The 54,921-nt window shown below is 45.6% G+C and carries 49 protein-coding genes, 2 tRNA genes and 10 pseudogenes; 60 read left to right on the top strand and 1 reads right to left on the bottom strand.

Annotated elements, in window-relative coordinates:
- Nucleotides 1-172 precede the first annotated feature (172 nt).
- From D368_RS09775 to rsmI, 13 genes are all read left to right on the top strand, one after another.
- Entirely contained in the window at nt 173-367 is a 195-nt protein-coding gene (locus D368_RS09775) for a sigma factor G inhibitor Gin (RefSeq protein ID WP_004264749.1), read from the top strand.
- A gap of 148 nt (nt 368-515) precedes the next feature.
- Nucleotides 516-1,130 (top strand): 5-bromo-4-chloroindolyl phosphate hydrolysis family protein, encoded by a 615-nt coding sequence (locus D368_RS09770; protein WP_128574756.1) that lies wholly within the window; start codon nt 516-518, stop codon nt 1,128-1,130.
- A 15-nt stretch (nt 1,131-1,145) separates the two neighbouring features.
- Nucleotides 1,146-2,264 carry a toxic anion resistance protein gene (locus tag D368_RS09765; RefSeq protein ID WP_128574755.1) on the top strand — a complete coding sequence of 373 codons (1,119 nt, stop codon included), beginning with the start codon at nt 1,146-1,148 and terminating at the stop codon, nt 2,262-2,264.
- A gap of 77 nt (nt 2,265-2,341) precedes the next feature.
- Nucleotides 2,342-3,775 carry an aminotransferase class I/II-fold pyridoxal phosphate-dependent enzyme gene (locus tag D368_RS09760; RefSeq protein WP_128574754.1) on the top strand — a complete coding sequence of 478 codons (1,434 nt, stop codon included), beginning with the start codon at nt 2,342-2,344 and terminating at the stop codon, nt 3,773-3,775.
- The gene (gene tmk / locus D368_RS09755; RefSeq protein WP_004264737.1) at nt 3,772-4,410 is read left to right on the top strand and encodes a dTMP kinase; all 639 of its coding nucleotides are present in this window, start codon (nt 3,772-3,774) and stop codon (nt 4,408-4,410) included. The genes D368_RS09760 and tmk overlap by 4 nt, the downstream gene beginning before the upstream one ends.
- Before the next feature lie 70 nt (nt 4,411-4,480).
- Nucleotides 4,481-4,810 (top strand): cyclic di-AMP receptor DarA, encoded by a 330-nt coding sequence (gene darA, locus D368_RS09750; protein WP_004264734.1) that lies wholly within the window; start codon nt 4,481-4,483, stop codon nt 4,808-4,810.
- Between the two features lie 12 nt (nt 4,811-4,822).
- Nucleotides 4,823-5,263, top strand: coding sequence for a YaaR family protein (locus tag D368_RS09745; protein ID WP_029974647.1), 441 nt, complete (start codon nt 4,823-4,825; stop codon nt 5,261-5,263).
- Between the two features lie 11 nt (nt 5,264-5,274).
- Entirely contained in the window at nt 5,275-6,264 is a 990-nt protein-coding gene (gene holB, locus D368_RS09740) for a DNA polymerase III subunit delta' (RefSeq protein WP_128574753.1), read from the top strand.
- 2 nt (nt 6,265-6,266) lie between these two features.
- Entirely contained in the window at nt 6,267-7,094 is an 828-nt protein-coding gene (gene ricT, locus D368_RS09735; RefSeq protein ID WP_004264723.1) for a competence/sporulation regulator complex protein RicT, read from the top strand.
- A gap of 14 nt (nt 7,095-7,108) precedes the next feature.
- Entirely contained in the window at nt 7,109-7,468 is a 360-nt protein-coding gene (yabA, locus tag D368_RS09730; protein ID WP_004264720.1) for a replication initiation-control protein YabA, read from the top strand.
- 60 nt (nt 7,469-7,528) lie between these two features.
- Nucleotides 7,529-8,272: a tRNA1(Val) (adenine(37)-N6)-methyltransferase gene (locus D368_RS09725; RefSeq protein ID WP_029974652.1), complete on the top strand. Its 744-nt coding sequence runs from the start codon at nt 7,529-7,531 to the stop codon at nt 8,270-8,272.
- Complete coding sequence (locus tag D368_RS09720; protein WP_029974654.1) at nt 8,259-8,558, top strand: GIY-YIG nuclease family protein; 300 nt, start codon at nt 8,259-8,261, stop codon at nt 8,556-8,558. Before D368_RS09725 ends, D368_RS09720 begins: the two co-directional genes overlap by 14 nt.
- Nucleotides 8,533-9,414 (top strand): 16S rRNA (cytidine(1402)-2'-O)-methyltransferase, encoded by an 882-nt coding sequence (gene rsmI, locus D368_RS09715; RefSeq protein ID WP_128574752.1) that lies wholly within the window; start codon nt 8,533-8,535, stop codon nt 9,412-9,414. Before D368_RS09720 ends, rsmI begins: the two co-directional genes overlap by 26 nt.
- On the opposite strand, the gene D368_RS09710 is transcribed toward rsmI, so the two are convergent.
- Entirely contained in the window at nt 9,409-9,753 is a 345-nt protein-coding gene (locus D368_RS09710) for an AbrB/MazE/SpoVT family DNA-binding domain-containing protein (protein WP_486129250.1), read from the bottom strand. The two genes, rsmI and D368_RS09710, sit on opposite strands and share 6 nt — an antisense overlap.
- Before the next feature lie 482 nt (nt 9,754-10,235).
- Between D368_RS09710 and metG the strand changes: the two are divergent.
- The 47 genes and pseudogenes from metG to lysS all read left to right on the top strand — a co-directional run bounded on the left by metG (nt 10,236) and on the right by lysS (nt 54,691).
- Nucleotides 10,236-12,225: pseudogene (metG, locus tag D368_RS09705) on the top strand (methionine--tRNA ligase).
- A 75-nt stretch (nt 12,226-12,300) separates the two neighbouring features.
- Nucleotides 12,301-13,068, top strand: coding sequence for a TatD family hydrolase (locus D368_RS09700; RefSeq protein ID WP_032868379.1), 768 nt, complete (start codon nt 12,301-12,303; stop codon nt 13,066-13,068).
- A gap of 134 nt (nt 13,069-13,202) precedes the next feature.
- Nucleotides 13,203-14,527 (top strand): annotated as a pseudogene (locus D368_RS09695) (resuscitation-promoting factor).
- A 133-nt stretch (nt 14,528-14,660) separates the two neighbouring features.
- Nucleotides 14,661-15,224, top strand: coding sequence for a ribonuclease M5 (gene rnmV / locus D368_RS09690; RefSeq protein ID WP_128574750.1), 564 nt, complete (start codon nt 14,661-14,663; stop codon nt 15,222-15,224).
- The gene (rsmA, locus tag D368_RS09685) at nt 15,214-16,095 is read left to right on the top strand and encodes a 16S rRNA (adenine(1518)-N(6)/adenine(1519)-N(6))-dimethyltransferase RsmA (RefSeq protein ID WP_004264694.1); all 882 of its coding nucleotides are present in this window, start codon (nt 15,214-15,216) and stop codon (nt 16,093-16,095) included. The genes rnmV and rsmA overlap by 11 nt, the downstream gene beginning before the upstream one ends.
- Nucleotides 16,096-16,267: 172 nt before the next feature.
- Complete coding sequence (yabG, locus tag D368_RS09680; RefSeq protein WP_070081260.1) at nt 16,268-17,143, top strand: sporulation peptidase YabG; 876 nt, start codon at nt 16,268-16,270, stop codon at nt 17,141-17,143.
- Nucleotides 17,144-17,354: 211 nt separating this feature from the next.
- Complete coding sequence (gene veg / locus D368_RS09675) at nt 17,355-17,615, top strand: biofilm formation stimulator Veg (RefSeq protein WP_003218330.1); 261 nt, start codon at nt 17,355-17,357, stop codon at nt 17,613-17,615.
- Nucleotides 17,616-17,777: 162 nt separating this feature from the next.
- The gene (locus tag D368_RS09670) at nt 17,778-17,966 is read left to right on the top strand and encodes a small, acid-soluble spore protein, alpha/beta type (RefSeq protein WP_011996172.1); all 189 of its coding nucleotides are present in this window, start codon (nt 17,778-17,780) and stop codon (nt 17,964-17,966) included.
- A 143-nt stretch (nt 17,967-18,109) separates the two neighbouring features.
- Nucleotides 18,110-18,979 (top strand): 4-(cytidine 5'-diphospho)-2-C-methyl-D-erythritol kinase, encoded by an 870-nt coding sequence (ispE, locus tag D368_RS09665; protein ID WP_004264668.1) that lies wholly within the window; start codon nt 18,110-18,112, stop codon nt 18,977-18,979.
- A 55-nt stretch (nt 18,980-19,034) separates the two neighbouring features.
- Nucleotides 19,035-19,892, top strand: a complete 858-nt coding sequence (gene purR / locus D368_RS09660) for a pur operon repressor (protein ID WP_004264666.1) — start codon at nt 19,035-19,037, stop codon at nt 19,890-19,892.
- Nucleotides 19,889-20,269: a 2-iminobutanoate/2-iminopropanoate deaminase gene (gene ridA, locus D368_RS09655; RefSeq protein ID WP_128574749.1), complete on the top strand. Its 381-nt coding sequence runs from the start codon at nt 19,889-19,891 to the stop codon at nt 20,267-20,269. The genes purR and ridA overlap by 4 nt, the downstream gene beginning before the upstream one ends.
- A gap of 195 nt (nt 20,270-20,464) precedes the next feature.
- Nucleotides 20,465-20,758: a septation regulator SpoVG gene (gene spoVG, locus D368_RS09650; protein ID WP_004264660.1), complete on the top strand. Its 294-nt coding sequence runs from the start codon at nt 20,465-20,467 to the stop codon at nt 20,756-20,758.
- 191 nt (nt 20,759-20,949) lie between these two features.
- Complete coding sequence (gene glmU / locus D368_RS09645; protein ID WP_070081261.1) at nt 20,950-22,320, top strand: bifunctional UDP-N-acetylglucosamine diphosphorylase/glucosamine-1-phosphate N-acetyltransferase GlmU; 1,371 nt, start codon at nt 20,950-20,952, stop codon at nt 22,318-22,320.
- A 21-nt stretch (nt 22,321-22,341) separates the two neighbouring features.
- Nucleotides 22,342-23,294 (top strand): annotated as a pseudogene (locus D368_RS09640) (ribose-phosphate diphosphokinase).
- Nucleotides 23,295-23,378: 84 nt separating this feature from the next.
- Entirely contained in the window at nt 23,379-23,987 is a 609-nt protein-coding gene (locus D368_RS09635) for a 50S ribosomal protein L25/general stress protein Ctc (RefSeq protein WP_128574748.1), read from the top strand.
- A gap of 84 nt (nt 23,988-24,071) precedes the next feature.
- A pseudogene (pth, locus tag D368_RS09630) lies at nt 24,072-24,637 on the top strand (aminoacyl-tRNA hydrolase).
- A 61-nt stretch (nt 24,638-24,698) separates the two neighbouring features.
- Nucleotides 24,699-24,929: an anti-sigma-F factor Fin gene (gene fin, locus D368_RS09625; protein ID WP_004264650.1), complete on the top strand. Its 231-nt coding sequence runs from the start codon at nt 24,699-24,701 to the stop codon at nt 24,927-24,929.
- Nucleotides 24,930-24,998: 69 nt separating this feature from the next.
- The gene (gene mfd, locus D368_RS09620; RefSeq protein WP_071392212.1) at nt 24,999-28,532 is read left to right on the top strand and encodes a transcription-repair coupling factor; all 3,534 of its coding nucleotides are present in this window, start codon (nt 24,999-25,001) and stop codon (nt 28,530-28,532) included.
- 136 nt (nt 28,533-28,668) lie between these two features.
- Complete coding sequence (spoVT, locus tag D368_RS09615; protein WP_070081264.1) at nt 28,669-29,205, top strand: stage V sporulation protein T; 537 nt, start codon at nt 28,669-28,671, stop codon at nt 29,203-29,205.
- A gap of 168 nt (nt 29,206-29,373) precedes the next feature.
- A pseudogene (locus D368_RS09610) lies at nt 29,374-30,953 on the top strand (putative polysaccharide biosynthesis protein).
- Nucleotides 30,943-32,417: pseudogene (gene yabN, locus D368_RS09605) on the top strand (bifunctional methyltransferase/pyrophosphohydrolase YabN). The pseudogenes D368_RS09610 and yabN overlap by 11 nt, the downstream one beginning before the upstream one ends.
- Before the next feature lies 1 nt (nt 32,418).
- A complete protein-coding gene (locus D368_RS09600; RefSeq protein ID WP_004264639.1) occupies nt 32,419-32,679 on the top strand; it encodes an RNA-binding S4 domain-containing protein in 261 nt (86 codons plus the stop codon).
- A 78-nt stretch (nt 32,680-32,757) separates the two neighbouring features.
- Complete coding sequence (gene yabP, locus D368_RS09595; RefSeq protein ID WP_004264638.1) at nt 32,758-33,060, top strand: sporulation protein YabP; 303 nt, start codon at nt 32,758-32,760, stop codon at nt 33,058-33,060.
- A complete protein-coding gene (gene yabQ, locus D368_RS09590) occupies nt 33,057-33,692 on the top strand; it encodes a spore cortex biosynthesis protein YabQ (protein ID WP_071392209.1) in 636 nt (211 codons plus the stop codon). Before yabP ends, yabQ begins: the two co-directional genes overlap by 4 nt.
- A 17-nt stretch (nt 33,693-33,709) precedes the next feature.
- Nucleotides 33,710-34,087 (top strand): cell division protein DivIC, encoded by a 378-nt coding sequence (gene divIC, locus D368_RS09585; protein WP_016936533.1) that lies wholly within the window; start codon nt 33,710-33,712, stop codon nt 34,085-34,087.
- Between the two features lie 80 nt (nt 34,088-34,167).
- Nucleotides 34,168-34,553 (top strand): annotated as a pseudogene (locus D368_RS09580) (S1 domain-containing RNA-binding protein).
- Nucleotides 34,554-34,710: 157 nt separating this feature from the next.
- Nucleotides 34,711-34,787 (top strand) — tRNA-Met (locus tag D368_RS09575).
- Nucleotides 34,788-34,796: 9 nt separating this feature from the next.
- Nucleotides 34,797-34,868 (top strand) — tRNA-Glu (locus D368_RS09570).
- A 200-nt stretch (nt 34,869-35,068) separates the two neighbouring features.
- Nucleotides 35,069-37,566 (top strand): annotated as a pseudogene (gene spoIIE, locus D368_RS09565) (stage II sporulation protein E).
- 67 nt (nt 37,567-37,633) lie between these two features.
- On the top strand, nt 37,634-38,371 hold the full coding sequence (locus D368_RS09560) for a vWA domain-containing protein (RefSeq protein WP_004264624.1): 738 nt from the start codon (nt 37,634-37,636) through the stop codon (nt 38,369-38,371).
- Nucleotides 38,337-39,337: pseudogene (locus D368_RS09555) on the top strand (protein kinase domain-containing protein). Before D368_RS09560 ends, D368_RS09555 begins: the two are co-directional and overlap by 35 nt.
- 104 nt (nt 39,338-39,441) lie before the next feature.
- Nucleotides 39,442-40,859 (top strand): annotated as a pseudogene (gene tilS, locus D368_RS09550) (tRNA lysidine(34) synthetase TilS).
- The gene (gene hpt, locus D368_RS09545; RefSeq protein ID WP_004264611.1) at nt 40,856-41,395 is read left to right on the top strand and encodes a hypoxanthine phosphoribosyltransferase; all 540 of its coding nucleotides are present in this window, start codon (nt 40,856-40,858) and stop codon (nt 41,393-41,395) included. Before tilS ends, hpt begins: the two are co-directional and overlap by 4 nt.
- Before the next feature lie 97 nt (nt 41,396-41,492).
- Complete coding sequence (ftsH, locus tag D368_RS09540; RefSeq protein ID WP_060561972.1) at nt 41,493-43,412, top strand: ATP-dependent zinc metalloprotease FtsH; 1,920 nt, start codon at nt 41,493-41,495, stop codon at nt 43,410-43,412.
- Between the two features lie 148 nt (nt 43,413-43,560).
- The gene (locus tag D368_RS09535; protein ID WP_025650393.1) at nt 43,561-44,337 is read left to right on the top strand and encodes a type III pantothenate kinase; all 777 of its coding nucleotides are present in this window, start codon (nt 43,561-43,563) and stop codon (nt 44,335-44,337) included.
- Between the two features lie 10 nt (nt 44,338-44,347).
- The gene (hslO, locus tag D368_RS09530; protein ID WP_071392207.1) at nt 44,348-45,223 is read left to right on the top strand and encodes an Hsp33 family molecular chaperone HslO; all 876 of its coding nucleotides are present in this window, start codon (nt 44,348-44,350) and stop codon (nt 45,221-45,223) included.
- A gap of 45 nt (nt 45,224-45,268) precedes the next feature.
- Nucleotides 45,269-46,159 carry a peptidyl-prolyl cis-trans isomerase gene (locus D368_RS09525; protein ID WP_128574747.1) on the top strand — a complete coding sequence of 297 codons (891 nt, stop codon included), beginning with the start codon at nt 45,269-45,271 and terminating at the stop codon, nt 46,157-46,159.
- A gap of 75 nt (nt 46,160-46,234) precedes the next feature.
- Nucleotides 46,235-47,161 (top strand): cysteine synthase A, encoded by a 927-nt coding sequence (gene cysK, locus D368_RS09520; RefSeq protein ID WP_004264603.1) that lies wholly within the window; start codon nt 46,235-46,237, stop codon nt 47,159-47,161.
- 167 nt (nt 47,162-47,328) lie between these two features.
- Entirely contained in the window at nt 47,329-48,750 is a 1,422-nt protein-coding gene (gene pabB, locus D368_RS09515) for an aminodeoxychorismate synthase, component I (protein ID WP_128574746.1), read from the top strand.
- A 6-nt stretch (nt 48,751-48,756) separates the two neighbouring features.
- The gene (gene pabA / locus D368_RS09510) at nt 48,757-49,344 is read left to right on the top strand and encodes an aminodeoxychorismate/anthranilate synthase component II (RefSeq protein ID WP_025854073.1); all 588 of its coding nucleotides are present in this window, start codon (nt 48,757-48,759) and stop codon (nt 49,342-49,344) included.
- Entirely contained in the window at nt 49,341-50,225 is an 885-nt protein-coding gene (gene pabC, locus D368_RS09505; protein ID WP_071392205.1) for an aminodeoxychorismate lyase, read from the top strand. The genes pabA and pabC overlap by 4 nt, the downstream gene beginning before the upstream one ends.
- Nucleotides 50,206-51,063 carry a dihydropteroate synthase gene (gene folP / locus D368_RS09500; protein WP_128574745.1) on the top strand — a complete coding sequence of 286 codons (858 nt, stop codon included), beginning with the start codon at nt 50,206-50,208 and terminating at the stop codon, nt 51,061-51,063. The genes pabC and folP overlap by 20 nt, the downstream gene beginning before the upstream one ends.
- Nucleotides 51,056-51,463, top strand: a complete 408-nt coding sequence (gene folB, locus D368_RS09495; protein WP_128574744.1) for a dihydroneopterin aldolase — start codon at nt 51,056-51,058, stop codon at nt 51,461-51,463. Before folP ends, folB begins: the two co-directional genes overlap by 8 nt.
- Entirely contained in the window at nt 51,414-51,917 is a 504-nt protein-coding gene (folK, locus tag D368_RS09490) for a 2-amino-4-hydroxy-6-hydroxymethyldihydropteridine diphosphokinase (RefSeq protein WP_071392204.1), read from the top strand. The genes folB and folK overlap by 50 nt, the downstream gene beginning before the upstream one ends.
- Nucleotides 51,869-52,078, top strand: coding sequence for a helix-turn-helix domain-containing protein (locus D368_RS09485; RefSeq protein WP_003150668.1), 210 nt, complete (start codon nt 51,869-51,871; stop codon nt 52,076-52,078). Before folK ends, D368_RS09485 begins: the two co-directional genes overlap by 49 nt.
- 21 nt (nt 52,079-52,099) lie before the next feature.
- Complete coding sequence (gene dusB, locus D368_RS09480) at nt 52,100-53,101, top strand: tRNA dihydrouridine synthase DusB (protein ID WP_069473125.1); 1,002 nt, start codon at nt 52,100-52,102, stop codon at nt 53,099-53,101.
- A gap of 90 nt (nt 53,102-53,191) precedes the next feature.
- A complete protein-coding gene (gene lysS, locus D368_RS09475; RefSeq protein WP_128574743.1) occupies nt 53,192-54,691 on the top strand; it encodes a lysine--tRNA ligase in 1,500 nt (499 codons plus the stop codon).
- The last annotated feature ends 230 nt before the right edge of the window (nt 54,692-54,921 follow it).

The following is a 54,921-nucleotide window of genomic DNA, read 5'->3' as shown; positions in this document are numbered from 1 at the left end:
TATCATTTCGGTAAAGGCAGCTCATCATGAGCTGCCTTTTTGTTTTGAATAAAAACAAAACAAACACCGAAATACGGGAACGCCCATATACTAATTGCAAACTTCAAAAAGATCCAAATTGTGTATACAATCAACAGCTTAAGGGAAGGCTATTCATACGGAGGTGGGCAAAATGAATGAAACGTCCGGCCATGAAGAAACATGTATTGTGTGTGAAACCAAGAAAAGCAGGGGAATCCATATTTATACGAAATTTATATGTTTAGAGTGTGAGAAGAAAGTAGTTTCCACTCCGACCTCTGATCCGAATTATGAATTTTTCGTTCGTAAACTGAAAAGCCTTCATACACCGACGTTATATTCTTAACCCTGAAAAGGGTCTTTTTTTTGCCTGAAATCAGAGGAGTTTTTTCACTTTTTATAAAAGAACTGATACGATAAGAAGAGGAACTTGTTTAGACATGGAATGTAATAGATAATACTGATAAAAGTGAATAAATAGGAGTCGATCAAGTATGAAACCGTTTATTCAATATATGAAATGGACATTTTGCGGGAGCACAGTTTTTGTATTAGCCGGGATAACCTTCTTTATGATAGGACATCAGCCTTTTCTGTATTCACTTTTATACGGGGCAGCCGGCGGAGCCGCAGTCAGTGCGTCCGGCTTGTGGAATGCGAAGCGTCTCTTTTTAAAAAAACACCGGCTGACAAGAAAAGAATATGCTTATATCAAGGAAAATCTTGAGGAAGCAAAGGGTAAAATCATCCGATTACGCAGGGCGCTTTTTCGCTCTAAAAGTATACAAATGCTGAAGCAGAATGCAGAGATACTGCGGATAACCCGACGAATATATCTGCTCACAAAGCAGGAGCCGAAGCGTTTTTATCAGGCAGAGCGTTTCTATTATCAAACGCTTGATTCTGTTGTGGAACTGACGGAAAAGTATGCTTTGCTCTCATCACAGCCGCGAAAAAATAAAGATTTATCAATGTCCTTGAGTGAGACGAGGATGACTCTGGCGGAGCTTTCCAGAAGGCTGGAAGAGGATCTTCATGAACTGATGAAGGAGGACATCGACAACCTGCACTTTGAATTAGATATGGCAAAGCATTCACTGAGAAAATAAGAAAGGAAGAAGGAAATGGCCAAAGACCGTTCCGACGACAGTATGGGCGCCCAAAATGACCAGACTCATCTAAAGCTTGCAGATACGCTGCCGGAAGAAAAAAGAGAAGCGGCACTTCAGCTCGCTGAAAAACTGGACCCTGGGAACATGCAAAGCATTGTTCTGTTTGGTTCACAGGCGCAGGCGAATCTTCTGGAATTTTCCCACACGATGATAGAGCACGTGCAAAGAAAAGATGCAGGAGAGATGGGACAGATATTGGCTGATCTGATGCTGAAGCTTGACCAGGTAAACCCCGATGATCTGCAGGTAAAGAACAAAGGATTTTTCGCCCGGCTGTTTAAAAGGGTATCCGGATCTGTGCAGGAAGTGCTTTCGAAATATCAAAAGACAAGTGTGCAGATTGACCGTATCAGCAGAAGGCTGGAACATTCTAAAAATGTGCTGTTGAGTGACAATAAATGGTTAGATCAGCTGTACGCCCAAAATAAACAATACTTTTCTGATTTAACTATGTATATAGCAGCGGGTGAATTAAAATTAGATGAGCTGAAAACAAAGCTTATTCCCGAAGCGGCAAGAAAAGCCGAATTACGAGAACACAATCAAATGGACGCGCAGGAAGTGAATGATCTTCGCCAGTTTGCCGACCGTCTGGATAAGAGGGTGCATGATCTGCTGCTGAGCAGGCAGATTACGCTTCAGAGTGCGCCGCAAATCCGTCTGATTCAAAACACGAATCAGGCACTGGCAGAGAAAATTCAGTCCTCCATTGTTACGGCTATTCCTTTATGGAAGAATCAAGTCGCCATCGCGCTGACGCTTATGAGGCAGCGGAGTGCGGCAGATGTGCAGCAGAAGGCGTCGGATACGACAAATCAATTGCTGCTGAAAAACGCCGAACTTCTGAAAACAAGCACAGTCGAGACCGCCAAAGCCAATGAGCGCGGACTTGTTGAGGCAGACACCCTCAAAAAAGTGCAGGAAAGCTTAGTCAGCACACTTGAAGAAATCATGTCTATTCAAGAAGAAGGCAGGATGAAACGCAGGCGTGCCGAGGAGGAGCTTGTTATCATGGAAGGCGATTTAAAAAAGAAGCTGCTTGATATGAGGTCCGGCCGGGATAACGGCTAGATGGCAAAAAGTCTTAGCTTTAAGTTGGCTCGCAGGCACGATATAATAAGAAAGACAGGCAAAGGATTTGTTTAAAAATGGACACACCTTTATATACAGCGCTGATGAAGCATGCGCACCGAAATACGTATTCTTTTCATGTTCCGGGACATCACAATGGAGATGTCTTTTTTGATGAAGCCAAATCTGTATATCAATCTCTTTTATCTATTGATATGACTGAGATCACGGGTCTTGATGACTTGCATCACCCGGCGGGGGTCATTAAGGAAGCGCAGGATTTGGTGAGCAGATTGTACGGCTCTCAGGAAAGCTTCTTTCTCGTCAACGGAACGACCGCCGGCAATCTGGCGATGATTTTAGCTGTTTGTGAACCGGGTGAACCCATTCTGATCCAGCGTAATTGTCACAAGTCTGTTTTCCATGCGGTGGCATTGGCCGGAGCCAAGCCGGTTTATTTGGCGCCGGAAATCGATGAAAACATGCATGTGCCGGCACTTGTATCCCTTTCAGTCATCGAAAAAGCGCTGGCGTCATATCCGAACGCGAAAGGACTTGTTTTGACCAATCCGACTTATTACGGACACGCCGCCGATTTGACTGCGGCAGTTAAAAAAGCCCATTCATACGGTGTTCCTGTACTGGTGGATGAGGCTCATGGGGCTCACTTTGTGTTAGGCCAGCCTTTCCCGCCTTCATCATTGGCTATGGGGGCGGACGCCGTTGTTCAATCGGCTCACAAAACGCTTCCGGCTATGACGATGGGATCTTACTTTCATTTAAACAGCACCCGAATTGACAGAGATCGATTAACTTATTATGTAAGCAGTTTGCAAAGCAGCAGCCCGTCATACCCGATTATGGCATCTTTAGATACGGCGCGTGCTTATGTGCAGGACATTGCTGAAAAAGGGACACTTCCCGTCCATATGGAGCACATTGAGAAAATCAAACGAAGGTTCGCATCAATTTCTTCTATTGAAATAATCGAGCCTTCCGGATATGGGCTGCGGGCGGACCCGTTAAAATTAATACTTCGGTCAAAGCTCGGACATTCCGGCTATTCATTACAACGCATTTTGGAGAGTGAAGGCATTGTTGCCGAGCTGGCTGACGAGTACCAAGTATTGCTCGTACTGCCGATTGGCGGCCGGCGGATGATAGAACAGGCAGCCGTAAGAAACATACAGCAGAAACTGGAGAATACACCGCCCGATAAATTGCCGGATGCCGTGAATTGGACATTTCCGTCCATTTCGACACTTGAATATCCGCAAAATGAGATGCGGAAGTTTACAAAAGAGCCTGCAGATATAAATAAGGCGGCCGGGCGCTTGCATGCTGGGAACATTATTCCTTATCCGCCCGGAATTCCGCTGATCATGGACGGAGAGCGGATAACAGAAGAGATCGTACAAAAGCTTTCCCGTTTGATCGGCATGGACGCGCATATTCAAGGCTTGTTAAACGGGGAACAATTACTTGTCTATACAGAAGAGGAGAAATCATGAGCGGTTTATTTATAACATTTGAAGGTCCTGAAGGTGCAGGGAAAACGACTGTGCTTCAGGAACTGAAAGAGATTCTGTCGGCAGAGGGGCTCCCGGTGACAGCGACAAGAGAACCGGGCGGCATCGACATTGCGGAACAGATCAGAGAAGTGATCTTAAATAAAAACAATACACTGATGGATGCAAAAACGGAGGCGCTGCTTTACGCCGCGGCGAGAAGACAGCATTTAACCGAAAAGGTGCAGCCTGCATTGAAAGAAGGGCGCATTGTGCTGTGTGATCGTTTCATCGACAGTTCGCTGGCTTATCAAGGCTATGCGAGAGGGCTCGGCATTGATGAAGTTCTTTCTATCAACCAGTTTGCAATCGGCGATACGATGCCTGATGTCACCATCTATTTTTCTATTGAGCCGGAAGAAGGGTTGAAACGGATTACGTCGAATGATTCAAGAGAAAAGAATCGTCTCGATCTTGAGGCCCTGCACTTTCACACGAAAGTACGGGAAGGATACCAAAAGGTTATGCAGCGTTTTCCGGAAAGATTCCATACAATCGACGCATCGAAAAAGAAGGAACTCGTCATTCAGGACGCACTTCAAGTGATAAATGAAGCATTGAAAAAAATTCAGTTGTGACCTGTTTCTCATAAGTTGCTATAATGAATGTAACGACAATGTTCTTTCCAACCTAAAGGGGGCCTAGAGAATGAAATTAATAGTGGCAGTGGTGCAGGATCAGGACAGCAACAGGCTTTTGAAAGTATTAACCGACCACAACTTCAGGGTGACGAAGCTTGCGACAACAGGCGGATTCCTTAAATCAGGCAATACGACGTTTATGATCGGGGTGGAAGATATCCGTGTCGATAAAGCGCTCAGCCTCATTAAAGAGAATGGCTGTAAACGTGATCAGATGATTGCCCCGGTATCCCCGATGGGCGGGAATGCGGATTCCTACGTTCCATATCCCGTCGAAGTGGAAGTCGGCGGAGCGACGGTCTTTGTCCTCCCGGTCGATGAATTTCATCAATTTTAAGGATTTGACGACGTGAAAATAAATTCTGACTTACGTACATTTATTGAGAAAAAGCAGCAGCCTGCTTATAAAGCGGCAGAGCTTTCCGGAACGTTTAAAAGTTCAATGGACAGCCAAAGCAGCAAGCTGAAATTTGATCAGCTGAGCAGGTTCTTAACGGATATAGAAACGTTCGGGAAAAGGCTGACGAAGTCGAGAAACTTCAAAGACTTAGCGAAATTCAAAGGATTGGTAAAACGTTTTGTAAAAGAGGCCGTAGACAGCGGATTATCGCATGAGACGGTGAAAAGCTTTGACCTGTACGGCAGCAGCCGGACCCTGGGGCTTGTGAAAGAAATAGATGAAAAACTGCTTCAGCTGACGGAAGAAATGTTAGATCAGGAAAAACCGGCAATTGATTTGCTGGATCGAATCGGAGAAATAAAAGGTTTATTGATTAACCTTTACACATAGAGAGTGATACAATGGCAATATCATGGAAGGAAATGACCGGGCAGCAGCCCAGAGTGATGCGGCTTTTGCATAACAGCATTGAAAAGAAAAGGCTTTCTCACGCATATCTGTTTGAAGGCAAAAAAGGTACGGGCAAATTGGATGCCGCACTGCTTCTCGCAAAAAGCTTTTTTTGCCTTGAAGACGGGACTGAGCCTTGCGGAGAGTGCCGGAACTGTAAGCGTATCGAATCCGGAAACCATCCCGACCTGCATGTGGTTCAGCCCGACGGATTATCCATTAAAAAGGCTCAGATCCAATCGCTTCAGGAAGAGTTTTCCAAAACGGGGCTGGAATCGCATAAAAAGCTGTACATTATATCCCATGCGGATCAAATGACGACAAATGCGGCAAACAGTCTGCTGAAGTTTTTAGAGGAGCCGAGTCAAGACACCATCGCAATTCTGCTTACTGAGCAGCTCCACCGAATACTGGATACCATCGTTTCGAGATGTCAGGTTCTTCCGTTTCAGCCGCTTCAGCCGAAAGCCATAGAAGAAAGACTGATTGAACAGGAAGTGAGCCCTCACATGGCCCGGCTCTTAGCAAATATGACAAATAATATTGCGGAAGCAGTCGAATTAAGTCGAAATGATGAGTTTGCAGAGTCCAGAGCGAAAGTGATAAAATTGTATGAAGTCTTACATCAGCGGAAAGGACATGCCTTTTTCTTCATTCAGGATCAGTGGGTGCCCTTTTTCAAAGAAAAAACCCATCAAGAAATGGGTCTTGATATGCTCTTATTGATATACCGTGATGTATTATCCATCCAAATTGGAAATGAAGATAAACTGATTTATCAAGACTTATTCCAATCAATAAAACAGCATGCGCTGCAATTTACACAACAAAGCGTTACGAACCAAATTCTCGCTGTTTTAGAAGCAAAAAAACGGCTTCATTCCAATGTGAATGTGCAGGGATTAATGGAGCACTTGGTGTTAACGTTGCAGGAGGGATAAGCTTGTACAACGTAATAGGCGTCCGCTTTAAAAAAGCGGGGAAAATTTATTATTTTGATCCGAACGGATTTGATATAGAACAAGACAGCTGCGTCATTGTTGAAACCGTAAGAGGTGTCGAATACGGGCAGGTTGTCATCGCAAATAAACAAGTGGACGAGCATGATGTTGTGCTTCCGCTTCGAAAGGTCATTCGCGTTGCTGATGAACGCGATCTTCTCATTGTAGAAGAAAACAAACAGGAGGCCCTGTCCGCTTTTGAAGTCTGTCAGAAAAAAGTGGCTGACCACGGCTTAGATATGAAGCTGGTTGATGTTGAGTTTACGTTTGACCGAAATAAAGTCATTTTTTACTTTACGGCAGACGGACGGGTTGATTTCAGGGAATTGGTCAAAGACTTGGCTTCTATCTTTAAAACGAGAATCGAATTGCGCCAAATCGGGGTGAGGGACGAGGCGAAAATGCTCGGCGGTATCGGACCATGCGGGAGAATGCTTTGCTGCTCCACGTTCCTCGGTGATTTTGAACCGGTGTCCATCAAAATGGCGAAGGATCAAAATTTATCGTTGAACCCAACGAAGATTTCCGGTCTGTGCGGCCGTTTGATGTGCTGTTTGAAGTACGAAAATGATGAGTATGAGACGGCAAAAGAACAGCTGCCGGATTTAGGCGAAATGATTACGACGGCAAACGGCCCCGCAAAGGTTGTCGGTCTTAATATTCTGGAACGGGTGCTTCAGGTGGAACTGAAGAATCGTGAAAAAGTGATAGAATATACTTGGGAAGAGCTCTTGGAAGAGGGCGTCGTATCCGCACAAACCACAGATTAACGAGGTGTGGAACCTTGGATAAAAAAGAGTTATTTGATACTGTCATAAACCTGGAGGAACAAATCGGTTCGCTGTACCGTCAGCTGGGTGACTTAAAGCAGCATATCGGCGAAATGATTGAAGAGAATCACCATCTTCAGCTTGAAAATAAGCATTTGCGTAAGCGGCTTGATGACACGACGGAGCAAATTGAGAAATTCAAAGCCGATCAGAAAGAAACAAAAACACAGAAGGCAGAGCAGAGTGATATAGGAGAAGGGTACGACAATCTGGCCCGGCTGTATCAAGAAGGCTTTCATATTTGCAACGTCCATTATGGGAGCGTCCGCAAGGGAGATTGCCTTTTTTGTCTGTCCTTCTTAAATAAAAAATAAGGAAAAGGCTTCCGCTGATGTCGGAAGCCTTTTTCAAAGAGTGCCGAAAGGAATAAGATTATGGTTTCATTACGTGATGATGAAAGATTGGATTACTTATTAGCAGAGGATATGAAAATAGTACAGAGTCCGACGGTTTTCGCTTTTTCATTAGATGCCGTGCTGCTGTCTAAGTTTGCATACGTTCCGATTCAAAAGGGGAACATCGTTGATTTATGCACGGGGAACGGCATTGTGCCGCTTTTGCTCAGCACAAGGTCAAAAGCCGATATCACCGGGGTTGAAATTCAGGAACGCTTGTATGATATGGCGCTCCGAAGCGTGGAATACAACGGGCTGGGCGGTCAGATCCGTCTCATTCATGATGATCTGAAAAATATGCCGGAAAGACTCGGACATAATAAATATGATGTTGTCACCTGCAATCCGCCTTATTTTAAAACACCGAAAGAGGCGGAGCAGAATCTGAACGAGCATCTCAGAATCGCAAGGCACGAAATCCTTTGCACGCTTGAAGATGTGATTTCCGTCAGCAGCAAACTGCTGAAGCAAGGCGGAAAAGCGGCTCTCGTTCATCGGCCGGGGAGGCTTTTGGAAATCTTTGAACTAATGAAAGCGTACCGAATAGAACCGAAACGGGTTCAGTTTATTTATCCGAAACAAGGTAAAGAAGCGAATACCATTTTGGTTGAAGGAATTAAAGGCGGCCGCCCTGATCTCAAAATTCTTCCCCCGCTCTTTGTATACAATGAACAAAATGAATATACGAAAGAGATCCGCACGATTTTATATGGAGACAAATAGTCATTTCTTTTATGTGCTGCTGTGCAATGACAACAGTCTGTATGCCGGTTATACAAATGATCTGCAAAAACGGCTGAAAACCCACAATGAGGGAAAGGGCGCGAAATATACAAGGGCGAGAAGGCCGGTTTCGTTATACCATGCGGAATCATTTGAAACAAAACGGGAAGCGATGCAGGCGGAATACCGTTTTAAGCAGCTGACCCGAAAGAAAAAAGAGCAATATATAGAAGAAAAACGACGCAGCAAGGAGGCTGTATATGTTAAGACGCCAGATGAGTTTTAACGGAAAATCTGAAATGGGAACTCTGTACCTTGTTCCTACACCGATCGGCAATTTGGAGGACATGACCTTTCGTGCAGTAGAGACGCTGAAATCGGCCGATGTCATAGCTGCCGAAGATACGAGACAGACGAAAAAGCTGTGCCATGTTTATGACATAGAAACATCTCTCATCAGCTATCATGAACATAATAAAGAAAGCAGCGGCCATAAAATCATTGAATGGCTGAAAAGCGGAAAGAATGTGGCATTGGTCAGTGATGCCGGTATGCCGACAATTTCCGACCCGGGGGCTGAGATTGTGAGAGATTTCACCCAAATCGGCGGATATGTCGTTCCGCTTCCGGGTGCAAATGCGGCATTAACCGCGCTGACCGCATCAGGGATCACCCCGCAGCCGTTTTTCTTCTACGGATTCTTAAACAGACAGAAAAAAGAAAAGAAGAAAGAACTCGAACTCCTGAAAAAACGGCAGGAAACGATGATATTTTACGAAGCGCCGCACAGATTAAAAGAAACATTAACAGCAATGCATGACGTTTTGGGGAATCGAACCATCGCCGTCACGAGGGAATTAACGAAAAAGTACGAGGAATTCATCAGAGGAACCATCGCCGAGGTGGTTGAATGGGCAAATGAAGATCAAATCCGCGGTGAGTTCTGTCTCGTTGTCGAAGGCAATCAAGGCGCTGAACCGGATGAAGAGGAAAAGCCTTGGTGGACGGAGCTTTCTGAGAAAGAACATGTGGAGCATTACATAAATGAAGGATCTTCTTCCAAACAGGCCATAAAACAAACAGCGGTAGATCGGGACGTACCGAAACGCGAGATTTATGACGCTTATCACATTCAATCATAAAAAAAACCGTTCTTGTGTCGTAACAAGAACGGTTTTTGTATGAAATAGCTTATTTTGGTTTTGAAGCTGGTTTTGAATTTCAGAGATGATTTGCTCAGCGCCTTCTTTGCTGAGTACCAATTTGCCGCCGGCAAGTTTAAGGTTATCATCAGAAACTTCACCAGTTACTTGGCAAGTCATGTTTGGTTTATATTTTTTAAGGATGATTTTTTCATCATCAACATAAATTTCAAGAGCGTCTTTTTCTGCGATGCCCAGTGTACGGCGAAGTTCGATAGGGATAACGACGCGTCCAAGTTCATCAACTTTACGTACGATACCAGTAGATTTCATTAACAGTCTCCTCCCGAGAGATAATTATTTGTAGTTTATATTTTTCTTCGTCATTATTCGACAAAATTCCTTACATTCCTAGCATAACAAGGTTTCCAATAATCGTCAATCTTTTTGTTTGCTATTGTTTGTAAGAATTAGTTCTTATAGTAAGTAAAGCCTTGGAAATCCTGAAATAACAGGCTTTTTGACTGCTTTTTCGAACCTATTATCCTACTGAAAATCCTTTTAAATCAAGACTTTCGAACCAAGATGTTTTATATTAGTAGATTATATACGACAAATTTCGACATGTTAAGACTTTTTTAATTTCAATAAAAATTTTTAATTTTATTTACTCTTTTACACGCAGTACGTATATATCCTTGATCTTAAAGGCTAAGATGGTATCATAGATAGAGGACAAATATCAATATTGTATATCAAAATAAAACCGCTCTCGTCCTTTGGGCGTGAGCTTTTCGACATTCTGAATGGGAGGTTGCAACATGCCGCAAGACAATAATACTTTTTATATTACGACCCCGATATATTATCCGAGCGGAAAATTACATATCGGCCATGCTTATACTACCGTGGCCGGCGATGCGATGGCGCGTTACAAAAGATTAAAGGGATTTGACGTACGCTACTTAACCGGAACGGATGAGCACGGACAGAAAATCCAGCAGAAAGCGGAGGAAGAGAATATCACGCCTCAAGCTTATGTGGATCGCGCAGTTGCTGAAATCCAAAAGCTATGGAAGCAGCTCGACATTTCTCACGATGATTTCATCCGGACGACGGAAAGCCGGCACAAAGAAATTATCGAGAAAGTGTTTCAAAAACTTCTTGATAATGGTGACATTTACCTGGATGAGTATGAGGGCTGGTACAGCATCCCTGATGAAACATTCTATACGGAAACACAGCTGGTGGATGTGGAACGAAATGAGAAGGGTGAGGTTGTCGGCGGAAAAAGCCCTGACAGCGGCCACCCGGTCGAATTAATCAAAGAGGAGTCATACTTCTTCCGCATGAGCAAATATGCAGACCGCCTGCTGAAGTTTTATGAGGACAATCCTTCTTTCATCCAGCCTGAATCACGCAAAAATGAAATGATTAACAACTTCATTAAACCGGGGCTTGAAGATTTGGCCGTTTCCAGAACGACGTTCGACTGGGGCGTAAAAGTGCCGGGAAATCCGAAGCATGTCGTGTATGTATGGATTGACGCACTGTTCAACTATATTACAGCGCTCGGTTACGATACGGAAAATGATGAGCTTTACAAAAAGTACTGGCCGGCTGACGTTCACCTTGTCGGTAAAGAAATTGTCCGTTTTCATACCATTTACTGGCCGATTATGCTGATGGCGCTTGATCTCCCGCTGCCTAAGCAAGTATTCGCGCATGGCTGGTTATTGATGAAAGACGGAAAAATGTCGAAATCAAAAGGAAATGTCGTTGATCCGGTAACGTTAATTGAACGCTACGGCTTGGATGAACTTCGTTATTACCTGCTTCGCGAAGTACCGTTCGGTTCAGACGGTGTCTTTACGCCGGAAGGTTTCGTAGAACGGATTAATTATGACTTGGCGAACGACTTAGGAAACCTTCTGAATCGTACAGTCGCAATGATCCAAAAATATTTTGACGGCGAGATTGGTTCATATGAAGGAAATGTGACCGATTTTGATTCAGAGCTTTCTTCCGTAGCCGGTGAAACGGTTAAAGCTTATGAAAAGGCAATGGAAAACATGGAGTTTTCAGTCGCTTTATCAACGCTATGGCAATTAATCAGCCGTACGAACAAATATATTGATGAAACTGCTCCGTGGGTGCTTGCTAAAGATCAGGAAAAGAAAAGAATTACGTTCTGTCATGTATCATTTAGCTGAATCATTGCGTATTTCGGCCGTATTGCTCCAACCTTTCTTGACGCAGACGCCTGAAAAAATGTTTGCCCAGCTCGGAGTTGAGGATCAGTCTCTTAAAGCATGGGACAGCATTCAGACATTCGGCCAATTGAAGAACGCGAAAGTGAAAAAAGGGGAACCGCTTTTCCCTCGTCTTGAAGCTGAAGAAGAAGTAGCTTACATCAAGCAAAAAATGCAAGGAACTGCTCCTTCTAAAGAAGAAAAGGCGGAAGAGCCGCAAGAAGCAGAGCGTCTTCCTGAAATTACGTTTGATCAATTTATGGATACAGAACTTCGCGTCGCAGAAGTCTTGTCCGCAGAACCGGTGAAAAAAGCAGATCGGCTGCTGAAATTACAAATTGATCTGGGCTTTGAACAGCGCCAAGTTGTATCAGGTATCGCGAAGCATTACACACCGGATCAGCTTGTGGGAATGAAGATCATTTGTGTAACGAATTTAAAACCGGTAAAACTGAGAGGCGAGCTTTCTCAAGGAATGATACTGGCGGGAGAATCTGACGGCGTTCTCAAAGTTGTAGTTGTCGACCAGTCATTACCGAAAGGCACTCGAATTAAATAATAGGGGCAAAAGGTGTTTCACGTGTAACATTCCGTCGAACACCTTTTGTTTTTCAACAAGAAAGGAGTTTTTATGATGCTTTTTGATACACATGCGCACTTAAATGCCGAGCAATTTGACACAGACTTAGAGGAAGTCATTGCGCGTGCAAAGGCTGAAAAAGTTGAACGAATTGTCGTTGTCGGATTCGACAAACCCACTATCACGCGTGCGATGGAGCTGATTGAGGAATATGACTTTATATACGCTGCGATCGGCTGGCATCCGGTAGACGCAATTGACATGACAGAGGAAGATTTATCATGGATTAAGGAACTGTCCTCTCACGAAAAAGTCGTGGCAATCGGAGAGATGGGCCTTGATTACCACTGGGATAAATCACCAAAAGACATTCAGAAAGAAGTATTTCGGAAACAAATCGCTCTCGCCAAAGAAGTGAACCTTCCAATTATCATTCATAATCGTGATGCAACGGAAGATGTTGTCACAATTTTGAAAGAAGAGGGAGCGGAAGAAGTCGGCGGCATTATGCACTGCTTTACGGGGAGCGCGGAGGTTGCGCGGCAGTGTATGGATATGAATTTCTATATTTCATTCGGCGGACCGGTTACCTTCAAAAACGCGAAGAAACCAAAAGAAGTAGCAAAGGAAATTCCGAATGACCGTTTGCTGATTGAAACGGACTGTCCTTTCCTGACACCGCATCCTTTCCGCGGCAAACGAAATGAGCCAAGCTACGTAAAATATGTTGCTGAACAGCTCGCTGAATTAAAAGGGCTGACATATGAAGAAATTGCCTCAATTACAACCGAAAACGCAAAAAGACTTTTCCGCATGAACTGACAGAATGCGCTGTCATAACGTGTAAAAGCTTGTCCGATTCGGTGGATATGTAAAACGGTTCTACAAGCTTCCTTCTCCTCATAAGATAGGTTGTCGATATGTCTCTCTTCCTTTTTTTGCTTTGTTTTTGCATAATGAGGGATACGCTGAAGGTTTTTCATCTTCGAGATGGGAGGGTTGACAGCATTTTAGATACTCTATATAATCTCTCCGAGGAGAAGGAGGCGTTTTTCATCACACAAAAAATGAAAAAACTGTTTTCCGTAAAGCTTGGTAAAAGCAAGGTTATTCTTATTGCAGCTATTATTCTGCTGGGCGGAACCGGGACTGCATACGGGGCACATGAGCTCTCAAAACAATCAGTTTCTGTTTCCATCAACGGCAAGAAAAAGCAAATACGCACTCATGCAAAAACGGTTGGGGAACTTCTGGAAGATTTACATATAGAGACGAGAAATGAAGACCGGATTACCCCGTCTAAGCAGACAGCATTGGCAGACAACATGAATGTCGTGTATGATGCTGCAAAGCAGATCCGTGTGACAAGAGGCGGAGAAGAAAAGACTTTATGGTCAACGGCAAAAACAGTCGGCGCATTTCTGAACGAACAGCATACACCTGTGAATCAGCACGATAAAATAGATCCAGCAGCAGATACGAAAGTGACAAACGGCATGAAAGTCACGGTCGACCCGGCTTTTCAGGTCACTGTAAATGATGCGGGAAAGAAAAAGAAAATATGGACGACTTCGACTACGGTCGCTGACTTTTTAACGCAGCATAAGATGGACATGAAAGACGAAGATAAAGTAAAACCGGCATTACACGAAAAGCTCACAAAAAATCAGGCCGGCATACAAATCACTCGTATCGAAAAAGTCACCGATGTAGTTGAGGAAAAAATAGCGTATCAAGTGAAAGAAAAAGAAGATGCGTCTCTCGACAGCGGGAAAGAAAAGATCGTTCAAAAAGGAAAAGAAGGCAAACTTAAAAAGCATTTTCACGTTGTCAAAGAAAACGGAAAAGAAGTATCAAGAAAGCTTGTCAAAGAAGAAACATCTGAAAAAGCAAAGATCAGATCATTGCGGTCGGCACAAAGCGGCACAGTCCCAAGATTGAGCAGCTCAGTGCACCTGTGAAGGCATCTTCGGGCGAAACCGGATCTTCCGGTAAAGTGATTACCGTGTCTTCCACGGCTTATACCGCAAGCTGCAGCGGCTGTTCCGGCCAAACGGCTACAGGCGTTAACCTGACAAGCAATCCGAATGCCAAAGTCATTGCGGTAGACCCAAGCGTCATCCCGCTCGGCACAAGAGTCCACGTAGACGGATACGGGGATGCCGTGGCCGCTGATACAGGCTCAGCCATTAAAGGAAGACGGATTGATGTCTTTTTCCCTGAAAAATCTTCAGCTTACCGCTGGGGAAAGAAACAGGTCAAAATAAAAATCTTAAATTAATTCCGATTCATTCAGAGGGTTTTGCGCCCTCTGTTTTTTCGTTATAATAGGTAAAGTGTATTTTCAGTATATTAGACGTGACATGCAAGCAAAGGTTTCGTTTTGGATATAAAAAGTTTTTTTGGAGGAAGTAATGAAAATTAAAGAAATTATTGTAGTCGAGGGACGCGATGACACTGCGCGCATAAAACTTGCCGTTGATGCGGATACGATCGAGACAAACGGTTCCGCAATCGGAGACGAAGTCATCAGGCAGATTCGGCTGGCGCAGGAAACGAGAGGGGTCATCGTGCTGACGGACCCGGATTTTCCGGGGGAGAAGATCCGGAAAACCATTTCTGAAGCAGTACCCGGCTGTAAACACGCATTTCTGCCCAAACATCTTGCCAAACCGAAAAACAAGCGCGGCATTGGCGTTGAGCACGCATCCATTGAAAGCATCAGAGCATGCCTGGAAAATGTGCATGAAGAGATGGAGGCAAAGCCGAGTGAGATTTCAGCTGAAGATGTCATACAGGCCGGTCTGATCGGCGGACCGGCTGCCAAAAGACGCCGCAAACGATTGGGCGACCTGCTGAAGATCGGCTATACAAACGGCAAGCAGCTTCAAAAACGGCTGCAAATGTTTCAAATCAAAAGAAGTGATTTTATTGATGCGCTCGATGCTATGAGGCAGGAGGAACAGGATGAACAATAAAGATATCGCGACACCTATCAGAACGAAGGAAATTCTGAAAAAGTACGGTTTCTCTTTTAAAAAGAGTCTGGGACAGAATTTCTTAATTGATACAAATATATTGGACAGAATTGTGGACCATGCGGAAATTACGGATCGGACCGGAGTCATTGAAATCGGGCCCGGAATCGGCGCGCTGACAGAGCAGCTTGCCAAACGGGCGAAAAAGGTCGTCGCGTTTGAAATTGATCAGCGCCTGCTGCCCATTCTCAATGATACGCTGTCTCCATATGACAATGTAACGATCATTCATCAAGATGTGCTGAAAGCAGACGTCAAATCCGTCATTGAAGAGCAGTTTCAGGATTGTGATGAAATTATGGTGACGGCGAATCTCCCATATTATGTGACGACGCCGATCATCATGAAGCTTTTGGAAGAACATCTTCCGTTAAAAGGAATTGTCGTGATGCTGCAAAAAGAGGTCGCTGAGCGGATGGCCGCTGATCCTTCCTCTAAGGAGTACGGATCGCTTTCCATTGCGGTTCAGTTCTATACGGAGGCCAAAACCGTCATGACCGTCCCGAAAACAGTGTTTGTGCCTCAGCCTAATGTCGATTCCGCCGTCATCCGTCTCTTGCTTCGTGACGGCCCGGCGGTTGACGTCGATAATGAACCGTTTTTCTTCCAGCTGATTAAAGCAAGCTTCGCACAGCGCCGGAAAACCTTGCTGAACAACCTTGTGAACAATCTTCCGGGCGGAAAAGAGAAAAAAGCTCAAATTGAAGAAGTTCTTCAAGAAACGAATATTGATGGAAAGCGGCGCGGTGAATCCCTGTCCATAGAAGAATTCGCGCTCTTGTCCAACGGATTGCATAAAGCCCTTTTCTAAGAGGGCTTTTTGTTTTGCGTCACCACTTGGACTGCCGCTACATAGGCTAGAGGAGAACCTTATTCATTCAACTGCAAGAAAAGCTTGAAACATCAAGCGCCGCAGCGGAAAGAGGTGCATTTGCCAAGACTTCTTTCATGATGAGGCTTAGTCTATTTGTGGAGTGGGTAACGTGCAATTTCAAATAGGAGATATGGTAGCCAGGAAATCCTATCAAATGGATGTTTTATTTCGCATTATCGGTATAGAGCAAACAAGCAATGGAAATTCAATTGCCATCCTGCATGGTGACGAAGTCAGATTGATTGCGGATGCTGATTTTTCTGATTTGGAGCCTGTCAGAAAAGACGAACAGGCCATGAGAAAGAAAAGAGATGAAAGCAGGATGAATGAATCTCTCGAGCTGCTCCGCCAGGATTATAAGCTGCTTCGGGAAAAACAGGAATATTATGCGACAAATCAATATCAGCATCAGGAGCACTACTTTCATATGCCCGGAAAGGTATTGCATCTGGACGGCGATGAGGCCTATTTGAAAAAGTGCCTGAACTTTTATGAAAAAATCGGTGTGCCGGTATACGGAATTCATTGCCATGAGAAAAAAATGCCGGCGTCAATTGACGAGCTGCTTGATAAATACAGGCCGGATATTTTAGTCATCACCGGCCATGATGCATATTCCAAGCATAAGGGAGACGTGAACGATTTAAGCGCCTACAGGCATTCCAAACACTTTGTCGAAACCGTTCAGAGAGCGAGGCGTAAAGTCCCTCATTTGGATCAGCTGGTCATATTCGCGGGGGCCTGCCAATCTCATTTCGAGTCTTTAATCAGAGCGGGCGCGAATTTCGCAAGTTCGCCGTCACGCGTCAATATTCATGCGCTTGACCCGGTATATATTGTCGCGAAAATCAGCTTCACTCCGTTTATGGAGCGGATCAATGTATGGGATGTCCTGAGAAATACGCTGACGAGAGAGAAAGGGCTGGGAGGAATTGAAACGAAGGGTGTGCTGCGTGTCGGTATGCCGTATAAATCAAATGGATGAGTGATAAAACCCGCATATATTTCGCTATGCGGGTTAATTATTTTACATATTGATACATAAATTTCCGGAACTTGTGAAAAATAACGCAGAAATCAATAGAATTTTGTCAAAATAATTTTGTTGACAATGACTTATTAACGTTGATATAATTTAAATTTTATTTGACAAAATTGGGCTCTTGTTGTACAATAAATGTAGTGAGGTGGATGCAATGGCGAAGACGTTGTCCGATATAAAAAGATCGCTTGATGGGAATTTAGGTAAACGGCTTACGTTAAAAGCAAACGGCGGCCGCCGAAAAACGATTGAGCGTTCGGGCATTTTAGCTGAGACGTACCCTTCTGTTTTTGTGATACAACTAGATCAAGACGAGAATTCGTTTGAAAGAGTTTCATACAGTTATGCTGATATTCTGACTGAGACTGTTGAATTGACATTCAATGACGATGCGGCAAGCTCAGTAGCATTTTAATGGGCAGTGAACCTTTTGTTTACTGCTTTTTGTTTTGCCTTCTAAAGCTCTTCTAATTATTCCCTCGAAAGTTTCAGCCGATTAAACGGAAGCTATAGGTGTCACATGTTTTATCGTGGCGTGCACGAATGGTGATCAATTCTATAAAAGGGGTTGTTTCGTTTGGGCAGACGTCGTGGAGTTATGTCAGATGAGTTCAAATATGAGCTGGCGAAGGACCTTGGTTTTTACGATACGGTGAAAAACGAGGGCTGGGGAGGCATTCGGGCGCGTGACGCCGGGAATATGGTAAAACGCGCTATTGAGATTGCCGAACAGCAGATGGCGGCTCAGAACCAAAATAACCGATAATGCAGTGGCCCGGGGGACAATCCGTTCCCCGGTTTTTTCTATCGGCTGTCAAAACCGGCGTCAATTTCGGATAAGTACCTCCGGGTCTCCAAATGTGATACAATGTTCATACTTATGTTTAGATGGAGAAGTAGGTGAAAGCTATGCGTATTTTAGAAAAAGCGCCGGCCAAAATCAATCTGTCCCTCGATGTGACGAGTAAACGCCCGGATGGTTATCACGAAGTGGAGATGATCATGACGACAATTGATTTGGCAGATCGGATTGAACTGACAGAACTGCCCGAAAACGTTATCAGAGTGGCGTCGCATAACCGCTTTGTTCCGGATGATCAAAGGAATCTGGCTTATCAGGCAGCCAAACTGCTTAAAGAACGGTTTCAAGTCAAAAAAGGCGTTTCGATTATGATTACAAAGGTGATCCCTGTAGCGGCAGGGCTTGCCGGCGGAAGCAGCGATGCGGCAGCCACGCTCAGAGGGCTGAACAGGCTTTGGGATTTAAAGCTTTCTGTCGAAGAGCTTGCAGAGCTTGGAGCTGAAATCGGTTCAGACGTGTCCTTCTGTGTATACGGAGGCACTGCCCTGGCAACCGGACGCGGTGAGAAGATCAGGCACATCAGTGCTCCGCCTCATTGCTGGGTCATGCTCGCCAAACCGACGATCGGGGTATCGACTGCCGAAGTGTACCGCCGGCTGAACTTACAGCAGGTTCGGCATCCTGATGTGCAGGCGATGATTGACGCGATTGAAGAAAAAAGCTTCCAAAAGGTATGCGGACAATTAGGGAACGTATTGGAGTCGGTTACGCTCAGCCTCCATCCCGAGGTGGCGATGATTAAAAATCAAATGAAACGCTTCGGCGCTGATGCGGTGTTAATGAGCGGAAGCGGACCGACTGTATTCGGTTTGGTTCAATACGAATCTAAGGTGCAGCGGATTTATAACGGGTTAAGAGGTTTCTGTGATCAAGTGTACGCGGTGCGGATGATCGGCGAACAGAATGCTCTTGATTAAATCCGTATGTTAAGTTATATTATTTTTAAATTATTCGGATTTTGGGGGTAAGTTCATGAAGTTTCGTCGCAGCGGCAGATTGGTGGACTTAACAAATTATTTGTTAACCCATCCGCATGAATTAATACCGTTAACGTTTTTCTCAGAACGGTATCAATCAGCAAAGTCATCAATCAGTGAAGATTTAACGATTATTAAACAGACCTTTGAACAGCAAGGCATTGGGACGCTGCTTACAGTGCCGGGAGCTGCCGGAGGCGTCAAATACATTCCGAAAGTGAAACAGGCTGAAGCAGAAGCCTTTATACAGGAGCTGGGACAGTCTTTAGTAAATCCTGAGCGTATCCTTCCGGGCGGTTATGTATATTTAACGGATATCTTAGGAAAACCATCTGTCCTCTCTCATGTAGGCAGGCTTTTTGCTTCCGTTTTTGCGGAGCGGGAGATTGATGTGGTGATGACCGTTGCGACAAAAGGAATCCCTCTTGCTTACGCAGCGGCCAGTTATCTGAACGTTCCGGTTGTCATCGTGCGAAAGGACAATAAAGTGACTGAAGGCTCCACGGTGAGCATCAATTATGTATCAGGATCGTCTAACCGCATTCAAACAATGTCGCTTGCGAAAAGAAGTTTGGCTACGGGTTCGAACGTTTTGATTATTGACGACTTTATGAAAGCCGGCGGCACCATTAACGGCATGATCAGCCTGCTTGATGAGTTTAATGCAAACGTCGCGGGGATAGGCGTCTTGGTTGAAGCCGAGGGAGTGAATGAACGGCTTGTCGATGAATACATGTCACTGCTCACGCTTTCAACCATCAATATGAAAGACAAAACGATTGAGATTCAAAACGGCAATTTTCTGCGATTTTTTAAAGAACAGCATTTAAAGAATGGGGAGACAGAAAAATGATTAAAGCAATCCATACGAAACACGCGCCGGCAGCGATCGGGCCATATTCACAGGGAATCATCGTAAACAACATGTTTTACAGCTCAGGCCAGATTCCTCTTACTGCTGAAGGAGAAATGGTAAACGGTGATATCACAGAACAAACGCATCAGGTGTTCAGCAATTTAAAAGCTGTGCTGAAAGAAGCGGGCGCTTCTCTCGAGACGGTTGTCAAAGCAACGGTATTTATTGCTGATATGGAGCAGTTTGCGGAAGTGAATGAAGTGTACGGACAATACTTTGATGTACATAAGCCGGCAAGGTCTTGTGTGGAAGTGGCGAGACTGCCGAAAGACGCTCTCGTGGAAATTGAAGTCATTGCGCTGGTAAAATCTTAAATCTCAGAAAAGTGGTTCCGGTCTCCGGGATCACTTTTTTTATGCAGTATATGATCCCCAAATATGGTTTATCACCTAATTGTGTATGTATATCCTATATTTTCAAAAAAACTTTTTGAAACGTGCAGGAATTTAAAAAGAATCGTGGAATTGTTAGACTAATGCTTTTATATAGGGAAAAGGTGGTGAACTACTGTGGAAGTTACTGACGTAAGATTACGCCGCGTGAATACCGATGGTCGCATGAGAGCGATTGCATCCATCACGCTGGATCACGAATTTGTCGTACATGATATTCGTGTGATTGATGGAAACAATGGTCTTTTCGTTGCGATGCCGAGTAAACGCACCCCTGATGGAGAATTCCGCGATATTGCTCATCCTATTAATTCCAGCACGCGGGGCAAGATCCAGGATGCTGTTTTAAATGAGTATCATCGTTTGGGTGATTCTGAAGCATTAGAATATGAAGAAGCCGGGGCTTCTTAAACATAACAAAATGTAAGGACTGCTGATAAAGGCTGACACAAGGCCTTTTCCGGCAGTCCTTTTTTAAATCTGATTTTTCAGTAATAAAGCGATTACATAGAAAATTCTTGCACTTTTTGATGTCTTCTTGAAATCAACAGCTATTTAGGATATATTTTTCTATGGATAAAAGGGATATTGGAGGCCATTAAATGGATAAGCGGTTTGCAGTGATTTTAGCTGCCGGAAAAGGAACGAGAATGAAATCGAAGCTTTATAAGGTCCTTCATCCGGTATGCGGAAAGCCTATGGTAGAGCACGTCGCAGACGAAGCTCTGAAATTATCTTTAGCGAAGCTTGTCACCATCGTAGGACACGGCGCCGAAGATGTGAAGAAGCAGCTCGGACAGAAAAGCGATTACGCTCTCCAAGCAGAACAGCTCGGTACGGCTCATGCGGTCAAACAGGCAAAACCATTTCTTCACGGAGAAAAGGGTGTCACGATCGTTATTTGCGGCGATACACCGCTTCTGACGGCGGAGACGATGGAAGCCATGCTGAATGAACATACAGACAAAGGTGCAAAAGCCACGGTGTTAACGGCTGTTGCCGACGATCCCGCCGGATACGGAAGAATCATCCGCAGTGAAGACGGCGCCGTTCAAAAAATCGTGGAGCACAAGGATGCTTCGGAGCAAGAACGTCTTGTGAAAGAAATCAACACGGGAACGTACTGTTTTGATAACGAGGCTCTTTTTCGTGTCATCGAACAGGTTTCGAATGAAAATGCCCAAGGCGAGTATTATCTGCCGGATGTGATCGAAATCCTCAAAGACGAAGGCGAAACTGTTGCCGCTTACCAGACTGGTAACTTCCAAGAGACGCTCGGAGTGAATGATAGAGTCGCTCTTTCTCAGGCTGAAATGTATATGAAAGAGCGAATTAACAAACGGCATATGCAGAACGGAGTCACTTTAATCGATCCGATGAATACGTACATCTCACCTGACGCGCGTATCGGACAAGATACAGTTATTTATCCCGGAACTGTGTTAAAGGGACAAGCTGAAATCGGCGATGAATGTGTCATCGGCCCTCACACTGAGATAGAGGACAGCTCAATCGGCAGCCGCACTGTGATTAAACAATCCGTTGTCAACCGCAGCAAAGTTGGGAATGATGTAAATATCGGTCCTTTTGCTCACATCAGACCCGATTCCGCAATCGGCAATGAAGTGAAGATCGGAAACTTTGTTGAAATCAAGAAAACAAAATTCGGCGACCGAAGCAAAGCATCTCATTTAAGCTATATCGGTGATGCCGAAGTGGGCACGGATGTGAATCTGGGCTGCGGCTCCATCACGGTCAATTATGATGGGAAGAAAAAATATTTAACCAAGATTGAAGACGGCGCTTTTATAGGCTGCAACTCCAATTTGGTCGCACCTGTTACAGTGGGAGAAGGCGCGTACGTCGCTGCGGGTTCAACCGTAACTGAAGATGTGCCGGGCGAAGCGCTTGCCATTGCCAGAGCAAGACAAGTAAATAAAGAAGATTATGTGAAAAATATTCATAAAAAATAATCCTAAAATCGGAGGTTTACCATGTCTAACGAATACGGAGATAAGAATTTAAAGATTTTTTCTTTGAATTCAAATCCAGAACTTGCAAAAGAAATCGCGGATAATGTAGGGGTTCAATTAGGAAAGTGCTCTGTTACAAGATTCAGTGACGGAGAGGTCCAGATCAACATAGAAGAAAGTATTCGCGGCTGTGATTGCTATATCATTCAGTCTACAAGTGCGCCGGTTAATGAGCATATTATGGAATTGCTGATTATGGTTGACGCTCTAAAGCGCGCTTCCGCGAAAACAATCAACATTGTGATTCCGTACTACGGTTATGCGCGCCAGGACAGAAAAGCAAGATCACGTGAACCGATTACGGCAAAACTTTTTGCAAACCTGCTTGAAACAGCGGGTGCGACACGCGTGATCGCGCTTGATTTACACGCGCCGCAAATTCAAGGTTTCTTTGATATTCCGATTGACCACTTAATGGGTGTTCCGATTTTAGGCCATTACTTTGAAGGTAAAGACTTGAAAGATATCGTTATTGTTTCTCCTGACCACGGCGGTGTGACGCGCGCCCGCAAACTTGCGGACCGTCTGAAAGCGCCGATCGCGATTATCGACAAACGCCGTCCTAGACCGAATGAGGTGGAAGTGATGAACATCGTCGGTAACGTGGAAGGAAAAACAGCGATTCTGATCGATGATATTATTGATACGGCCGGCACAATCACACTTGCCGCTAACGCGCTGGTTGAAAACGGAGCTGCAGAAGTGTATGCATGCTGTACGCACCCTGTACTGTCAGGCCCTGCCGTTGAGCGGATCAATAACTCTAAAATCAAGGAGCTTGTCGTAACGAACAGCATTAAGCTTCCTGATGAGAAAAAATCGACCGCTTTAAGCAGCTTTCTGTCGGACCGCTTCTGGCTGAAGCGATTATCCGCGTTCACGAGAAACAATCTGTCAGCTATTTATTCAGCTAAACCGAAACTTTAAGGTTTAAATCCCAGTTATTGTGGGTATTGTTCTAATAGGACGATAAAACGATAATTAGGATGGTGCTGAATATGGCAACTTTAAAAGCAAATGAAAGAACAGATTTTAAACGTTCGACGCTTCGGAAAATCCGTCATTCAGGACATGTTCCAGGGATTATATACGGTAAAGAAACAACGAATACGCCTGTCTCTTTAGACAGTGTCGAATTGCTTAAAACATTGCGGGACGAAGGAAAAAACACGATTATCACAATTGATGTCAACGGAAATCAGCAATCGGTTATGGTGACCGATCTTCAGACAGACCCGCTCAAAAACGAATTGACGCACGCCGATTTTCAAGTCGTGAATATGAGTGAGGAGCTGGAGGCCGAGGTGCCGATTCAGCTGACGGGAGAGGCGCAAGGAGTCAAAGACGGAGGCGTCATCCAGCAGCCGCTGCATGAACTTTCGATTAAGGCTAAGCCGAAGGACATCCCTCAGACAATCAATGTTGATATTTCCGGGCTTGAAATGAATGATGTGCTGACCATCGCAGATCTGACTGCTGACGGCAATTATACATTTACAAACGACCCGGAAGAAGTCGTGGCTTCCATCCTTCCTCCTAAGCAGGAAGCATTCGAAGAAGATGCAGAACCGTCTCCTGAGGAAGAGCCCGAAGGAGAAAGTCAATAAGCGCTTTAAGACGTAACCCGCCCGAGGTTACGTCTTTTGTGCTAGAATGAGAAGAATTACAGCGATGTTGAGGGAGGATTTACGATGCTTGTGATTGCCGGTCTCGGTAACCCGGGAAAAACCTATGAGAACACGAGACATAATGTCGGCTTTATGGCCATTGACGAGCTTTCTAAAGAATGGAATATTGAACTGAATAAAACGAAATTCAACGGACTTTACGGAATGGGGTTTGTTTCCGGAAAAAAGTTCTACTTGTTAAACCGCTTACATATATGAATTTATCAGGGGAATGTTTGCGGCCGCTGCTGGATTATTATGATGCCGATCATGAAGATCTGAAAGTCATATACGATGACCTTGATCTTCCGACGGGAAAAATCAGGCTCCGGACGAAGGGGAGCGCAGGCGGACATAACGGGATTAAATCGCTTATACAGCACCTCGGAACCCCTGAATTTGACCGGGTCAGAATCGGAATCGGCCGCCCCGCTGGCGGAATGAAAGTCGTTGACTATGTACTGGGAGCTTTTACGAAGGAAGAAGCGCCGCATATAAATGATGCCGTCTCAAAAACCGTAAAAGCCTGCGAAGCTTCCTTAACGAAACCATTTTTAGAAGTCATGAACGAATTTAATGCAAATGTATAAGATAAATAATGGGAGACCATACTAGGGAAAAATGATTTTTTTACATCAGGAGGTCCAACGTATGGCTTTGCATTATTTCTGCCGCCACTGCGGCTTTAAGGTAGGGAGCCTGGAATATTCGACGGTGCCGACACAGTCACTTGGATTTCAGCACTTAACAAATGAGGAAAGAAACGATATGATTTCATATAAAGACAATGGAGATGTCCATGTTCTTACAATTTGTGAAGACTGCCAAGAGGCGCTGGAACGCAATCCGCACTACCATGAACACAACACATTTATTCAATAAGAAGCTTTGGTGTAGATTCTAGACCAAAGCGTTTTTCTGTTCTTGCAGAAAATAGAGAGGAGGGCCCATATGGACAACATTCAAACCTTTATTAAAGAAAGCGATGATTTTAAATCCATTGTCAACGGTTTACATGAGGGGCTGAAGGAACAGCTGCTTGCGGGTCTGTCAGGTTCCGCGCGTTCTGTTTTTACCTCCGCCCTTGCACAGGAAACGAAAAGGCCGATTTTCTTTATCACCCATAATTTATATCAGGCCCAAAAAGTGACGGAAGATCTGACGGCGCTTCTCGGGGATCAATCTGTTTTTTTATACCCCGTGAATGAATTGATTTCTTCAGAAATTGCGGTAGCCAGTCCTGAACTGCGCGCTCAGCGGCTTGATGTCATTAATAGATTAACAAACGGAGAAGCGCCGGTCGTTGTGGCGCCCGTTGCGGCAGTGAGAAGAATGCTTCCGCCGAAGGAGCTGTGGAAAAGCAGCCAGCTCGTCATTTCACTCGGAGACGATATAGAACCGGATCAGCTGTCCGCGCGCCTTGTAGAGGTGGGGTATGAGCGTTCCGATATGGTTTCTGCACCCGGTGAATTCAGTATTCGCGGCGGAATTATCGACATTTATCCGCTGACGTCGGAGCATCCGGTGCGAATTGAACTGTTTGATACGGAGGTCGATTCCATCAGAAGCTTCAATTCTGATGACCAGAGATCAATTGAGACGCTCAAACATGTGGCGATCGGACCGGCGAAGGAATTGATCATAAGGGCGGAAGAAAAAGCCCGGGCAATGGAAAGGCTCGATAAAGGGCTTGCCGACAGTCTGAAAAAGCTGAAGCAGGACAAACAAAAGGAAATGCTTCATATCAATATCTCACATGATAAAGAACGGTTATCAACGGGACAGACTGATCAGGAACTTGTGAAGTATCTCTCGTACTTTTACGAAAAGCCTGCTAGTTTGCTAGATTATACACCGGCAGACACGTTGTTACTGTTAGACGAGGTCAGCCGCATTCATGAAATGGAGGATCAGCTGCAAAAAGAAGAGGCCGAATTTACGACAAGTCTGCTCGAGGAAGGGAAAATTCTGCATGACATTCATTTATCCTTCAGCTTTCAGGAGCTTATGAGCGAAAAGCGGCGCCCGGCTATTTATTATTCATTATTTTTGCGTCATGTCCAGCATACAAGCCCTCAGAATATCGTGAATGTGACAAGCCGGCAGATGCAGAGTTTTCACGGGCAGATGAATGTCCTCGCAGGTGAAATGGAGCGCTTTAAGAAATCAAACTTCACCGTCGTTTTTTTAGGCGCAAATAAGGACAGAACCGACAGATTGGCATCCGTGCTGGCTGATTACGAAATTGAAGCCGCAAAAACGGACAGCTCCAAAGCGCTTGTGCAAGGACAGGTCTATGTCATGGAAGGCGAGCTGCAATCCGGTTTTGAACTGCCGCTGATGAAGCTGGCCGTCATTACGGAGGAAGAGCTGTTCAAAAACCGAATTAAGAAAAAGCCGAGAAAGCAGAAGCTGACAAATGCCGAACGGATCAAAAGCTATTCTGAGCTTCAGGTCGGTGACTATGTCGTCCACGTCAACCACGGGATCGGTAAGTATTTGGGGATCGAAACACTAGAAATCAAAGGCATTCATAAAGATTACCTCAACATTCATTATCAGGGCAGCGATAAGCTGTACGTCCCTGTAGAACAAATCGATCAGGTGCAGAAGTACGTCGGCTCTGAAGGAAAAGAACCGAAGCTTTATAAACTGGGCGGCAGTGAATGGAAACGGGTGAAGAAAAAAGTTGAAAACTCCGTTCAGGATATTGCCGATGATCTGATTAAGCTTTATGCGGAACGGGAAGCAAGCAAAGGCTATGCGTTCTCGCCCGATCATGAAATGCAGCGGCAGTTCGAATCTGCTTTCCCTTATCAGGAAACAGAGGACCAGCTCCGTTCCATTCAGGAGATTAAAAAGGATATGGAAAGAGAGCGCCCGATGGACCGTTTGCTTTGCGGTGATGTGGGATACGGGAAGACGGAGGTAGCCATCCGAGCGGCCTTTAAAGCGATCGCAGACGGAAAGCAGGTCGCGCTTCTTGTGCCGACGACAATACTCGCGCAGCAGCATTATGAAACCATTATGGAGCGTTTTCAGGACTATCCGATTAACATCGGTCTTCTCAGCCGATTCAGAACGAGAAAAGAATCCAATGAAACGATTAAAGGCCTGAAAAACGGAACGGTAGACATCGTAATCGGAACCCACAGGCTCTTGTCTAAAGACGTCGTCTATAAAGATCTCGGCTTGCTCATCATAGATGAAGAGCAGCGCTTCGGCGTGACGCATAAGGAAAAAATCAAACAGATCAAAGCCAATGTCGATGTGCTGACTCTTACAGCGACGCCGATTCCGCGTACGCTTCATATGTCCATGCTCGGTGTGCGGGACTTATCCGTTATTGAAACGCCGCCGGAAAACCGTTTCCCTGTTCAGACATATGTCGTGGAATACAACGGTGCGCTTGTACGAGAAGCTATCGAAAGAGAACTGGCGCGCGGAGGACAGGTATATTTCTTGTACAACCGCGTGGATGACATCGAGCGGAAGGCTGATGAAATTTCCATGCTTGTTCCCGATGCGAAAGTGGCATATGCCCACGGAAAAATGACTGAAAATGAATTGGAAAGCGTCATGCTCAATTTTCTGGAAGGGGAATCAGACGTCCTTGTCAGCACGACTATTATTGAGACAGGCGTAGATATACCAAATGTCAATACCTTGATTGTGTTCGACGGAGACAAAATGGGGCTGTCTCAGCTGTATCAGCTGAGAGGACGGGTCGGCCGTTCCAACCGCGTCGCTTACGCGTATTTTACGTACCGCAGAGACAAAGTGCTTACTGAGGTGGCGGAAAAACGGCTGCAGGCGATTAAAGAATTTACCGAGCTGGGATCAGGCTTTAAAATCGCCATGCGTGACTTGACGATCAGGGGAGCGGGGAACCTTCTCGGCGCCCAGCAGCACGGCTTTATCGACTCAGTCGGTTTTGACCTGTACTCGCAAATGCTCAAGGAAGCGATTGAAGAGCGGAAAGGCGATATTCCGAAAAGCGAACAGTTTGAGACAGAAATCGATATCGAGCTTGACGCGTATATTCCCGAAAACTATATACAAGACGGCAAGCAAAAAATCGACATGTATAAACGCTTCAGGTCAATCGCCACAATTGAGGAGAAAAATGAGCTCCAAGATGAAATCATCGACAGGTTCGGCAGCTACCCTAAAGAAGTTGAATGGCTGTTTACGGTTGCTGAGATGAAGGTATACGGAAAATATGAACGCGTCGAACTCATCAAGCAGGATAAAGACGCGATCAGATTTACCATTTCTGAAGAGGCCAGCGCACAGATTGACGGCCAGAAATTATTCGAACTCGGCAATAAATACGGCCGGCAGATCGGACTGGGAATGGAAGGGAAAAAGCTGAAAATCTCAGTACAGACGAAAGGCCGCAAAACGGAAGAGTGGCTGGAGACCGTTCTCGGCATGCTGAAAGGACTTCAGAATGTGAAGAAAGAAACAATCGCATCTTCATAAAAATTGTTACTCTCTGGTGTATATTACATTTGATGTGACGGATACTAATTTCAAGCGAGTGGCGGAAGCTACATAAAGTAAAGAGCTTTAGTACTTTCCCTTAAATATCATCACATGAAAGAGAGGCACCAGAGAGATGAAAGCTACAGGTATCGTACGTCGTATTGATGATCTAGGACGGGTCGTCATTCCTAAAGAAATTCGGAGAACACTGCGGATCAGGGAAGGAGACCCGCTTGAAATATTCGTTGACCGCGACGGAGAAGTTATATTGAAAAAATATTCTCCTATCAGTGAGCTTGGCGATTTTGCGAAAGAATATGCAGATGCATTGTATGACAGTCTCGGCCATTCCGTCTTGATTTGCGACCGTGACGCGTATATTGCCGTTTCGGGCAGTTCGAAAAAAGAATTTCTGAATAAAGCCATCAGCGATTTGCTCGAAAAAACGATGGATCAGCGCAGCTCAGTGGTAGAAAACGACGTAAAGTCCGCGCAGCTTGTGAATGACGTTGATGAAGATATGAGCTCCTATACAATCGCTCCGATCGTGGCAAATGGCGATCCTATCGGGGCCGTGGTCATCTTTTCCAAGGAACAGGCGCTTGGAGAAGTAGAACATAAAGCGGTAGAAACGGCAGCCAGTTTTTTGGCGAGGCAGATGGAGCAGTAGGTCTTATTACCATTATTGAAATAAGAAAACGGAGAAAGAGCAGCTCTTATACAAGTGCTGTTCTTTTTCATATTCATATGTGCTCTCTATCGGTTCGGCCGTTAGGATTGTGATATAATAAGCTCGTTTTATAGACGTAATTTTCTAGCGGCTGGAAGGAGCTTTTGGATGAACGATTCAGTTGGCGCCAAGCGGCAATCGGCATGGAAAGGTGCTTTTGTGCTCGTCGTTGCGGGTATCGTGACGAAGATATTAAGCGCCGTGTACAGGGTTCCTTTTCAGAATATTGTCGGTGACGTCGGATTTTACATTTATCAGCAGGTGTATCCGTTTTTAGGGATCGCGGTCATGCTGTCAACATCCGGTTTTCCGGTGATCATCTCAAAATTAATGAACGATTATAGCGATCATAAACAAAAATAATGAAAATTTCCGCCCTTTATGTCACGGCGGCCGGACTTGTTCTGTTTGCGCTCATGTATGCCGGCGCGGCGCCGTTGGCCGGTTTTATGGGTGACGCCCGCCTTGTGATGCTGATAAGGGTCGCGGCGTTCGCTTTCATACTGTTTCCGTTTACGGCGGTTATCCGGGGGTATTTCCAAGGCGTGCATGATATGATGCCGTCAGCCTTATCCCAGATTACGGAACAGCTTCTTCGGGTGGCGGTGCTTCTCGGTTTATCCTTATGGCTTTTGAAAAGCGGCCGTTCATTATACGCGGCGGGTGCGGGTGCGGCCTCGGGATCAATAGCCGGGAGCTTTGCGGCCCTTTGTGTATTGGCTGTTTTCTGGTATAAGCGGGAAGAAACAAAGAAAGATGGCGGACATATCGAAACGGCCGTCATTGTAAAAAAGCTGCTGCTTTATTCAGTCACCATCTGTATCAGCAGTGTACTCATGCTTTTGATTCAGCTTGTAGACGCCTTAAACTTATATTCGCTGCTTTCAGACGGGACGGAGAGCCATGCTGCGAAACAGCTGAAAGGCATATATGACCGCGGACAGCCGCTCCTTCAGCTGGGAACCGTGTTTGCCGTCAGTATCGCCGCATCTCTTGTTCCTTCCATTTCAAAAGCGGTGCATGGGAACAAGCCGTTTATCATAAAAGAGAAAGCGACATCAGCCGTCAAGCTCTGCCTTGCGGTAGGGATCGGCGCATCGGCCGGGCTTTTTTGCATTTTAGAACCGGTGAATATCATGCTTTTCCAAAACAGTGAGGGGACGCAGACCTTACAAATATTCAGCTTATCTATCTTTTTTGCCTCAATTGCGCTTACGGCAGCCGCGATTCTGCAAGGAGCGGGACATACCGTTTTCCCCGCCGTATCCGTTTTGACGGGAGGGGCGCTGAAATGGGTGCTGAATGTTTGGTTGGTCCCCGGCTGGGGTATTACAGGAGCGGCACTGGCGACCGTCTTGGCATTTGCCGCAGTTGCGTGCTTGAATCTCCGGAGAATTTGGTCGAAGGGATGGCTGACGAATATTGGCGGCGTGATTGCCCGTCTGTGCTGGTGCAGTCTGCTGATGGTCTTCTTTTTGGTCGTATACATGAAGCTTTGGCAGTTATTTGTTCCTGTCAGCAGGGCCGGAGCTGTATGTGAGAGTCTGTCTGCGTCAGTCATCGGAGGGCTATTGTTTATTTATTGTATGATAAGAATGAAGATTTTCACGGATGAAGAGCTGAGCGGCCTTCCTTTCGGCAGTGCTTTAAGCAAATTGAAAAAGAGGAGAGAAAAACATGGCAGGTAATATTACGGTCGTCGGCCTCGGCGCCGGAGACATGGATCAGTTGACAGTGGGCGTACATAAGCTGCTGACTCGGGCGAAGCATTTATATATAAGAACGAAAGACCACCCTTTGATTTCGGAATTAGAGCAAGAGACGGAAGCGGACATCCGGTATTTTGATGATATTTATGAAAAACATGATCAGTTTGAAGCGGTCTATGAAGAGATCACGGACATTCTGTTTGAAAAAGCGAAGCAAGAAGATGTCGTCTACGCTGTACCCGGGCATCCGTTTGTCGCTGAGAAAACCGTTCAGCTGTTATTCGAACGCCGGGAAGAACAACAGATAGCTGTTCATACTGCCGGAGGGCAAAGCTTTCTGGATGCCACTTTTAATGCATTGCGAATTGATCCGATTGAAGGGTTTCAATTTACGGATGCGCAAACAATGACGCCGGATGAGCTCGAACTCCGGCATCACCTGATCATCTGCCAGGTTTATGACCAAATGACGGCCTCTGAGGTGAAGCTGACGCTCATGGAGAAATTGCCTGACGACTATGAAGTGGTCATCGTTACGGCAGCCGGGAGCCAGGGAGAAAAGATGACCAAGGTGCCTTTGTTTGAACTTGACCGCAATGTAGAAATAAATAACTTAACAAGCGTGTATGTTCCGCCGATTAAAAAGAAGAACTCCTTTACCAGGAATTTTCTGCATTCCGAAGTATTATTCGCGAGCTTCGCGGGCCGAACGGCTGTCCGTGGGATCAAAAGCAAACACACCAGTCATTAAAGAAATTTATGATTGAGGAATGCTACGAACTGCTTGAGGCCATTGACGAAGAGGACACGGATCACATGATAGAAGAACTCGGGGACGTCATGCTTCAGGTTATGCTGCACGCCCAGATCGGAGAAGACGAGGGGTATTTCTCAATTGATGATGTCATCAGAGACATCAGTGCGAAGATGGTCAGACGGCACCCGCACGTGTTTAAGGATGTTAAGGTTCAGGATGAACATGATGTCGTCGCCAACTGGGAAGAAATCAAAAAGGCGGAAAAGCAAACAACATCCTCTTCATTGCTGGATGTCGTACCGAAAACCCTGCCTTCTCTTGCGAAAGCCGCCAAGCTTCAGAAAAAAGCCGCCAAAACCGGCTTTGACTGGGATGACGTTCAGGATATATGGGATAAAGTAAATGAAGAGCTGAAGGAATTTTCTGCAGAGGCTTCCGCCGAATCAGCAGATGAAATCAGCTTAAAAGCTGAATTCGGCGATGTTTTATTTGCATTGGTCAATATCGGCCGATACTATAAAATTGAGCCTGAGGAAGCGCTCGCCATGACAAATGACAAATTCCGCAGACGCTTTGCTTATATTGAGAAAGAAGCGGCAGCAAAGGGGCTTGAATTGACCGCAATGTCACTTGAGGAAATGGACAAATTGTGGGATGAAGCAAAAGAAATGGAGAGGAGATTCTGATATGAGACTTGATAAGTTTTTAAAAGTATCCAGATTAATTAAACGCCGCACATTGGCGAAAGAGGTCGCCGATCAAGGGAGAATCACCGTTAACGGGAATCAGGCGAAAGCCAGCTCAGACGTAAAAGCCGGTGATGAACTGAAGGTCCGCTTCGGGCAGAAGCTTGTCACCGTGAAGGTAAATGAATTGAAAGAAACAACGAAAAAAGAAGAAGCCGCGGGCATGTATACAATCGTCAAAGAAGAAAAACTCGGCGAATAGGCTTGTTCTAAACAAGGCTCCCGCCTCATACAATGCAGTAATAATGCTAAAAGTATCGAGGATATGGGGGCTGAATAGATGAATTCATATTATGAGCAAAAAGGTTCTTCTTCTGTTCCGGAACAGCATGATGTAACGATGAAAGGGAGAAAGCATTTAGACATTTCGGGCGTCAAGCATGTGGAAAGTTTTGATAACGAAGAGTTTTTGCTGGAAACGGTTATGGGAATGCTTTCCGTCAGAGGCGAGAACCTGCAGATGAAAAACCTTGATGTGGAAAAAGGGATTGTATCTATAAAAGGCAGGGTGTTTGACCTTGTATATTTAGACGAGCAGCAAGGGGATAAAGCTAAAGGGTTTTTTAGCAAGTTGTTTAAATGACGCTGACGACCCAACTTTATACGATGCTGGCAATGACCGGTATGGGCGCCTGGCTCGGAGCGTCGCTTGATACATACAGGCTGTTTGTCAGCCGCGCCAAAACGGCCAGATGGCTGTTATTCATTCATGACATTCTCTTTTGGATTGTACAAGGTCTGCTGTTTTTCTATGTGCTGCTCAACGTGAATGAAGGAGAACTCAGGGTATACATTTTCTTGGCTGTCTTACTGGGTATTGCGACGTACCAAAGCCTGTTTAAACGAATGTATATAAAAATACTGAAATTTGCCATTCATCTTGCGGTGTCTCTTTACCAATTCGCAAAAAAGCTCATTCAGCACGTGCTGTTCCGTCCGGTGCTTCTGCTCTTTAAGCTGCTCATCGGGCTGATCACGGTTATTTCTTTATACTCCTATCGGGTGAGTGCCTTTTTTGCGAAGTGTCTTTTTAAGATCGTAGCGTTTTTGCTGTATCCGCTGTTTTTCCTGTTAAAACAATTATTGAAACTTCTTCCTGAAAAGTGGCGTCTTACTTTCAAACGATATTTTCAAAAAAGTGCAGGATTTTTACAAAAGAGCAAGAAACTAATCATAACAATCAGATCGACCATGATACGTATTTTGAAAAGGTGAAAGGAGGACCGTCTGGTTTGAATCTATCTAGAGAACGTACAATAACTGAAATTCAAAACGACTATAAAGAGCAGGTTGAACGGCAATCCCAGCTTATGAAAAGAAGGCGGAAAGGGCTTTTCAGACGGTTGATCGTATTCGGCGCCCTTGTGTTGTTGACGGCTATTGTCTTAGCGGGTTCTCTGTGGTCACAGACCTCTTCCCTTAGCGCAAACGAAGAAAAAAAGGCTCAGCTGGAAAAACAAGTAAAAGAATTGGATGCGAAACAGGCTGATTTAAAAGATGAAATTTCCAAATTAAAGGATGAGGATTACGTCACAGAGCTTGCCAGAAGAGACTTGTTTATGTCAGGAAATGGTGAGATTCTCTTTAATGTAGAAAAGAAGAGCAAGTAGCCTTGTTGACACTTAAATTTTTATTTAGGTATAATTAAACAAACGATCTTTTTATAAGCCTAAGGAGGAGCACTTTTTTTATGTCGATTGAAGTTGGCAGCAAGTTGCAAGGGAAAATAACAGGTATTACAAATTTCGGAGCATTTGTTGAATTGCCTGGAGGCTCAACCGGTCTCGTTCATATCAGTGAGGTAGCCGATAATTATGTAAAAGACATTAACGAGCATTTAAAAGTCGGCGATCAAGTTGAAGTGAAAGTCATCAACGTTGAAAAAGACGGGAAAATTGGTTTATCAATTAAAAAGCTAAAGACCGTCCGCAAGCCAGACCTAGAAATGATTTCCGTCCGAAAGAATCTTTTGAACAGAAAATGAACAAGTTTCTTAAAGATAGCGAAGACCGCTTATCATCTTTAAAACGAAACACGGAATCAAAACGTGGAGGGCGCGGAGCAAGAAGAGGATAACTTGCTGCTTTCTATAAATACATGGAGCATCCGTCTATCCCAGCGGGTGCTTTTTTTGTATGCGCCTTTATAGTCAGAAAATTAAAACTTTGAAGTTTCTGTTGACGGAATGAAGAAACCTTTGTATTATATAACTTGTGCTTATAAGCACCTATATGGCGGTGTAGCTCAGCTGGCTAGAGCGTACGGTTCATACCCGTGAGGTCGGGGGTTCGATCCCCTCCGCCGCTACCATATATATCTGGCCCGTTGGTCAAGCGGTTAAGACACCGCCCTTTCACGGCGGTAACACGGGTTCGAATCCCGTACGGGTCATCAAGCGAATCGGCTTCTGTTGCAGAAGCCGATTTTTTCATATTTAGACAACTTTTTGAGAAATGTCGGAGGAAATACGAAAGGAAAGGGGAACAAGGGAGAAAGCGTCGAAGAGTTCTTTGGAATTGTTACCTTCTTTTGACAAAATCCTATCTGGGCTTTCATTTATAATGACAAGCAACGAATAAAACAGGTGGGGGATGAGAGCAATGGAAAAAGCGGAAAGAAGAGTGAACGGGCCGATGGCGGGACAAGCTCTGGAAAAACTGCAATCGTTTTTTGAAAAGGCGGCAAAGCTTACAGTCCATCAAGCGCATTCACTTTTTTTCTATAAGGGTTTCATTTATGTCGTGATCGGTTTTTTACTTGGACGGGCTTTCATATTATCTGAGGTTCTTCCGTTTGCACTGCCGTTTTTCGGAGCGATGCTTTTGATCAGAAGAGATAAAGCCTTCTATGCTTGTCTGTCTTTGCTTGCGGGCGCTTTAACCATTTCGCCGAAACACTCTTTATTGATTCTCACAGCTTTGGCCGTCTTCACTCTATTTTCAAAAATCGGTACATATATCGTGCAGGACCGGGTGAAGATGCTGCCGATCGTGGTGTTTTTCTCTATGGCTGCCGCGAGAATCGGATTTGTTTATTTTGAAAGCGGCGCTTTTACCACCTATGATTATGTGATGGCTGTTGTCGAGGCGGGCCTGGCCTTTATTTTGACGCTGATCTTTTTACAAAGCCTGCCGATTTTCACGATCAAAAAAGTGAAGCAATCGTTAAAAATAGAAGAAATCATCTGTTTTATGATCTTGATCGCATCTGTTTTAACCGGGCTTGCCGGTGTTTCATTTCAGGGAATGCAGGCTGAGCATATCCTGGCCCGCTATGTCGTGCTGAGTTTTTCCTTTGTCGGCGGGGCAAGCATCGGCTGTACGGTCGGTGTTGTGACCGGACTGATCCTCGGGCTTGCGAATATCGGGAATCTCTATCAAATGAGTCTGCTTGCGTTTTCCGGGCTTCTTGGCGGGCTGCTGAAAGAAGGAAAGAAAGCCGGCGCCGCAGTCGGATTGGTGATCGGCTCACTGCTGATTTCATTATATGGAGAAGGGTCTGCCGGATTAATGACCACTCTTTATGAATCTTTGATTGCCGTTGTTTTGTTTTTGATTACGCCCCAATCGATTACGAAAAAGGTGGCGCGATACATACCGGGCACTGCTGAGCACAGTCAGGAACAGCAGCAGTACGCGAGGAAAATCAGAGATGTCACCGCCCAGAAAGTAGACCAGTTCTCCAATGTGTTTCATGCCTTGTCGGAGAGCTTCGCCACCTTTCATCAGACGTCTTCCGATGAGCAGGCGGAAGAAGGGGAAGTGGATCTCTTTTTAAGCAAAATCACCGAGCATTCCTGCCAATCCTGCTATAAGAAAAGCAAATGCTGGGTTCAAAACTTTGATAAAACATATGATTTAATGAAACAAGTTATGCATGAAACAGAGGAAAAACAGTATGCCTCAAACCGCAGATTAAAAAAGAGTTTCAGCAGCACTGTTCCAAATCCAGACAGGTGGAAGAGCTGATTGAGGACGAACTTGCCCACCATCACGCCCATCTGACACTGAAGAGAAAAGTTCAGGACAGCAGGAGGCTTGTTGCCGAGCAGCTGTTGGGGGTTTCTGAGGTCATGGCGGACTTTTCTCGGGAAATAAAACGGGAGAGGGAGCAGCATTTTATTCAGGAAGAACAAATGATAGAGGCGCTTCAGCATTTCGGAATCGAGATTCAGCATGTCGAGATATACAGCTTGGAGCAGGGCAATATTGATATCGAAATGACAATCCCGTTCAGCGGAGGACACGGCGAGAGTGAGAAAATCATCGCCCCGATGCTGTCTGACATTCTTGAGGAGCAGATACTTGTCAAAAGCGAACAGCACTCGGCTCATCCGAATGGCTACAGCCATGTTGCGTTCGGTTCGACCAAATCGTACCGGGTATCGACAGGCGCGGCTCATGCGGCAAAAGGCGGCGGTCTTGTCTCCGGCGACAGCTACAGCATGATGGAACTGGGGGCGAGAAAGTATGCGGCCGCGATCAGTGACGGCATGGGCAATGGGGCGAGGGCCCATTATGAGAGCAACGAAACGATTAAGCTGCTCGAAAAAATTCTCGAATCAGGTATTGATGAAAAAATAGCGATCAAAACGATCAACAGTATTCTGTCTTTACGGACGACAGACGAAATCTACTCAACTCTCGATCTTTCTATCATTGATCTTCAGGATGCAAGCTGCAAATTCTTGAAGGTCGGTTCAACGCCGAGTTTTATCAAGCGGGGAGATCAAGTCATGAAAGTGCAGGCCAGCAATCTGCCGATCGGTATCATCAATGAATTTGATGTGGAGGTTGTAAGTGAACAGTTAAAAGCGGGAGATCTGCTCGTCATGATGAGTGACGGTATTTTTGAAGGACCGAAGCACGTTGAAAACCATGACCTGTGGATGAAACGGAAAATGAAAGGGCTGAAAACCGAAGATCCGCAGGAAATCGCTGATATATTAATGGAAGAGGTCATCAGAACGCGTTCCGGCCAAATCGAAGACGATATGACGGTGGTTGTTGTCCGGATTGATCACAACACGCCGAAATGGGCTTCCATACCGGTGCCGGCGGTATTCCAAAATAAAAAGGAGATTTCTTAATCCTTTCGTATAAATCACTTTCCTTCTGGCGAAGATGGGACTAATCGTATCACCGGGAGGAATGTATGTGAATAAGGGACATTTAAATCAAGTTCTGCTGATTACAGATGGCTGCTCCAATCATGGTGAAGACCCGATCGCAATGGCGGCTTTCGCCAAGGAGCAGGGGATTACGGTGAATGTTATAGGAATTATGGAAGAAAACGCGATTGACCAAGAGGCAATGAAGGAAGTTGAAGGCATCGCCATGGCCGGAGGCGGCGTCCATCAAGTTGTGTACGCGTCACAATTGTCTCAGACGGTTCAAATGGTAACGAAAAAAGCAATGACCCAGACGCTGCAAGGTGTCGTCAATCAAGAGCTTAAACAAATCTTAGGGAAAAACGTTGAAATGGAAGAGCTTTCTCCGGAAAAACGCGGCGAAGTGATGGAAGTGGTTGATGAACTCGGAGAAACAGTTCATCTGCAGGTGCTTGTGCTGGTTGATACGAGTGCGAGTATGGCGCCGAAACTGCCAACGGTGAAAGAAGCGCTGATCGATCTTTCCATCAGTTTAAATTCCCGGGCCGGACAAAATGAATTTGCCATGTGTATATTTCCCGGGAAAAGCCAGGAAGTTGAGCTTGTGCTGAATTGGACGCCGAAGCTTGAATCCCTTTCTGCACTCTTTGCGAAGCTGTCGACCGGCGGTATCACCCCTACGGGCCCCGCTATCCGGGAAGCGACGCAGCAGTTTGAGAGAATCCGCTCAAGAAGGAGCATGTTGGCAGATGATGAACGACGCTTTAACGAGTTTGGCATGTAGTCTGGCACCGGGGACGGCAATTCAGGGCAAATGGAACGGCAAATCCTACAGATTGCTCAAACAGCTTGGAAAAGGGGCTAACGGTATTGTATATCTGGCAGAAGCATCAGGCGGACAGGTCGCTTTGAAAATAAGCAGCGACAGCATGTCTGTTACCTCTGAAGTGAATGTCTTAAAATCCTTTTCAAAGGCCCGGTCGCAAACGATGGGGCCTTCTTTTTTGATGCGGACGATGCGTTTATTCCGCAGCTGAATAAAAATGTCTCTTTTTACGTGATGGAGTACATAGAAGGGCCGCTTCTTCCGCAATATATCAGCAGTAAGGGAGCGGAGTGGATTCCGGTGCTGATGGTGCAGCTTCTTTCCAGCCTGTCAGTCCTTCATCAGCAAGGGTGGGTTTTTGGCGACCTCAAACCGGACAATCTCATTGTAACCGGACCTCCGGCTGCCATCCGCTGCATTGATGTAGGGGGAACGACAAAACAAGGCCGCGCGATTAAAGAGTATACGGAGTTTTACGACAGGGGCTATTGGGGGTATGGAACAAGAAAAGCAGAACCATCCTATGACCTGTTTGCTGTCGCAATGATCATGATCCACTGTGTTCAGAAGAAAGAGTGCAAAAAGTCAGGACAGCCGAAAGAACAGCTTCGTTCTATCATTGAAGGCCACCCGTTTCTGAATAAGTATAAGAAGGTTCTGTTTTCTGCTTTAAACGGCCAATATCCGTCTGCGGAAGCCATGAAGCATGACATCCTGACGGCGGGGCAGAGCGCCGGGAGTAAAAGGAAAGCCGCCGCCAAGCCTAAGCCGCCGCAATCAAAACCGCGGCAGGGCGCTGTATCTCAAACGCGGTATAAACGTAAACAAAAACCCGCAAAGCACAATGGTTTGTTTGAAACAACACTTATTTTAATCAGCGTTCTCGCCCTTTATTTCGCTTACATCGTCTTTTTTCTCATCTAATGCCGGCCGGACGCCTGCGCTCATGCTTCTTCTTTGCTTGGAGGGAATGAAAGTGATAGGATATGTATATCTTTAAAAAACCTGCTCATTGTGAGGGGGACATTGTGAAAAGCGTGGAAGATTTTTTCAAAACATATCATCTTCAGGCGGAGGGAGAAACGATTATTGCCGGGGTCTCCGGAGGCCCTGATTCAATGGCGCTTCTCAGTATGCTGAATAAGCACTTCGGGCATTCTTCCGTTATCATAGCGGCGCATGTCGACCATCAGTTCAGGGGTCCTGAATCTGAAGAAGATATGAAGTTTGTGCAGTCATATTGCGAAGCGGAACACATCCTCTGCGAAACGGTACAGATTGATGTTTCTGCATACGCAAAGAAGAATAAGCTGAACAAGCAGGCTGCCGCGCGTGATTGCAGATATCAGTTTTTCGAAGATCTGATGGCAAAACACCAAGCGAAGTTTATGGCGCTGGCTCATCACGGCGATGACCAGGTTGAGACAATGCTCATGAGGCTTGCGAAAGGTACGCTCGGGGCAGGGCTCGCGGGAATGCAGCCCGTCCGCGAATTTGCATCCGGCTGGCTGATCAGGCCTTTCCTCTATGCGGAAAAGGATGAAATCCTAGAATACTGCCGTCAAGAAGGGCTCAGCTACAGAACGGATGAGAGCAATGCAAAAGACGATTATACAAGAAACAGATTCAGAAAGACCGTGCTTCCTTTTTAAAACAAGAATCACCTGACGTTCATAAAATGTTTCAAAAGGTGAGTGAAGCACTGACAGAAGACGAACAATACTTGCAGTCATTAACGAAAGAACGAATGAATAAGGTTATTACAAGCAAGTCTGACACATCGGTTGAAGTCGATTCCTCTCAATTGCTTGCCCTTCCGATACCTTTACAAAGAAGAGGAGTTCAACTAATATTAAACTATCTTTATGAAAACGTTCCATCGTCGTTTTCCGCCCGCCACATACAGCAGTTTCTGGAATGGGCGGAAAATGGAAGCGCCTCGGGAGTGCTTGATTTTCCGAAAGGGCTGAAGGTGGTCAAATCATATCAGACATGTTTGTTTACATTTGAACAATGGCAATGTGAAAAGGTTCCCTTTGAGCTGCAGCTGCAAGGAGCGGAAGGCGAGACTGCTGTTCTCCCCAACGGCTTTATGATAGAGGTGGCCGATCAGGCTGACCCTCATATCAAAAATGGGAATGCTGTTTTTATGACAAGCAGAAATAAGGTGCAATTTCCTTTAACAATCCGGACGAGAAAAATCGGCGACCGGATTAAACTTAAAGGGATGAATGGCTCGAAAAAGGTAAAAGATATATTTATTGATCATAAACTGCCTCTGCGGGATCGGGACGAATGGCCGATTGTAACGGATGCGAGCGGTGAAATTATCTGGCTGCCTGGCTTGAAAAAATCCATCTTTGACGATCTTGTGATTTCAAACAGTGACCGCATTGTATTACAATATAGACAGCATGAAAAGTGTAGGGGGCAAGCATTAACATGAAACAGGATATCGAAAAAGTGCTGATCTCAGAAGATGAGATCCAGCAGAAAGTAAAACAGCTTGGAGAACAATTAACAAGCGAGTACAGCGACACGTTTCCGTTGGCAATCGGTGTGTTAAAGGGAGCGCTCCCTTTTATGGCTGATCTTATAAAGCATATTGATACATATTTGGAAATGGACTTCATGGATGTATCAAGCTACGGAAATTCCACGGTTTCTTCCGGAGAAGTCAAAATCATCAAAGATTTGGATACATCTGTAGAAGGCCGGGACATCTTAATCATTGAAGATATTATCGACAGTGGGTTAACCTTGAGCTATCTCGTAGAACTCTTCCGATATCGTAAAGCGAAATCAATTAAGATTGTTACCCTGTTGGATAAACCAAGCGGAAGAAAAGCGGACATTAAAGCAGACTTCGTAGGCTTTGAAGTTCCTGACGCGTTTGTTGTGGGTTACGGACTTGATTATGCCGAGCGCTATCGCAATCTGCCTTACATCGGAGTATTAAAACCGGCGATTTATGAAAGCTGATCGGCTGCCTGCTTCCGAGATGGTTATCGGTTGTATTGGAATGATTTTCTATGGTACTATTGAACATAGTTGTGCTTACTGTGGGAGGAGGTAAGGAATGAATCGGGTCTTCCGTAATACCATTTTTTATTTACTTATTTTATTAGTAGTAATCGGGGTTGTGAGTTACTTCCAGACCTCAAACCCGAAAACAGAAAATATGTCGTACAGTACGTTTATCAAGAATCTCGATGAAGGGAAAGTTGATAGCGTATCGGTTCAGCCTGTCAGAGGTGTTTATGAGGTAAAAGGACAGCTGAAAAAATACGACAAAGACCAGTACTTTTTAACACATGTTCCTGAAGGAAAAGGAGCAGACCAGATATTTGACGCAATTAAAAAGACGGACGTAAAAGTTGATCCCGCACAGGAAACAAGCGGGTGGGTGACGTTCTTAACGACGATCATTCCGTTTGTCATCATCTTTATTCTGTTTTTCTTCCTGCTCAATCAGGCTCAGGGCGGCGGAAGCCGTGTCATGAACTTCGGAAAGAGCAAAGCGAAGCTGTATACGGAAGAAAAGAAACGCGTGAAGTTTAAAGATGTAGCCGGCGCGGATGAGGAGAAGCAGGAACTCGTTGAGGTTGTTGAGTTTCTGAAAGATCCCCGCAAATTCGCCGAGCTTGGCGCCAGAATCCCTAAAGGCGTGCTGCTGGTCGGACCTCCGGGAACCGGTAAGACATTGCTTGCGAGAGCCTCAGCCGGTGAAGCTGGCGTTCCTTTCTTCAGCATCAGCGGATCTGACTTCGTTGAAATGTTTGTCGGTGTCGGTGCTTCCCGTGTGCGTGATTTATTCGAAAATGCGAAAAAGAATGCGCCTTGCCTGATCTTCATTGATGAGATCGACGCGGTAGGACGTCAGCGCGGCGCCGGTCTTGGCGGCGGGCATGATGAACGCGAACAGACGCTGAACCAGCTGCTTGTTGAGATGGACGGTTTCAGTGCGAATGAAGGAATCATTATTATCGCTGCGACAAACCGTGCGGACATTCTTGACCCTGCATTGCTCCGTCCGGGACGTTTTGACCGTCAGATTACGGTAGACCGTCCGGATGTCATCGGCCGTGAAGCCGTATTGCAGGTCCATGCGAGAAACAAACCGCTTGATGAGACGGTGAACTTAAAAGCAATCGCTTCAAGAACACCCGGTTTCTCAGGCGCAGATTTAGAAAACCTTCTTAACGAAGCAGCACTCGTTGCTGCCCGTCAAAACAAGAAGAAAATTGATATGCGCGACATTGATGAAGCAACGGACCGTGTCATTGCGGGTCCTGCGAAGAAGAGCCGCGTCATCTCGAAAAAAGAACGCAATATCGTGGCGTACCACGAGGGCGGTCACACCGTTATCGGACTTGTACTGGATGAAGCCGATATGGTTCATAAAGTAACGATCGTTCCGAGGGGGCAGGCGGGCGGATACGCGGTCATGCTTCCGAGAGAAGACCGTTACTTCCAGACAAAACCTGAACTTCTCGATAAAATTGTCGGTCTTCTGGGCGGACGTGTTGCGGAGGAAATTATCTTCGGTGAAGTCAGCACGGGGGCTCACAATGACTTCCAGCGGGCAACGAACATTGCCAGAAGAATGGTGACAGAGTTCGGTATGTCAGAAAAACTCGGACCGCTTCAGTTCGGTCAATCTCAAGGCGGTCAAGTATTCCTGGGCCGGGATTTCAACAATGAGCAAAACTACAGTGATCAGATCGCTTACGAAATCGATCAGGAAATTCAGCGCATCATTAAAGAATGTTATGAGCGTGCGAAAACCATCCTGACTGAAAATCGCGATAAGCTTGAATTGATTGCTCAGACATTGCTTGATGTGGAAACATTAGATGCGGAACAAATCAAGCATCTCGTGGATCACGGAAAACTCCCTGAGCGCAATTTCTCAGATGACCATCTTCAAAAAGACGATGTGAAAGTAAACATCCTGTCTAAAACAGAAGAAGAAAAGAAAGACGAGCCGAAAGAATAGTTCGCTTTCTGATATGAAAACCGCCGGCGTATACCGGCGGTTTTTTTACTGGTTTCGTTTTGTTTACAAAAGAGCCGCAGATCGTGTATGGTATTGTAGAATGTTGAAAATGTTATGATTAGAAACTATTCAAAAGTGGTGATAGAGGTTGTTACTGGTTATAGATGTGGGGAACACCAACACCGTGATTGGTGTATATCATGATGGGGAACTAGAATATCATTGGCGCATAGAAACGAGCAGGCACAAAACAGAAGACGAATTCGGCATGCTGCTCCGCTCCTTATTTGAACATTCCGGACTGATGTTTGAACAGATTGAAGGGATTATCATCTCATCCGTAGTGCCGCCGATTATGTTCTCTTTAGAAAGAATGTGCACAAAATACTTTCACATCGAGCCGCAGGTTGTCGGCCCGGGAATGAAAACAGGTTTAAATATAAAATATGACAATCCGAAAGAAGTGGGAGCTGACAGAATCGTCAATGCTGTTGCGGCGATTCATCAGTATGGCGGCCCCTTAATTGTTGTTGATTTCGGAACGGCGACGACGTATTGCTACATTGATGAAAACAAACAATATATGGGCGGCGCAATAGCTCCCGGCATTACGATTTCAACGGAAGCGTTGTACTCACGCGCGGCCAAGCTTCCGAGAATTGAAATCGCCCGACCGGACAATATCATCGGCAAAAACACGGTAAGCGCCATGCAGTCCGGCATCCTTTTCGGCTATGTCGGACAAGTTGAAGGCATTGTAAAGCGGATGAAATGGCAGGCCAAACAAGAACCGAAAGTCATTGCGACAGGCGGGCTTGCGTCATTAATCGCAAATGAATCAGACTGTATTGATATTGTTGACCCGTTTCTTACTTTAAAAGGGCTGGAAATCATTTATGAGCGAAATCGCGTGGGTCACGTATAGGAGGTAAACGATGGATTATTTAATTAAAGCAATTGCATATGATGGTAAAGTGCGGGCTTATGCAGCCAGAACGACAGATATGGTAAATGAAGCGCAAAGAAGGCATGACACGTGGCCGACGGCATCAGCCGCAATCGGCCGGACGATGACAGCGTCTCTGATGCTCGGAGCGATGCTTAAGGGTGAAGATAAGCTGACAGTCAAAATAGAAGGCGGCGGCCCGATCGGAGCCATTGTCGCAGATGCGAACGCAAAGGGTGAGGTAAGAGCATACGTATCAAACCCGCACGTTCATTTTGACCTCAATGAACAAGGGAAACTGGATGTCAGACGGGCGGTCGGAACTGAGGGAACACTCAGTGTCGTAAAAGATTTGGGCTTGCGTGATTATTTTACGGGACAAGTAGAGATTGTCTCGGGTGAACTCGGTGATGACTTCACGTATTACCTTGTTTCTTCTGAACAAGTTCCTTCATCTGTCGGGGTAGGTGTTCTAGTAAATCCTGATAACACGATTCTCGCTGCGGGCGGGTTCATCATTCAGCTTCTTCCGGGGACTGATGAAGAAACCATTTCAACAATTGAAAAGCAATTATCTCAAATCGAACCGATTTCAAAATTGATTCAAAAAGGCCTGACACCGGAAGAAATCTTAGAAGAAGTTCTGGGTCAAAAACCGGACGTTCTCGAAACAATGCCGGTCAAATTTCACTGTTCTTGTTCAAAAGATCGATTCGAAACGGCCATTTTAGGACTAGGCAAAAAAGAAATACAAGATATGATAGAAGAAGACGGAAAAGCCGAAGCGGTTTGCCATTTTTGTAATGAGAAATATTTATTTACAAAAGAAGAACTGGAAGAGCTTCGTGACGAAACAACCCGCTAGCTCTTTAGCGGGTTGTTCTATTTTGTAAAAGGGATGGGGTAGATTTTGAAATCGAGAACACTTTTGACGATTATTGTAGCGGCGCTGTTGGTATGCAGTGTAGCAGTGGCGTATAAGTTAACAAAATCCCAAGCCGCGGGGTCATCTGAAGAATCCATCGCGACAATCGGTGATAAACATATCACACGGCAGGACTGGATGAAAAAGATGGAAGACGAATACGGAAAATCAACTCTGGAAGACATGATTAATGCACAAGTAGTGGAAGAGCTTGCGAAAAAGAATAAACTCACAGTTTCAAACAGCGAATTGGAGCGGGAATTTCTTTTAATCAAAGCGGTGAATAATTCATTTTATGAAGACAGCCATATTACCGAAAAAGAATGGAGAGACCAGATCCGCTACAACATTCTTCTTGAAGAACTGCTGACGAAGGACATCGATATATCGGATAAGGAAATGCAATCATTTTATAATAAAAATAAAGAACTGTATCATTTCGATGATTCCTACAGAATCAGGCACATTGTCGTCAAAAACAAGGAAGAGGCGGACAGGGTGCTTGCTGATTTGAAAGGCGGTTCCAGCTTTGAAGCCGTCGCCGCTGAGCGTTCCACGGACAGATACACGTCTCAGTACGGCGGAGACCTCGGCTTTGTGACAGAAAACCAGGAAAATATCCCGCAGGCATATACCACAGAAGCTAAACATCTCAAAGAAGATGAATGGTCCGCTGAACCGATTAAAGTTTCTTCAGGATATGCCGTCATTCAGCTGAAAGAAAAGCTTAAAGCGAGAACTTTCTCATACAATGAAGTGAAGAGTCAAATCAGACGCCAGATCGCGATGGATCAATTAGGTGACAAGGCGACAGTCAAAACGCTGTGGAAAGAGGCGGGGGTCTCTTGGTTCTACGGGGAAAAAAGAACTAAATGATTGACAAAAAATTTTGAAATTGATAACTTATATTTATAATACCAATAAATTTAGTCGGAAATTGAGGTGTCCAACATGGTGCGTATTGCAAATTCTATTACTGAACTAATCGGAAATACTCCTATTGTGAAATTGAATCGCCTGACGGATGAAAACAGTGCAGATGTATATCTGAAGCTTGAATACATGAATCCGGGCAGCAGCGTAAAAGACCGTATCGGAGCGGCGATGATTGAAGCGGCTGAAAAAGAAGGAAAATTAAAAGCCGGCGACACAATCATTGAACCGACAAGCGGAAATACAGGGATCGGTCTTGCGATGGTGGCAGCGGCTAAAGGTCTCAGAGCCATTCTCGTTATGCCTGATACAATGAGTATGGAACGACGCAATCTGCTGCGCGCATACGGAGCGGAGCTTGTGCTGACTCCCGGCGCAGAAGGAATGAAGGGCGCCATTAAAAAGGCGGAAGAACTTGCGGAGGAACACGGATACTTTGTGCCTCAGCAATTCAACAATGCGGCAAACCCGGAAATTCACCGCCAAACGACGGGGAAAGAAATCGTAGAACAGTTTGGTGACGACCAGCTTGATGCGTTCGTGGCCGGAATCGGTACCGGCGGAACCATCACGGGAGCGGGCGAAGTGCTGAAAGAAGCATATCCATCCATCAAAATCTATGCGGTAGAGCCGGCGGATTCTCCAGTTCTTTCCGGCGGAAAACCGGGTCCGCATAAAATTCAGGGTATCGGAGCGGGATTTGTCCCTGAAACATTGAATACGGACATCTATGATCAAATCATTCCCGTCAAAAACGAGGATGCATTTGAATATGCCCGTAAAACGGCAAAAGAAGAAGGGATTCTCGGCGGTATTTCTTCCGGAGCGGCCATTTACGCGGCACTGGAAATCGCGAAAAAACTCGGGAAAGGCAAGAAAGTGCTTGCGATCATCCCTAGTAACGGAGAACGTTACTTAAGCACACCGCTTTATCAGTTTGAATAGAGACATACACACGGCTCCCGGCTGTATCCGGGAGTTTTTTTGTGCCTGAAGTATCGAAAATCCAAAAAACGTTTCGAATTTTATGGTTGGAAGTGAAATTCACTTTTTTCACCAGTGTGATTGCTTTAAAATAAAACTACAGTAAAACGAAGCAGAGGATTGATATGATGGCACAACGCAGACCGGCAGGAAGAAAAATACCTTTTACGAAACAAGCATTTTTACAGCGATATGAAAACCTTTCGAAATCGAGAAAACGGCATGTTCTGCTCGAAAGCGCGAGAGGGGGAAGATTCAGTATAGCCGGTCTAGATCCGATTGCGTCCGTCAGAGGGAAAGACGGAATTACAACGATCAAGCATGAGGGAGAAACACTGTTTAAAGAAGGTGACCCGCTGCGGGCCTTTCATGAATGGTTTGGAACGCTCGGAACGGAAACAAACGTTGAGTTTCCGGACTTTCAGGGCGGTGCGATTGGTTTTATCAGTTACGACTATGCCCGATATATTGAGAATTTTAAGATGCTGTCGTTAGATGATCTGGAAACACCCGATATTTACTTTCTTGTTTTTGATGATGTGGCCGTTTATGACCATGAGGAAGAGGCGTTATGGCTCATTACCCATACTGAAGCGGAAGAAGCGGATCTTGCGGAAGAAAAGCTGTCCGGCTTAGAGGACATGTGGTGTTCCCTCCAAACGGCGGACGAGCCTTTTTCACCGCTGAATCGGAATGGGGACGGATCGTACGCCGCTCCGTTCACTGAGGAAGGATTTTCACAGGCTGTAGAACAAATTAAACAATATATCGCGAGCGGCGATGTGTTCCAGGTTAATTTGTCCATCAGGCAGTCTCAGTCTTTATCCGTTCATCCGTATGAGGTGTATAAACACTTGAGAAACGTCAATCCGTCTCCTTACATGGCCTATCTCGAGACACCGGGGTTTCAAGTGATATGCGGGTCGCCGGAGCTATTGGTGACAAAGAAGGGGAAGAAGCTTGAAACGAGACCGATCGCGGGTACGCGTTCAAGAGGAAAAGACGATGCTGAAGACAAGGCTTTGGCTGATGAATTAATTCACAACGAAAAAGAACGTGCGGAACACGTCATGCTTGTTGATCTTGAGCGCAATGACCTCGGGCGCGTATCGCGCTACGGCTCCGTGCGGGTTAACGAGTTTATGGCGATCGAAAAGTATTCCCACGTCATGCATATCGTGTCAAACGTACAGGGAGAGCTGCAGGACGGATATGACGCGACAGACATTATTCATGCGGTGTTCCCGGGGGGCACCATCACGGGAGCGCCCAAAGTGAGAACGATGGAAATTATAGAAGAGCTTGAGCCGACAAGACGGGGGCTTTATACTGGATCTATAGGCTGGTTCGGATTCAACGGAGATTTGCAGTTTAACATTGTGATCCGGACGATCTATGCAGCCGGCGGACATGCATTTATGCAGTCCGGAGCAGGAGTGGTTATTGATTCGGTTCCGAAGCATGAATACAAGGAATCGTTCAAAAAAGCTTTTGCGATGAAAAAGGCGTTAGAGCTGAGCGAAGAAGAGACAAAAAATCAGATGAGGTGAGCAGAGATGATTTTAATGATTGACAATTATGATTCATTTACGTACAACTTGGTTCAATATTTGGGTGAGCTCGGGGAGGAACTGATCGTCAGACGGAATGACGAGATTACGATTGAGCAGATTGAAGAGCTGGGTCCGGACTTCTTAATGATTTCTCCCGGGCCGTGCAGTCCTGATGAAGCGGGGATCAGCCTCGAAGCCATCAAACATTTTGCCGGCAGTATTCCTATTTTCGGCGTATGTCTCGGGCATCAGTCGATTGCGCAAGTATTCGGCGGCGATGTCGTCAGAGCAGAGCGGCTCATGCATGGCAAAACGTCAGAAGTTATGCATGACGGCCAGACGATTTTTAACGGCCTGCAAAATCCGCTGGTCGCCACCCGGTACCATTCACTTATTGTCAAAGCGGACACGCTGCCGGATTGTTTTACGGTATCCGCTCAAACCAAAGAAGGAGAAATTATGGCAATCCGCCATCATGAGCTGCCTGTTGAAGGTGTTCAGTTCCATCCGGAATCTATCATGACCTCCTTCGGCAAAGAGATGCTCAGAAACTTTATAGAGACACACCGCAAAAAGGAAGTGTCGGTGTGATTATATATTTGAATGGTCAATATATAGAGGAGAAAGAAGCGGCGCTTTCTCCTTTTGACCATGGTTATCTGTACGGGATCGGCGCGTTCGAGACGTTCAGGCTTTACAGCGGCCGGCCGTTTCTGCCGGATGCGCATGTCGCCAGGCTCAACAGGGCGCTTCGGGATCTGCAGATTGCATATGAGGTGAACAAACAGGAGCTGCTTGATATGCTTCGGAGACTGTTGCACCTCAATGACATAAAGGACGGCAGCGCGCGTGTCCGGCTTAATATCTCGGCAGGCGTCAGCGACAAGGGATTTGCCGCGCAGACTTATGAAAAGCCGACCGTTCTTTGTTTCGTCAACCGGCTCAATCCGGAAACTCTGCCTGTTCAAAAAGAAGGCAGGCTTCTCTCTGTCCGGAGAAATACGCCTGAAGGACATTTCCGGTTAAAATCCCATCACTATTTAAACAACATGTACGCTAAACGGGAGATCGGGAATGATCCCAATCTTGAAGGGATTTTCCTGACCGGAGAAGGAGATGTCGCGGAAGGCATTGTCTCCAACGTGTTTTGGCGAAAAGGAGACAAGGTCTTTACGCCATCTTTGGATACGGGAATTCTCGATGGGGTAACAAGACAGTTTGTCATTGATGAATTGAAACGGCAGGGGACAGAAGTCACCGAAGGCCGATTCCGTTTTCAATCAATGCTTGAAGCGGATGAAGCATGGTTGACAAACTCCGTGCTTGAAATCATCCCGTTTTCTAAAATAGAGGAAGTGCCGCTGCCCGGAATGAGCGGAAAAACGGTGCAATTGCTCCGTAAGCAGTATCAGCAGGAAATAAACAAAATGAATGTACAGGAGGAGGAACAAAATGGCGCAGCAAACAATTGAACAGCCTAAACTGATTCATACAAAAAAAGGCGCTCTGTCCTATAAAGAGAAGACGCTCGTTATGGGGATATTAAATGTAACGCCAGACTCCTTCTCTGACGGCGGCAAATACGACAGTACGGAAAGGGCGCTTCTGCATGCGGCGAAGATGGCTGAAGAAGGGGCGCATATCATAGATATCGGCGGCGAATCGACAAGGCCCGGCGCATCACTCGTGTCGGCTGATGAGGAAATGTCACGAGTCATCCCCGTCATAGAACGGATCACAAGCGAGCTGGACATTCCGCTTTCAATCGATACGTACAAAGCGTCCGTGGCAGACGAAGCGGTCAAAGCGGGAGCCTCTATCCTTAATGACATCTGGGGGGCGAAAGGTGACCCTGACATGGCGTCAGTAGCCGCCGAACACGGAGTTCCGATTATCTTAATGCATAATCGTATGGAAAGAAACTACAACGATCTTATTCCTGATATGCTTGCAGACTTGATGGAAAGCGTAAAAATTGCCGCAGAAGCCGGCGTCACAGATGAAAACATGATTCTGGATCCGGGGATCGGCTTTGCGAAAAACTATGAGGACAATCTGGCTGTCATGAACAAGCTGGAGGTGTTCAGCGGGTTAGGTTATCCGCTGCTCCTGGCCACATCGAGAAAAAGGTTCATCGGCCGTGTGCTTGACCTTCCCCCTGAAGAACGTGCCGAGGGAACGGGAGCGACAGTATGCCTTGGCGTCCAAAAAGGCTGCGACATTGTGAGGGTGCACGATGTCAAAGAGATCGCAAGAATGACTAAGATGATGGATGCTATGCTGAACAAAGGAGGCGCACATTATGGATAAAGTATATGTGGAAGGTATGGAGTTTTACGGATATCACGGCGTGTTCGAAGAAGAAAACAAACTCGGCCAGCGCTTCAAAGTAGACCTGACTGCCGAACTGGATTTGAGCAAAGCGGGAAAAACGGATGACCTTTCTTATACCATTAACTATGCGGAATTGTACAGTGTCTGCCGCGGCATCGTTGAGGGCGAGCCCGTTAATTTGGTCGAGACTCTTGCGGAACGGATCGCAGACACCGTCCTTGAGAAATTTGAGCCGGTGCAGCAATGTACGGTAAAGGTTGTTAAGCCTGACCCGCCGATTCCCGGCCATTATAAATCAGTAGCCATAGAAATGACGAGAAAAAATCATGAACAATACGGCATATATCGGCCTCGGTTCCAATATGGGCGACCGTGAACATTATTTGCGCCAGGCAGTGGCCATGCTCAGCCGGCATGATGGCGTGACGGTGTCAAAAGTGTCCTCCATATATGAAACAGATCCCGTGGGTTATGAGGATCAAGATCAGTTTCTCAATATGGCGGTTGAAGTGAAAACGGCGTTATCTCCTTTTGAACTTCTTGACGTAACGCAGAGCATTGAAGCTGAATTAGGCAGAACGAGAGAGATTCGCTGGGGACCGCGGACGGCAGACCTTGACATTTTGCTGTATAATCGTGAAAATATTGAAACAGAGCGGCTGATTGTTCCGCATCCGAGAATGTATGAGCGCTTATTTGTCCTTGCGCCGTTAAAAGAAATATGTCCGCAGGCGGATCATATCACGATAAGCGCTGAAACAAACCAAGAAGGTGTAAGAGTATGGAAGCAGAAATCTGGGGTAGGCGAATTCGTGCATTCAGAAAGCTGAAAGGTTATACTCAAGAAGGATTTGCAAAAGCATTAGGTATATCAGTTTCTATTGTCGGTGAAATTGAACGCGGAAACCGATTGCCGTCGGATGCCATCATTCAAGATGCGGCAGATGTTTTAAATATAAGTGCGGACGAATTGGCCCCGCCTGAAAAATAGACAAATGAAAGGAGGGGAAAAATGTTTAAAATCGGTGATATTCAATTGAAAAACCGGGTTGTGCTTGCGCCTATGGCCGGTGTCTGCAACTCAGCGTTCAGATTGACTGTAAAGGAATTCGGAGCCGGATTAGTATGCGCTGAAATGGTCAGTGACAAAGCGATTCTTTACAACAACGCAAGAACAATGGGGATGCTTTACATTGATGAACGTGAAAAACCGCTCAGCCTTCAGATTTTTGGAGGAAAAAAGGAAACCCTTGTGGAAGCGGCGAAGTTTGTAGATCAAAACACGACTGCTGATATTATTGATATTAACATGGGATGTCCCGTACCAAAGATTACAAAATGTGATGCGGGCGCCAAATGGCTTCTCGATCCAGATAAGATTTATGAAATGGTATCCGCAGTAGTAGATGCTGTTGATAAGCCGGTTACAGTGAAGATGAGAATGGGTTGGGATGAAGAGCACATTTATGCTGTGAAAAACGCCCAAGCCGTTGAACGTGCCGGCGGAAAAGCCGTTGCCCTTCACGGCCGCACAAGAGTGCAAATGTATGAAGGCACTGCGAACTGGGATATCATTAAAGAAGTGAAGCAATCCGTATCCATTCCCGTCATCGGAAACGGTGATGTCAAAACGCCTCAGGACGCGAAACGCATGCTTGAGGAAACAGGAGTTGACGGCGTCATGATCGGCCGGGCTGCACTCGGCAACCCGTGGATGATTTACCGTACGGTGCAGTACCTTGAAACCGGTGAGTTAAAAGACGAGCCGAAAGTCCGTGAAAAAATGTCGGTATGCAAACTGCACTTAGACCGCCTGATTAAGTTAAAAGGCGAAAATGTGGCAGTCAGAGAAATGAGAAAACACGCTGCCTGGTATCTGAAAGGTGTCAGAGGCAATGCGAATGTACGCAATGAAATTAACCAATGTGAGACGCGTGAAGAATTTGTGCAGCTTTTAGATGCATTTACCGCCGAAGCAGAGGCAAAAGAGCTTCAAGATGCAAAAGTAGGTTAATAATACACCCTCTATTGCTGCTCACTGCCAGCTTACCGCTGGCAGTTTTTCTGCTTTTTCGTGAAATCAAAATGTAACGGAGTGATACCAATGAGTCAAGAAGAGCAAAATCATGAGGAATTGAACGACCAGCTGCAAGTCAGACGAGATAAAATGAACCAGCTGAGAGAAAACGGCATTGACCCTTTCGGCGAACGTTTCGAGAGAACGCATCAATCTCAACAGATCATAGAAGCCTACCAGGAGCTTTCTAAAGAAGAACTGGAAGAAAAAGCGATCGAAGTGACCATTGCAGGCCGTATGATGACAAAGCGCGGAAAAGGGAAAGCCGGCTTTGCGCATCTGCAGGACTTAGAAGGTCAAATTCAAATTTACGTAAGAAAAGACAGTGTCGGCGAAGAACAATATGAAATCTTTAAATCTTCAGACCTCGGAGACGTTATCGGCATCACGGGGAAAGTTTTCAAAACAAACGTAGGCGAGCTTTCTGTCAAAGCGACATCTTTTGAACTGCTGACAAAAGCACTGCGTCCTCTTCCTGATAAATATCATGGGTTAAAAGACGTTGAACAGCGTTACCGCCAGCGCTATCTCGATCTCATCGTAAACCCTGACAGCAAACAAACGTTTATCACACGCAGCAAAATCATCCAAGCGATGAGAAGATACTTAGATGACCATGGATACTTAGAAGTTGAAACACCTACGATGCACAGCATACCGGGAGGAGCGTCTGCACGCCCGTTCATCACGCACCATAACGCGCTCGACATGCCTCTTTATATGCGTATTGCGATTGAACTGCACCTGAAACGCCTGATTGTCGGCGGATTGGAAAAAGTCTACGAAATCGGCCGCGTGTTCCGTAACGAAGGTGTTTCTACACGCCACAATCCTGAATTCACGATGATCGAGCTGTATGAAGCGTACGCCGATTATAAAGCTATTATGAGTCTTACGGAAAACCTCGTAGCACATATTGCGCAGGAAGTGCTTGGAAGCACCACAATCCAGTACGGCGAAGAGCAGATTGATCTGAAACCTGAGTGGAAACGACTCCACATGGTAGATGCGGTCAAAGAAGCGACAGGCGTAGATTTCTGGAATGAGATGACTGTTGAAGAAGCGCGCGGTCATGCAAAAGAGCATGGTATCGAGATCACAAACTCAATGACGGTGGGTCATATCATCAATGAATTCTTCGAACAAAAAATTGAAGAAACACTCATTCAGCCTACATTTATTTACGGCCACCCTGTAGAGATTTCTCCTCTTGCTAAGAAAAATCCGGAGGACCCTCGCTTTACAGACCGTTTTGAGCTGTTTATCGTCGGCCGTGAGCACGCTAATGCGTTTACGGAGCTGAATGACCCTATTGACCAGAGGGAACGCTTTGAAGCGCAATTAAAAGAAAGAGAAGAAGGAAACGATGAAGCGCATATGATGGATGAAGACTTCGTTGAAGCTCTTGAATACGGCATGCCGCCGACCGGGGGATTGGGTATCGGTATCGACCGCCTTGTCATGCTGTTAACAAATGCTCCGTCTATCAGAGATGTTTTATTATTCCCTCAAATGAGACAACGCTAATAAAAGGGAAGGCGCCGTTTCTGCTTATCGCAGTACGGCGCTTTTTTAGAAACAAGCCGCTCGTAAAACTTTTTGATTTTCTTTTAAAAACTATTGCACTATTATTTGTGAGGTGGTATATTATTATTCGTTGCCGCTAAACAAGGCGCTGACGAAAAAAAGAAATTTAAAAAGTTGTTGACTTCAAGAGATTGATAAGATATAATAATAAAGTCGCTTGAACGAAAGGC

Source organism: Paenibacillus lentimorbus NRRL B-30488 (assembly GCF_000411595.1).
In the GTDB taxonomy this organism is placed as follows: domain Bacteria; phylum Bacillota; class Bacilli; order Bacillales; family Bacillaceae; genus Bacillus; species Bacillus velezensis.
Note: the sequence above shows the minus strand (reverse complement) of the source record. Positions and strands in the feature narration are given on the sequence as shown.

What these genes read in the sequence shown, in the direction of transcription:
- D368_RS09775 (WP_004264749.1), top strand. Translation starts at nt 173, where the DNA reads ATGAATGAAACGTCCGGCCATGAAGAAACATGTATTGTGTGTGAAACC.
- D368_RS09770 (WP_128574756.1), top strand. Translation starts at nt 516, where the DNA reads ATGAAACCGTTTATTCAATATATGAAATGGACATTTTGCGGGAGCACA.
- D368_RS09765 (WP_128574755.1), top strand. Translation starts at nt 1,146, where the DNA reads ATGGCCAAAGACCGTTCCGACGACAGTATGGGCGCCCAAAATGACCAG.
- D368_RS09760 (WP_128574754.1), top strand. Translation starts at nt 2,342, where the DNA reads ATGGACACACCTTTATATACAGCGCTGATGAAGCATGCGCACCGAAAT.
- tmk (WP_004264737.1), top strand. Translation starts at nt 3,772, where the DNA reads ATGAGCGGTTTATTTATAACATTTGAAGGTCCTGAAGGTGCAGGGAAA.
- darA (WP_004264734.1), top strand. Translation starts at nt 4,481, where the DNA reads ATGAAATTAATAGTGGCAGTGGTGCAGGATCAGGACAGCAACAGGCTT.
- holB (WP_128574753.1), top strand. Translation starts at nt 5,275, where the DNA reads ATGGCAATATCATGGAAGGAAATGACCGGGCAGCAGCCCAGAGTGATG.
- D368_RS09725 (WP_029974652.1), top strand. Translation starts at nt 7,529, where the DNA reads ATGGTTTCATTACGTGATGATGAAAGATTGGATTACTTATTAGCAGAG.
- D368_RS09720 (WP_029974654.1), top strand. Translation starts at nt 8,259, where the DNA reads ATGGAGACAAATAGTCATTTCTTTTATGTGCTGCTGTGCAATGACAAC.
- rsmI (WP_128574752.1), top strand. Translation starts at nt 8,533, where the DNA reads ATGTTAAGACGCCAGATGAGTTTTAACGGAAAATCTGAAATGGGAACT.
- D368_RS09700 (WP_032868379.1), top strand. Translation starts at nt 12,301, where the DNA reads ATGCTTTTTGATACACATGCGCACTTAAATGCCGAGCAATTTGACACA.
- rnmV (WP_128574750.1), top strand. Translation starts at nt 14,661, where the DNA reads ATGAAAATTAAAGAAATTATTGTAGTCGAGGGACGCGATGACACTGCG.
- rsmA (WP_004264694.1), top strand. Translation starts at nt 15,214, where the DNA reads ATGAACAATAAAGATATCGCGACACCTATCAGAACGAAGGAAATTCTG.
- veg (WP_003218330.1), top strand. Translation starts at nt 17,355, where the DNA reads ATGGCGAAGACGTTGTCCGATATAAAAAGATCGCTTGATGGGAATTTA.
- ispE (WP_004264668.1), top strand. Translation starts at nt 18,110, where the DNA reads ATGCGTATTTTAGAAAAAGCGCCGGCCAAAATCAATCTGTCCCTCGAT.
- purR (WP_004264666.1), top strand. Translation starts at nt 19,035, where the DNA reads ATGAAGTTTCGTCGCAGCGGCAGATTGGTGGACTTAACAAATTATTTG.
- ridA (WP_128574749.1), top strand. Translation starts at nt 19,889, where the DNA reads ATGATTAAAGCAATCCATACGAAACACGCGCCGGCAGCGATCGGGCCA.
- glmU (WP_070081261.1), top strand. Translation starts at nt 20,950, where the DNA reads ATGGATAAGCGGTTTGCAGTGATTTTAGCTGCCGGAAAAGGAACGAGA.
- D368_RS09635 (WP_128574748.1), top strand. Translation starts at nt 23,379, where the DNA reads ATGGCAACTTTAAAAGCAAATGAAAGAACAGATTTTAAACGTTCGACG.
- fin (WP_004264650.1), top strand. Translation starts at nt 24,699, where the DNA reads ATGGCTTTGCATTATTTCTGCCGCCACTGCGGCTTTAAGGTAGGGAGC.
- mfd (WP_071392212.1), top strand. Translation starts at nt 24,999, where the DNA reads ATGGACAACATTCAAACCTTTATTAAAGAAAGCGATGATTTTAAATCC.
- spoVT (WP_070081264.1), top strand. Translation starts at nt 28,669, where the DNA reads ATGAAAGCTACAGGTATCGTACGTCGTATTGATGATCTAGGACGGGTC.
- D368_RS09600 (WP_004264639.1), top strand. Translation starts at nt 32,419, where the DNA reads ATGAGACTTGATAAGTTTTTAAAAGTATCCAGATTAATTAAACGCCGC.
- yabP (WP_004264638.1), top strand. Translation starts at nt 32,758, where the DNA reads ATGAATTCATATTATGAGCAAAAAGGTTCTTCTTCTGTTCCGGAACAG.
- yabQ (WP_071392209.1), top strand. Translation starts at nt 33,057, where the DNA reads ATGACGCTGACGACCCAACTTTATACGATGCTGGCAATGACCGGTATG.
- hpt (WP_004264611.1), top strand. Translation starts at nt 40,856, where the DNA reads ATGAAACAGGATATCGAAAAAGTGCTGATCTCAGAAGATGAGATCCAG.
- ftsH (WP_060561972.1), top strand. Translation starts at nt 41,493, where the DNA reads ATGAATCGGGTCTTCCGTAATACCATTTTTTATTTACTTATTTTATTA.
- hslO (WP_071392207.1), top strand. Translation starts at nt 44,348, where the DNA reads ATGGATTATTTAATTAAAGCAATTGCATATGATGGTAAAGTGCGGGCT.
- cysK (WP_004264603.1), top strand. Translation starts at nt 46,235, where the DNA reads ATGGTGCGTATTGCAAATTCTATTACTGAACTAATCGGAAATACTCCT.
- pabB (WP_128574746.1), top strand. Translation starts at nt 47,329, where the DNA reads ATGGCACAACGCAGACCGGCAGGAAGAAAAATACCTTTTACGAAACAA.
- pabA (WP_025854073.1), top strand. Translation starts at nt 48,757, where the DNA reads ATGATTTTAATGATTGACAATTATGATTCATTTACGTACAACTTGGTT.
- folP (WP_128574745.1), top strand. Translation starts at nt 50,206, where the DNA reads ATGGCGCAGCAAACAATTGAACAGCCTAAACTGATTCATACAAAAAAA.
- folB (WP_128574744.1), top strand. Translation starts at nt 51,056, where the DNA reads ATGGATAAAGTATATGTGGAAGGTATGGAGTTTTACGGATATCACGGC.
- folK (WP_071392204.1), top strand. Translation starts at nt 51,414, where the DNA reads ATGAACAATACGGCATATATCGGCCTCGGTTCCAATATGGGCGACCGT.
- D368_RS09485 (WP_003150668.1), top strand. Translation starts at nt 51,869, where the DNA reads ATGGAAGCAGAAATCTGGGGTAGGCGAATTCGTGCATTCAGAAAGCTG.
- dusB (WP_069473125.1), top strand. Translation starts at nt 52,100, where the DNA reads ATGTTTAAAATCGGTGATATTCAATTGAAAAACCGGGTTGTGCTTGCG.
- lysS (WP_128574743.1), top strand. Translation starts at nt 53,192, where the DNA reads ATGAGTCAAGAAGAGCAAAATCATGAGGAATTGAACGACCAGCTGCAA.